This is a genomic window from Bacillus sp. JJ1122, from assembly GCF_036964885.1.
GTDB lineage: Bacteria > Bacillota > Bacilli > Bacillales > Cytobacillaceae > Mesobacillus.
The window spans coordinates 4,677-62,347 of sequence record NZ_JBALQL010000022.1; the positions used below are offsets into that span (position 1 = coordinate 4,677).

General features: G+C 43.3%; 49 protein-coding genes, 1 pseudogene and 1 riboswitch (1 of these 51 only partly in view). Of the genes and pseudogenes, 31 read left to right on the forward strand and 19 right to left on the reverse strand.

The features are described 5' to 3' along the window. Positions 1 to 172 precede the first annotated feature (172 nt). The 6 genes and pseudogenes from V7201_RS12675 to V7201_RS23220 all read right to left on the reverse strand — a co-directional run. Positions 173 to 523 (reverse strand): hypothetical protein, encoded by a 351-nt coding sequence (locus V7201_RS12675; RefSeq protein ID WP_335377106.1) that lies wholly within the window; start codon positions 521 to 523, stop codon positions 173 to 175. An 89-nt stretch (positions 524 to 612) separates the two neighbouring features. Next, on the reverse strand, positions 613 to 1,104 hold the full coding sequence (locus V7201_RS12680) for a GNAT family N-acetyltransferase (RefSeq protein ID WP_335377107.1): 492 nt from the start codon (positions 1,102 to 1,104) through the stop codon (positions 613 to 615). A 427-nt stretch (positions 1,105 to 1,531) separates the two neighbouring features. After that, positions 1,532 to 3,190, reverse strand: a complete 1,659-nt coding sequence (locus V7201_RS12685; protein WP_335377108.1) for a glutamine--tRNA ligase/YqeY domain fusion protein — start codon at positions 3,188 to 3,190, stop codon at positions 1,532 to 1,534. Positions 3,191 to 3,353: 163 nt separating this feature from the next. Beyond that, on the reverse strand, positions 3,354 to 5,006 hold the full coding sequence (locus V7201_RS12690; RefSeq protein WP_335377109.1) for a M20/M25/M40 family metallo-hydrolase: 1,653 nt from the start codon (positions 5,004 to 5,006) through the stop codon (positions 3,354 to 3,356). Positions 5,007 to 5,112: 106 nt separating this feature from the next. Continuing rightward, positions 5,113 to 6,060, reverse strand: coding sequence for a methyl-accepting chemotaxis protein (locus tag V7201_RS23215; RefSeq protein ID WP_438825050.1), 948 nt, complete (start codon positions 6,058 to 6,060; stop codon positions 5,113 to 5,115). Beyond that, positions 6,055 to 7,137: pseudogene (locus V7201_RS23220) on the reverse strand (PDC sensor domain-containing protein); the annotation flags it as partial. The pseudogene V7201_RS23220 and the gene V7201_RS23215, both read right to left, overlap by 6 nt. A gap of 297 nt (positions 7,138 to 7,434) precedes the next feature. On the opposite strand from V7201_RS23220, the gene V7201_RS12700 reads away from it, so the two are divergent. The 5 genes from V7201_RS12700 to V7201_RS12720 all read left to right on the forward strand — a co-directional run bounded on the left by V7201_RS12700 (position 7,435) and on the right by V7201_RS12720 (position 11,667). Next, on the forward strand, positions 7,435 to 8,034 hold the full coding sequence (locus V7201_RS12700) for a DUF421 domain-containing protein (protein ID WP_335377111.1): 600 nt from the start codon (positions 7,435 to 7,437) through the stop codon (positions 8,032 to 8,034). A 154-nt stretch (positions 8,035 to 8,188) separates the two neighbouring features. Continuing rightward, the gene (locus V7201_RS12705) at positions 8,189 to 9,382 is read left to right on the forward strand and encodes an MFS transporter (RefSeq protein ID WP_335377193.1); all 1,194 of its coding nucleotides are present in this window, start codon (positions 8,189 to 8,191) and stop codon (positions 9,380 to 9,382) included. A gap of 142 nt (positions 9,383 to 9,524) precedes the next feature. Then, complete coding sequence (locus V7201_RS12710; protein ID WP_335377112.1) at positions 9,525 to 10,283, forward strand: threonine/serine exporter family protein; 759 nt, start codon at positions 9,525 to 9,527, stop codon at positions 10,281 to 10,283. A gap of 15 nt (positions 10,284 to 10,298) precedes the next feature. Next, complete coding sequence (locus V7201_RS12715) at positions 10,299 to 10,742, forward strand: threonine/serine exporter family protein (RefSeq protein ID WP_335377113.1); 444 nt, start codon at positions 10,299 to 10,301, stop codon at positions 10,740 to 10,742. A gap of 292 nt (positions 10,743 to 11,034) precedes the next feature. Then, positions 11,035 to 11,667: a histidine phosphatase family protein gene (locus tag V7201_RS12720; protein WP_335377114.1), complete on the forward strand. Its 633-nt coding sequence runs from the start codon at positions 11,035 to 11,037 to the stop codon at positions 11,665 to 11,667. 97 nt (positions 11,668 to 11,764) lie between these two features. On the opposite strand, the gene V7201_RS12725 is transcribed toward V7201_RS12720, so the two are convergent. Continuing rightward, positions 11,765 to 12,241, reverse strand: coding sequence for a DinB family protein (locus tag V7201_RS12725; protein ID WP_335377115.1), 477 nt, complete (start codon positions 12,239 to 12,241; stop codon positions 11,765 to 11,767). Positions 12,242 to 12,360: 119 nt separating this feature from the next. Further along, entirely contained in the window at positions 12,361 to 13,350 is a 990-nt protein-coding gene (locus tag V7201_RS12730) for an NADPH:quinone oxidoreductase family protein (protein WP_335377116.1), read from the reverse strand. A 372-nt stretch (positions 13,351 to 13,722) separates the two neighbouring features. Here V7201_RS12730 and V7201_RS12735 point away from each other — a divergent pair, with 372 nt between their 5' ends. From V7201_RS12735 to V7201_RS12760, 6 genes are all read left to right on the forward strand, one after another. Beyond that, positions 13,723 to 14,892, forward strand: coding sequence for an MFS transporter (locus V7201_RS12735; RefSeq protein WP_335377117.1), 1,170 nt, complete (start codon positions 13,723 to 13,725; stop codon positions 14,890 to 14,892). After that, entirely contained in the window at positions 14,873 to 17,002 is a 2,130-nt protein-coding gene (gene fdhF / locus V7201_RS12740) for a formate dehydrogenase subunit alpha (RefSeq protein WP_335377118.1), read from the forward strand. Before V7201_RS12735 ends, fdhF begins: the two co-directional genes overlap by 20 nt. A gap of 13 nt (positions 17,003 to 17,015) precedes the next feature. Continuing rightward, the gene (locus V7201_RS12745; RefSeq protein WP_207501954.1) at positions 17,016 to 17,567 is read left to right on the forward strand and encodes a 4Fe-4S dicluster domain-containing protein; all 552 of its coding nucleotides are present in this window, start codon (positions 17,016 to 17,018) and stop codon (positions 17,565 to 17,567) included. Between the two features lie 278 nt (positions 17,568 to 17,845). After that, a complete protein-coding gene (locus V7201_RS12750; RefSeq protein WP_335377119.1) occupies positions 17,846 to 18,580 on the forward strand; it encodes an Mrp/NBP35 family ATP-binding protein in 735 nt (244 codons plus the stop codon). A 36-nt stretch (positions 18,581 to 18,616) separates the two neighbouring features. Further along, a complete protein-coding gene (locus V7201_RS12755) occupies positions 18,617 to 19,147 on the forward strand; it encodes a ubiquinol-cytochrome c reductase iron-sulfur subunit (RefSeq protein ID WP_335377120.1) in 531 nt (176 codons plus the stop codon). Continuing rightward, a complete protein-coding gene (locus V7201_RS12760; protein WP_335377121.1) occupies positions 19,140 to 19,337 on the forward strand; it encodes a hypothetical protein in 198 nt (65 codons plus the stop codon). The genes V7201_RS12755 and V7201_RS12760 overlap by 8 nt, the downstream gene beginning before the upstream one ends. A 71-nt stretch (positions 19,338 to 19,408) precedes the next feature. On the opposite strand, the gene V7201_RS12765 is transcribed toward V7201_RS12760, so the two are convergent. Continuing rightward, positions 19,409 to 19,930, reverse strand: coding sequence for a hypothetical protein (locus tag V7201_RS12765; protein WP_335377122.1), 522 nt, complete (start codon positions 19,928 to 19,930; stop codon positions 19,409 to 19,411). Positions 19,931 to 20,391: 461 nt separating this feature from the next. Between V7201_RS12765 and V7201_RS12770 the strand changes: the two genes are divergently transcribed. From V7201_RS12770 to V7201_RS12785, 4 genes are all read left to right on the forward strand, one after another. Next, positions 20,392 to 23,139: a dynamin family protein gene (locus tag V7201_RS12770; RefSeq protein WP_335377123.1), complete on the forward strand. Its 2,748-nt coding sequence runs from the start codon at positions 20,392 to 20,394 to the stop codon at positions 23,137 to 23,139. A 159-nt stretch (positions 23,140 to 23,298) separates the two neighbouring features. Further along, positions 23,299 to 23,405: riboswitch (SAM riboswitch) on the forward strand. A 105-nt stretch (positions 23,406 to 23,510) separates the two neighbouring features. Next, a complete protein-coding gene (locus V7201_RS12775) occupies positions 23,511 to 24,611 on the forward strand; it encodes a sugar ABC transporter substrate-binding protein (RefSeq protein WP_335377124.1) in 1,101 nt (366 codons plus the stop codon). A 207-nt stretch (positions 24,612 to 24,818) separates the two neighbouring features. Then, positions 24,819 to 26,324, forward strand: coding sequence for a sugar ABC transporter ATP-binding protein (locus V7201_RS12780; protein WP_335377125.1), 1,506 nt, complete (start codon positions 24,819 to 24,821; stop codon positions 26,322 to 26,324). Position 26,325: 1 nt separating this feature from the next. Continuing rightward, complete coding sequence (locus V7201_RS12785; RefSeq protein ID WP_335377126.1) at positions 26,326 to 27,330, forward strand: ABC transporter permease; 1,005 nt, start codon at positions 26,326 to 26,328, stop codon at positions 27,328 to 27,330. Between the two features lie 281 nt (positions 27,331 to 27,611). On the opposite strand, the gene V7201_RS12790 is transcribed toward V7201_RS12785, so the two are convergent. The 3 genes from V7201_RS12790 to V7201_RS12800 all read right to left on the reverse strand — a co-directional run bounded on the left by V7201_RS12790 (position 27,612) and on the right by V7201_RS12800 (position 30,398). After that, positions 27,612 to 28,391 carry a formate/nitrite transporter family protein gene (locus V7201_RS12790; RefSeq protein ID WP_335377127.1) on the reverse strand — a complete coding sequence of 260 codons (780 nt, stop codon included), beginning with the start codon at positions 28,389 to 28,391 and terminating at the stop codon, positions 27,612 to 27,614. 318 nt (positions 28,392 to 28,709) lie between these two features. Continuing rightward, positions 28,710 to 29,924: an MFS transporter gene (locus V7201_RS12795; RefSeq protein WP_335377128.1), complete on the reverse strand. Its 1,215-nt coding sequence runs from the start codon at positions 29,922 to 29,924 to the stop codon at positions 28,710 to 28,712. A 105-nt stretch (positions 29,925 to 30,029) separates the two neighbouring features. Then, on the reverse strand, positions 30,030 to 30,398 hold the full coding sequence (locus V7201_RS12800; protein WP_335377129.1) for a VOC family protein: 369 nt from the start codon (positions 30,396 to 30,398) through the stop codon (positions 30,030 to 30,032). Between the two features lie 189 nt (positions 30,399 to 30,587). Between V7201_RS12800 and V7201_RS12805 the strand changes: the two genes are divergently transcribed. From V7201_RS12805 to V7201_RS12815, 3 genes are all read left to right on the forward strand, one after another. Next, positions 30,588 to 31,418 (forward strand): basic amino acid ABC transporter substrate-binding protein, encoded by an 831-nt coding sequence (locus V7201_RS12805; protein ID WP_335377130.1) that lies wholly within the window; start codon positions 30,588 to 30,590, stop codon positions 31,416 to 31,418. A gap of 288 nt (positions 31,419 to 31,706) precedes the next feature. After that, a complete protein-coding gene (locus V7201_RS12810; protein WP_335377131.1) occupies positions 31,707 to 32,363 on the forward strand; it encodes an amino acid ABC transporter permease in 657 nt (218 codons plus the stop codon). Then, positions 32,360 to 33,082, forward strand: coding sequence for an amino acid ABC transporter ATP-binding protein (locus V7201_RS12815; RefSeq protein WP_335377132.1), 723 nt, complete (start codon positions 32,360 to 32,362; stop codon positions 33,080 to 33,082). Before V7201_RS12810 ends, V7201_RS12815 begins: the two co-directional genes overlap by 4 nt. A 121-nt stretch (positions 33,083 to 33,203) precedes the next feature. Here V7201_RS12815 and V7201_RS12820 read toward each other — a convergent pair whose 3' ends face one another. Together V7201_RS12820 and V7201_RS12825 are read right to left on the reverse strand one after the other, a co-directional pair. Next, positions 33,204 to 33,407, reverse strand: coding sequence for a YbdD/YjiX family protein (locus tag V7201_RS12820; RefSeq protein WP_335377133.1), 204 nt, complete (start codon positions 33,405 to 33,407; stop codon positions 33,204 to 33,206). After that, a complete protein-coding gene (locus tag V7201_RS12825; protein WP_335377134.1) occupies positions 33,400 to 35,475 on the reverse strand; it encodes a carbon starvation CstA family protein in 2,076 nt (691 codons plus the stop codon). Before V7201_RS12825 ends, V7201_RS12820 begins: the two co-directional genes overlap by 8 nt. Positions 35,476 to 35,866: 391 nt before the next feature. Here V7201_RS12825 and V7201_RS12830 point away from each other — a divergent pair, with 391 nt between their 5' ends. The 3 genes from V7201_RS12830 to V7201_RS12840 all read left to right on the forward strand — a co-directional run bounded on the left by V7201_RS12830 (position 35,867) and on the right by V7201_RS12840 (position 38,477). Next, positions 35,867 to 36,574: an MBL fold metallo-hydrolase gene (locus V7201_RS12830; protein ID WP_335377135.1), complete on the forward strand. Its 708-nt coding sequence runs from the start codon at positions 35,867 to 35,869 to the stop codon at positions 36,572 to 36,574. A 15-nt stretch (positions 36,575 to 36,589) separates the two neighbouring features. Beyond that, on the forward strand, positions 36,590 to 37,159 hold the full coding sequence (locus V7201_RS12835) for a TetR/AcrR family transcriptional regulator (protein WP_335377136.1): 570 nt from the start codon (positions 36,590 to 36,592) through the stop codon (positions 37,157 to 37,159). A gap of 127 nt (positions 37,160 to 37,286) precedes the next feature. Then, entirely contained in the window at positions 37,287 to 38,477 is a 1,191-nt protein-coding gene (locus V7201_RS12840; protein WP_335377137.1) for a M14 family metallopeptidase, read from the forward strand. Between the two features lie 51 nt (positions 38,478 to 38,528). Here the strand turns inward: V7201_RS12840 and V7201_RS12845 are convergent, their stop codons facing one another. Further along, on the reverse strand, positions 38,529 to 40,913 hold the full coding sequence (locus V7201_RS12845; RefSeq protein ID WP_335377138.1) for a M14 family zinc carboxypeptidase: 2,385 nt from the start codon (positions 40,911 to 40,913) through the stop codon (positions 38,529 to 38,531). Between the two features lie 214 nt (positions 40,914 to 41,127). Then, a complete protein-coding gene (locus V7201_RS12850; RefSeq protein WP_335377139.1) occupies positions 41,128 to 41,499 on the reverse strand; it encodes a DUF948 domain-containing protein in 372 nt (123 codons plus the stop codon). Positions 41,500 to 41,646: 147 nt separating this feature from the next. Here V7201_RS12850 and V7201_RS12855 point away from each other — a divergent pair, with 147 nt between their 5' ends. Further along, on the forward strand, positions 41,647 to 41,967 hold the full coding sequence (locus V7201_RS12855) for a YciI family protein (RefSeq protein ID WP_335377140.1): 321 nt from the start codon (positions 41,647 to 41,649) through the stop codon (positions 41,965 to 41,967). Positions 41,968 to 42,027: 60 nt separating this feature from the next. On the opposite strand, the gene V7201_RS12860 is transcribed toward V7201_RS12855, so the two are convergent. Both V7201_RS12860 and V7201_RS12865 read right to left on the reverse strand, forming a co-directional pair. Next, on the reverse strand, positions 42,028 to 43,608 hold the full coding sequence (locus tag V7201_RS12860; RefSeq protein ID WP_335377141.1) for a hypothetical protein: 1,581 nt from the start codon (positions 43,606 to 43,608) through the stop codon (positions 42,028 to 42,030). A gap of 30 nt (positions 43,609 to 43,638) precedes the next feature. Beyond that, positions 43,639 to 44,523, reverse strand: a complete 885-nt coding sequence (locus V7201_RS12865; RefSeq protein ID WP_335377142.1) for a hypothetical protein — start codon at positions 44,521 to 44,523, stop codon at positions 43,639 to 43,641. 340 nt (positions 44,524 to 44,863) lie between these two features. Here V7201_RS12865 and V7201_RS12870 point away from each other — a divergent pair, with 340 nt between their 5' ends. Further along, the gene (locus tag V7201_RS12870; RefSeq protein WP_335377143.1) at positions 44,864 to 45,781 is read left to right on the forward strand and encodes a DMT family transporter; all 918 of its coding nucleotides are present in this window, start codon (positions 44,864 to 44,866) and stop codon (positions 45,779 to 45,781) included. Positions 45,782 to 45,846: 65 nt separating this feature from the next. Here the strand turns inward: V7201_RS12870 and V7201_RS12875 are convergent, their stop codons facing one another. After that, positions 45,847 to 46,023 (reverse strand): hypothetical protein, encoded by a 177-nt coding sequence (locus tag V7201_RS12875; RefSeq protein ID WP_335377144.1) that lies wholly within the window; start codon positions 46,021 to 46,023, stop codon positions 45,847 to 45,849. A gap of 243 nt (positions 46,024 to 46,266) precedes the next feature. Here V7201_RS12875 and V7201_RS12880 point away from each other — a divergent pair, with 243 nt between their 5' ends. The 8 genes from V7201_RS12880 to V7201_RS12915 form a co-directional block, all read left to right on the forward strand. Further along, the gene (locus V7201_RS12880) at positions 46,267 to 47,034 is read left to right on the forward strand and encodes a 3-hydroxyacyl-CoA dehydrogenase (RefSeq protein ID WP_335377145.1); all 768 of its coding nucleotides are present in this window, start codon (positions 46,267 to 46,269) and stop codon (positions 47,032 to 47,034) included. Positions 47,035 to 47,215: 181 nt separating this feature from the next. Then, positions 47,216 to 49,264, forward strand: coding sequence for a sigma 54-interacting transcriptional regulator (locus V7201_RS12885; protein ID WP_335377146.1), 2,049 nt, complete (start codon positions 47,216 to 47,218; stop codon positions 49,262 to 49,264). Positions 49,265 to 49,634: 370 nt separating this feature from the next. Further along, complete coding sequence (locus V7201_RS12890) at positions 49,635 to 51,161, forward strand: acyl-CoA synthetase (RefSeq protein ID WP_335377147.1); 1,527 nt, start codon at positions 49,635 to 49,637, stop codon at positions 51,159 to 51,161. Between the two features lie 25 nt (positions 51,162 to 51,186). Next, positions 51,187 to 52,332 (forward strand): acyl-CoA dehydrogenase family protein, encoded by a 1,146-nt coding sequence (locus V7201_RS12895; RefSeq protein ID WP_335377148.1) that lies wholly within the window; start codon positions 51,187 to 51,189, stop codon positions 52,330 to 52,332. Between the two features lie 352 nt (positions 52,333 to 52,684). Next, complete coding sequence (locus V7201_RS12900) at positions 52,685 to 53,839, forward strand: thiolase family protein (protein WP_335377149.1); 1,155 nt, start codon at positions 52,685 to 52,687, stop codon at positions 53,837 to 53,839. 133 nt (positions 53,840 to 53,972) lie between these two features. Beyond that, complete coding sequence (locus tag V7201_RS12905) at positions 53,973 to 55,532, forward strand: fatty acid--CoA ligase (RefSeq protein ID WP_335377150.1); 1,560 nt, start codon at positions 53,973 to 53,975, stop codon at positions 55,530 to 55,532. A 30-nt stretch (positions 55,533 to 55,562) separates the two neighbouring features. Next, positions 55,563 to 56,675 carry a CaiB/BaiF CoA transferase family protein gene (locus V7201_RS12910; protein ID WP_335377151.1) on the forward strand — a complete coding sequence of 371 codons (1,113 nt, stop codon included), beginning with the start codon at positions 55,563 to 55,565 and terminating at the stop codon, positions 56,673 to 56,675. Positions 56,676 to 56,713: 38 nt separating this feature from the next. Next, positions 56,714 to 57,671: the 5' portion of a long-chain fatty acid--CoA ligase gene (locus tag V7201_RS12915; RefSeq protein ID WP_335377152.1), read on the forward strand. It continues 662 nt past the right edge of the window; the window shows 958 of its 1,620 coding nt (coding positions 1-958); its start codon is at positions 56,714 to 56,716; its stop codon lies off the right edge, out of view.

The following is a 57,671-nucleotide window of genomic DNA, read 5'->3' on the forward strand; positions in this document are numbered from 1 at the left end:
CCAGCTGCGCCAGCAGGAGTCTACGCGCCTTCCACTACAATTAACAGGGTATTAAAAATCAACATTCAGCTTTAACAGAGCCTCAGATTTAATACTTTCCTAACCCATAATGGCAACAACGCATATGTCCTCACCATTAGAGGTCAGCCAATCGGCGCGGGGTCCTTAAAAATTAATCAATATCCGGCTGGAATCCGATTAATTTCGCTTTTTTATCCGCTTTAGGATCTGCATCTGGGAATGTGATGATAGAAGCAATGTAATCCCAGCGGAGGAAGAGGTGAGTGGTGCACGTTTCCTCTACCTGATCCTCAGAAGGAATCGCCGTCCCATCTTCCTTTTGAACCGGAGTCCGCTTATAGCATGGGTTCTCAACCCATATTCCCATACTCTCCGCTTGCACCATTTTCACAAGATACCATTCATCCGGCTGATAAATTCCTGTCACATCGCCGATCATATTTTCGGGAAAATTCTTCAGCTTAACTTGGACCTTCTGATTTGCATATGCATCTAAAAACATCGCCATTCTCCTTTCACTTAAAACTCATCCCTTAACTACTTCCTTTCTGGATAAATTTTAAACATGAAAAAAAGGCCAATATTGGCCTTTTATAAAAAGAATACTCTCAATTCTTCATCGTAATATGTATCTCCAATGCGCAGTGCTCTTTTTTCAAGACCGTACACTTCGAAACCGCAGGAAGAGTATAGCCTTTTTGCGGATTCATTGCTGGTCACGACCTGAAGGTGGATTTGCTCAATCGTGCCCAATTCCCGCGCTTGTGCAATAGCAGTTTCCACTAATCGCTTTCCGACACCTTTTCCGCGCGCCTGTGCAGCCACATACATCGCAAAAATACTGGCACGGTGCTTCATCTTTCGCTTCCCCTCAGGGAATAAGGTCACAACGCCTACTAGTGAACCATTTTCGAATGCTCCAAACGTATACACCGATGGCAAACTTTCACTGTATTTTCTAACCGGTGCATCCTTCTCCTCTTCGTAGCTGGAGCCAAACGCTTCCGGGTGCAGTCTCAAACTCTCCAGCCGGATTACACGATATATCTCCGCATCCTCAGATCCCAATCGCCTGATTTCCATACCTTTCACCTCTGTAAAAATGAACTGATTACATACATTCCATTCATAAAGGCAGATTTCCTTTTTATTGAGCTGATTAAGTAAAAAAAGATTAAAAATGAGCGGGGAAATGAAAGCTTTTGAGCTAGAAATGAACAAAATAAGCAAACATAGATTAAGAGTAGATTTTATTGGATTGCATAAGCTGCAAATATGGAAGGGAAATTAGCTAAAGTAATTATTTCACCGGTTGGAGAACTTTTTTCACCGGTTGAAGCCGTTTTTTCACAAGTTGGTCAAAACCGCCCAGTAAAGCAACAAGCTATATTTTATCATCGCCTCAAATACAGAAAAATCATCCACAGCATATCCCCATAAAAACAAAATCCCAATAAAAAATCCCCGGTACAAAGTCCGGGGATTCCAGGTTATCCAGAGTTTTCACATATTAAAGCTTGAACGAGCTCTTCAGCGATACAATGCGGTTGAAAACTAATTTGTCTTCTGTAGTGTGCTTCGGATCAACATTGAAATAGCCGTGGCGGAAGAACTGGAATTTGTCCTGTGCTTTGGCGTCTTTCATGTTTGGCTCGATGAAGCCATTCAGAATTTCCAGTGATTTTTCATTCACGAAATCAAGGAATGATTTGTTATCTGCTTCATCAGCGGCTTCTTCTTCACTGTCTAAAATTAACGGCTCATAAAGTCTGAACTCTGCTGGTATTGAATGCGTTGCATCAACCCAGTGAAGCGTTCCTTTTACCTTACGGCCTGTGAAGCCTGATCCGCTCTTTGTTTCAGGGTCATATGTGCAGCGAAGTTCAACAACATCACCGTTTTCATCCTTAATCACTTCTTCACACTTGATAAAATAAGCGTGTTTCAGGCGTACTTCATTGCCAGGGAAGAGGCGGAAGTATTTTGCTGGCGGGTTTTCCATAAAATCATCCTGCTCAACATATATCTCGCGGGAGAATGGAATCTTGCGCATGCCCATTTCAGGGTTCTCAGGATTGATCTCTGCATCAAGCCACTCCACTTCTCCTTCTGGATAGTTCGTGATGACCACTTTCAAAGGACGGAGAACGCCCATTGTACGAGGCGCTTTCAGCTTAAGGTCCTCACGTACAAAATGCTCAAGCATTTGCTCATCAACCGTTGAAAATCCTTTTGAAACACCAGCTGCTTTTACGAATTCCTGAATGGCTTCAGGTGTATAGCCGCGTCTCCTTAAGCCGGAGATTGTCGGAAGGCGTGGGTCATCCCAGCCGTCTACGAATTTTTCCTCAACCAACTGCTTTAGCTTCCGCTTGCTCATTACGGTGTTCGTAATATTCAAACGGCCAAATTCGATTTGCTGAGGTGTTGCTTCCATTTCACATTCTCTGACAACCCAGTCGTAAAGCGGACGCTGATCCTCGAACTCAGTTGTGCACAAGCTGTGGGTAACGCCTTCGATTGCATCCTCAAGTGGATGAGCGAATGCGTACATTGGGTAAATGCACCACTTATCACCAGTATTATGGTGCGTTGCATGTGCAATTCGGTAGATAACCGGGTCACGAAGGTTGATGTTTGGTGAAGCCATATCGATCTTGGCGCGCAATACCTTTTCACCATTCGCAAATTCACCGTTACGCATACGTTCGAACAAATCAAGGTTCTCTTCTACAGGACGGCCGCGGTAAGGGCTCTCTTTTCCAGGTGCAGATAGAGTTCCGCGGTATTCACGAATTTCATCTGCAGACAGGTCATCCACATATGCTAGACCTTTTTTGATCAAGAGTACAGCACGGTTGTACATTTCCTCGAAATAATCTGAAGCAAAGAAAAGACCTTCCCACTCATATCCCAGCCAAGCAACATCTTCTTTAATAGAATCGACGAATTCCTGATCTTCCTTCAAGGGATTCGTGTCATCAAAGCGGAGATTCGTCTTTCCGCCGAATTCGTCTGCGAGGCCGAAGTTGATGATGATGGATTTTGCGTGCCCGATATGTAGGTAACCGTTCGGCTCAGGAGGGAATCGAGTCACGACTTTATCACGCTTGCCGCTCTCCAAATCTTCTTTAATGATCGTTTTTATAAAATTAGAGTTTTCTTCCAATTCGTATCAGCCTTTCCTTATATCAGTCTCATTATGTTTATTTTAATGATTACTATAATATATTTCCACTGAACTCTATAGTAATAAGAAAAAAGCGGAAATACAAGAGGGTTTGCTGACTGGATTATTTAAATAAGGTGCCTCATGACAAGGCACCTTAAAATTACTTCGCTAAAACATTCCTTATGACTTCATTCGTCAGGTTAGGGACTATTTCAAGAGAATAATCCATCTCCATTCGTTCATAACGTTTATGTGCGTCAAGACCATAAGGGCCAATATTGATAACAGGCACGTTCAGCTCACGAATGTCTGCGTATTCTACATGGAATTTTGTTCCCCAACTTGGATTATTTCTTGAAGCTGCATCCAGTGCTTCATCATCGTCACTCAATGCTAAAAAACTCATATCAGAGATATAAGGGAAGAAGCTGCGAATAACAATAGGCTCCTCATATCCAGGCTGAATCGTTTCCACAGCCATGTCCAAAGCTTCTATTAAATTACGCTCAACTTCTGTTTCACCCGTCACTTCGATGCGCGGTGAATAGAGCGAAGAGTAGAACACGATGATGGCAGGACTTTGATCCGGCATCCATTTCCATGACTCTTCGACGACCCTTGCTGCGTACATCCTTAAATCAAGACTGGAATCTAGCAGCAGAGTCTCTTTGAACGACGCCATATGTGTTTTATATGCGGAGCCATTCGCCTTAATCAGTTCAGCTTCCATCTCTTCATATGTCATTACCCTTGGCTGCCAGGTCAGTTCTTTGCATGGCTCACCGCTGATTTTGCAAAAACGCTCATATCGGTCATAATACAGCTTCAATGCATTTTCAAAGGCGATAGAAGCCTGATCCTTCAATTTTTCCAGCACATCCTTTGGTGTCCAGGAGTGAATGAAGAAATTGTAATAGACATAGGCAGCTAATGCTGTCTGCACAGTATAGTTCGGCTTAAGGTCCATTTGCTTCAATGAAACGGGAGGCATTGTGATCTCACCAAAAGCTTCATTGCACAGGTCCGGATTGTAATCAATCTGCCTTGTCAATTCAGCTGCAATCAGGTTTGGATCCAATCCTTCAAAGGTTGAGCCAACGTGAGTTTCCGCTCCAGTTATGAAAAAGGAAGGGAGCAGCTTTCCAACTGTTCCTTTATAGATATACCGGTTCTTGTCTCCTTCATGGCGAGGAGCTACAAAATCACTGTTAATTGCGGCGACATATTCGAAGCCATGTTCTTGCTTCCAGGCATTAAGGGTTTTTACGGCCGAAAGCACCCCGTTTGAGCTATCCTCTTCATCACACTCGGATAAAAATACTAGATTGCCCCGAAGCTCCTCAGGATGTTCAGAATAGTATTTCAGCAAGTATAGATGGGAGGCGACCCCGCTCTTCATGTCAAGCACCCCGCGGCCAAACATCCACTCACCGGATTCAGCGTGTTCTTTTACTAGCGGAGGGAGATTTTCCTTTTTTAGTTCGACAAGCAGTTCATCAGGATGAAAAGCCTGATCAGCAAGCTGGGTAAAATCATCAATGCCCACTGTATCATGATGGCCCATCAAAATGACTGTTTTATTGCTGTTTCCCTTTGTACCTTTTACAAAAGCCAGCACATTATAGCGCTCAAGCTCATCATTCTGTGTCTGTGATTTTATGACATGTGTTGGGTTTCCGATGAAATATGGAAAGGAAGAAATCATCGTATAAAGTGCCTGTGCGATCTCCTTTTCTCCTGTTGTATTGACAATGCTCCCGATGTTAACAAGTTGTTTTGTGTAAAATAAGACTTCATCCCGGCAATCCAGCATCCAAAGCATCCCCTTTCAAATCGTCTAGGTTTTATTCCAAGCTAACGTAAATCTGTTGAAAATACAACTAAAAAAAGAGACAGCAATTACTGTCTCTTGGGTAACTCTAAATCTTAAATTTCCTGACTGACTCCTGAAGTTCTTCTGCCATATAGGAAAGGGAGGCAGCTGATGCAGCTATTTCTTGCATTGAAGCTAATTGCTCTTCAGTAGCAGCAGAAACCTCCTGGCTTTCAGCATTCACACTGGCAGTGATCTCTTCAATCCTGTTGACGAACTCGACCACTTGTTTAGCCCCCTGGCCCATTTCCTCCATAGAAGCTGAAACCTCATGTATTTGGGCTGATACATTATCAACAAATTGCTGGATTTGGCGGAAGGAAGTACCTGCATGATCCACGATTTGAATCCCCTTTTCGACTTCTTCTGTTCCTTTATCCATTGATACTACTGCTGTATTTGTATCTGCCTGGATAGAAGCGATGAGCTGTCGGATACTTTCGGTTGACTTAGCCGACTGCTCTGCAAGCTTTCGTACCTCATCTGCTACAACCGCAAATCCTTTTCCATGTTCCCCAGCGCGGGCAGCTTCGATTGCTGCATTTAGTGCAAGTAAATTCGTTTGTCCTGCAATTTCAGAAATGACATCGACGATTTGACTGATTTCGTTTGAACGAGTTCCAAGAGTATGAATTACCTTTCCAAGATTAGCGACTGTTTCGTTGATATTTTTCATTTGATGAACAGATTTCTGGATGGATTGTTCCCCTTCCACGACGACGATATTAGCATCCTTAGCCGTATCGGCTACCTCCTGGGCATTTCTCATAATCTTGTCAATGCTATCGGACATTTCTTTTACAACTTCAGTACTGTGATGAACCATGTTTCTTTGGTTCTCTGTTCCAGATGCAACTTCCTGGATCGAATTGGCGACCTGTTCAGTTGCGTGGTTGTTCTGTTCGGAACTTGCATTTAACTGTTCAGATGAAGAGGCTAGCAAGTCAGATTTTTCTCCAACCTGCTGAATCAATTCTTTTAACGCTAGAATCATATTATTAAAGCTCGTACCTAACTTGCCAATTTCATCATATTTTTTTACCTCGAAGGACCTTGTCAAATCGCCATTTGCAACACGATCGGTAATATCCCCAAGTTCCTTTAGAGGACGGATTATGGATCTAACGATAAAATAAGACATTAGTACTCCAATTAAGATAAAAATGGCTACGATCATTAATGTAGCATATAAAATCGGCTGTGCCGCTTCGTCTACTTCCGTTAAATCCATCGAACCAATAATTTTCCACCCGGTAAGCTCGTTTGTGTAAAATTCCATTTCCTTGTCTATCCCATTGTATATGTAAGAAAGATGCCCTTTTTGATTGGCATATACCTTGCTGACCCAATCACCCTCGGCTTTATCGCCTGGCTTTTGTGTAGGGTGTACGATGTAACTTCTGTCTGTCCCCAGAATCGCAGGATATCCCCGTTCTCCGATACTGATGCCATCCGTAATTTCTTTCAGTTCATTTAAACTAATATCAATGCCAAAAACTCCAGAGCCATCACTTACGGCTTGAGCAACTGTAACGAGTAAGTCACCAGTAGCAGCATCGACGTAAGGGTTAGTTATTATCGCTTTTCCGTTACTTGCGAGCGCATCCTTATACCAAGCCCTTTCACGCGGATCAAAACCTTGAGGCAATTCTTGCTTTGGAAATAATAACATCTCCCCTGAATCTGTTCCCATATATACATTAAGGGATTCTTCATGAAGGTATTTATATTGCTTGAACTTGGCAATGGTATTCTGTAATTCTATTTCCGAATATGAATCTCTGTTTAAGGCCTCTGTAAAGTAAGCAGCATCGAAAAGCTTTGGTTCGATTTTGCTGTATAAAAATTTATCCAGCAGCATGACATTTTTTTCTGAGCTTAATTGGATTTGTTTTTTAATTTCATCCTTCGCATTCTTAAAGGACATAAATCCTACCATCAGAGTTGGAATCAGGAGGATGGCAATAAAAGAAATAATGAGTTTGCTCTTAATTGAAATTGATTTCTTCTCCTGCGTATCAGATTTTTCTTTATTTGTTCGTCCAAGTTTCATAGTAGTCGGTATCCTCATTTCATTTGAAAATAACTTCTTACTCTTTATCGGACGACATAGGAATATATCTACTGGAAAAACAATACAGAGGTTTCCAAAGAGTACATACCACACTCATTCATGGACAATCAATTTTTTGTTAGATTCAAAAAGAAAATATGAGTCGAATTTCATGATATTAGCGACATGTAAATCTTTTCGAAAGTAAAACTTATAAGCGAGATGAAAAATAACGATGATATATACCAATCATTTTTACTCATAAAAATTACTCCTTTGGAGATATTACTAGATGTATTTTTTAGGAGGGGTACCATGGACTTTACGTTTATCTGGCAAACTTTTGTAATGATAATGGCAGGGATTTTGCTATTAAGAGTTGCGGGCAGAAAATCGATTTCGCAAATGACACTTGCCCAAACCGTTGTGATGATTTCACTTGGAACGATTATTGTACAGCCAATCGTTCAGAGAAGTATGACAAAGGCGATCGGAGGGGCGGCGATCTTCGTTGCGACTATTTTGATTCTGGAATATCTTGAGTTGAAGTTCAATTTCTTTGAAAAATTCATCACCGGCAAATCCAAAGTTGTGATTGAAAACGGCCAATTGAATGTAAAAACTCTTAAGAAACTTAGGCTGACTGTGGATCAATTAGAGATGCGGCTGAGGAATCAGGGAATATCGAAAATGGAGGATATTAAGTTCGCTACTATTGAGGCTAATGGCCTGCTTGGCTATGAATTGAAGGACGACGCCAAGCCGCTGACTGTAGGTGAGTTTAAGAAAGTGCTAAATGACTATCTTCCAGCATTGATCGTTAGTACGGAAAGGAAAAAGGAATCAGTACAGCCTGATTTTTTTGAAGAGCTTGGTAAATCAAATAAACAAAACAATCCCGATTACCTGCAATGAATTCCACAATATTTCCCTTTTAAATATCCTGCTGGCTGTGCTATTATTTAGAAATGCGAAATATAAAAATGAAATCTTCTCCGTGCAGAAGATTTTTTTCTTTTATAAAATAGAAAGCAGTTTGCAGCAAAGGGGAGATACACACTTGTCACAAATGAAGAAAGAACCATTATGGACTTCATCCTTCATAAAATTAATGGTAGGGAATCTTTTCGTTTTCATGTCATTTCAGATGCTGATTCCAACGTTGCCTCCATATATAAAATCAATCGGGGCAAGCGGGACGGAGATTGGTTTAGTTACGGCCTTGTTTTCGATCGGAGCGGTTTTGAGCAGGCCATTTATCGGTTTTATGCTGGAATACAAAGCCAGGAAACCACTTGTCTTAATAGGAGCGCTTATGCTCCTATTAATTACCTTTTTATATCCGCTTTCTCAGGTCGTCGTTATTTTTCTGGCCTTCAGATTGATTCATGGCCTTGCCTGGGGCTGGTCGACAACGGTGAACGGAACAGCTGCGGTTGATGTGATCCCGAACTCACGTTTAGGAGAAGGCATGGGGTATTATGGTTTATCGATTACAATTGGGATGATTATTGCCCCGAGTCTTGGAATATTTTTGTTCCAGGTTACTTCGTTTACTAATCTTGTCTACATTTCAGGCGCATTAGGCGTTATCGCATTACTCCTAATGGCTTCAGTACGCTACCAGACACCTGATGTCGTACTTAAAACAAAGAAAGAAGATCTAAAGTTCTCTTACCTGGGTTCACTGATTGATAAATCTGGCTGGTTCCCGGCCATGCTGACTTTGTTCATTAATCTTGGCTATGGTACGATTGTCACCTTTATTGTCATTTTTGGGGAAGAACGTGGAATTGATCAAATCTTCCTGTTTTACTTATGCAACGCGGTTCTTGCCTCACTGTCACGTCCAGTAGCGGGAAAATGGTTTGATCAGAAGGGGCCAATAGGTCTTGTCATTTTAACGATTTTCATCACATTCATCGGGATGTGGGTGTTGTCGTTCGCACATTCCAATTTCATGATTGGGCTAGCAGGAGTCCTTTTTGGAATCGGCTTTGGTTCATTGATTCCAACCTTACAATCTTGGACACTATCCCAAACGCCCGCAAACCGCAGGGGTGTTGCAAATGGGATGTTCTTTTCCTCGATTGACCTTGGCATTGGACTCAGCGGATTAGTTTTCGGCGTGCTTGCACAGTATGTCGAGATTGGTACACTGTTCCAGATTTCCAGTGTGTTCATGGTAGCAGCACTGATCATGATCATTTTGAAAGGCCGGCGCACAAAGGAAGTCCGCCAGCCTAAAGAGGCTATCTCTTAATAATAATGTATAGGAAAGAAAGCCTGACCTCCATACAGGGTCAGGCTTTCTTGCGTTTTAATATATGGTTGCTTATAGACGCTCTTATGATTTAAACTGGTAAAGAAATTTATCTTGGACGGATTGGTAAGTGAGGACAGATATGGAGAATCAGGATCAGACGTTTGAAGTGATGCGGGCATGTCTGCTTGCAGGTAAAATTATGCTTCAAAGCGGGGCGGAGACTTACAGGGTAGAGGATACGATGTCCAGGATGGCGTCAGCATTCGGAATCAACGAAACTCACAGCTATGTGACGCCCACGGGGATTATTTTTTCGGTGGAAGGGGTAGGTCCTGAAAGGACTAAGCTTGTCCGCATTTCAGACAGGACAACAGATTTGAGGAAAGTGGCAATGGTCAACAGTATTTCAAGGAAAATCAGCAGTGGTGAAATTGTGCTTGAAGAGGCTTGCGGGCTTCTTGCAGAACTGGAAAAAGCCAATCTTTCCTACTCTTTTTATACTCAGCTCGCTGCAGCAGCGATTGCGAGCGGCTGCTTCACGATCATGTTCAGTGGCAGTTGGCTGGACTTTCTTCCTTCAATGGCTGCTGGAGGCATTGGCTACTTCCTTGTCGTTTATTTTCACCGGATCGTTCCGGTCAAATTTTTTGCGGAATTCCTGTCATCCTTCTTTATTGGAATGGTTTCCTTTTTCTTTATAAAATTCGGCCTTGGCCAAGAGCTTGATAAAATCATCATTGGTTCCGTTATGCCGCTTGTTCCTGGTTTGCTGATCACAAATGCAGTAAGGGATTTGATGGCTGGCCATTTAGTATCAGGATTGTCAAAAGGAGCAGAAGCACTGCTGACTGCCTTTGCAATTGGATCTGGAATTGCGGCCATTTTATCTTTTTTATAGGCAGGAGAATCAGCCATGACATATATTGAACAACTAATAACTAGCTTTATCGCATCTGCGGCATTCGGGATTATTTTCAACGCGCCTAAAGAATCATTGTTCAAATGCGGATTTTCAGGGATGATCGGCTGGATCGTATATTTTGCTCTTGATTACAATGGATTTGGGACGATTTTCGCCACGCTTATGGCCTCGTTCTTAATTGCTGTGATCAGCCAGGTCTTCGCGAAAGCATACCGAACCCCGGTCATTATATTCAGTGTCGCCGGAATCATACCATTAGTGCCCGGGGGACTTGCTTATGACGCGATGAGGAATTTCGTGGAAAATAACTATAATATCGCTATTTCTCTTGCGGCTAAAGCCTCGATGATCTCTGGAGCGATCGCTGTCGGCCTAGTATTTTCCGAAGTCATCAATCAGGTGATTCGGCGCTCTAATATAGGACCTACTAAGTAACTTTATACGTTAGGTAATAGACTCAATATTAATTTGAGTCTTTTTTTGTGGAATAAAATTAGTTGTATGATCACGAGAAATCTTTCAAAAACATGAGTTGAACTGGCTGAAAAAGATAGATGTTATGACCAAGCTCTTGGAAAATAGATGTCATGGACAACTCTTGGAAATGAGATTGTAGTTTGAAAGTTGCGGACATATGCATCAAGAACTCAATTAAAGTTTAAAAAAGGTATTGACCTAAAAATGCAGAAATAAATAATATGTATTTTTTTGTAAAAGGGATGAGGACATGGAAATTCTATTAATCAGGCATGGTGAATCTGAAGGGGATATTTTGCATGTGCACGAGGGGCGTGCGGACCTGCTGCTGACTGACCGCGGGCGCAGGCAGGCGAGAGAAATGGCAAAAGTCGTAAAAGAAAAATATATGCCAGGGGTTATTTGGGCAAGTACATTAAAAAGAGCAAGGGAAACCGCAGAAATCCTAAGCCAGGAAACGGGGGTCAAGGTAAAAGAAGATGATGATTTAAGAGAGTTCAATAACGGCGTTTTGGCAGGCTTGCCATATGCCGAGGCAAAAACCCGCTATCCAGAACCAGAAGGAGGCAGGAAGCCTCATGAAGCTATTGAAGATGGAGAGTCGGAACTTGAATTCCGTTTCCGTGCCGAAACAGTATTTTCAAAGATTCTTGCTAAGAGTGCAGGCAGGAAGAGAATTGCCATCGTTTCACACGGCGGGATGATTTCTAATTTGCTAAAAGCTTTTCTGAATCTCCCTGCGGTCTCGAATACCTATTTTTTGACTGGAGACACTGGTATGCATTTGCTGAAAGTGAACGGAAATCAAAAAGCTGTTTTATTTTTAAATGATTGTGGACATTTGGCAAAAGTAGATTCAGAGGTGCTCGTTTCGCAAAATTAAAGTGAAACAGCCCAGGTCCGATTAATAAAGGATCTGGGCTGTTTTTTTGATAGGTTTTCGTCTGGTTTTTGCTTTTACAAAGTCTTGTTCTAAACGATCAATCCCAGATCAGAGGGCGGTCAATTCCCATTGTTCTCATATAATCTAACAGCTGACCGGTGTGGATGGACTCGTGGTAAGCAATGCGCAATAACATATCCCCAAGTGTCCTTACATAACCCACATCTGAGCGATCGATTTTTATATTCTCTAAATCGCTTGCACTGTTAGATTTAATGTAATGAAGAAATTCCTCACGATAAGGCTGTGCAAATTCAAGATCCTCTTCAACCGTTGTAAATTCTTTAGTGTCAAAAGGATTGGATAAATTAGTTAACGATGTACTGCCTCCTGCGATTAGAATCTGATGATAGATATATTCGCTTTCGAGTACATGCCTAATCATTTCGGCACAAGAAAGGGCATTTTCATCAGGTTTCCATTCTAACTTTTGTGGAGGTATTGCCTTCCACACTTTTATACTCCTGCGTCTTACTTCTTCAAAATTAAGTATGATTAGATTTATTGCATTCATCTCGGCAACCGTCCCCTTCAATATTATTCACAGGTAGATTATACCAAATTAGAAAGGGGAGGGGTGTTTTTTAATCATCACAAGATCCGAGTTTTAAAAAAATGTAAGTATAGTGATCTTTATATTTTTACAATCGTCCGTCCGCGGTTTTCTCCTTTTAATATCGAAGAAAGGACTTGCGGAAGCTCGTTCAGGGTCACTTCATTTTGAATAGTCTCTAACAGACCCTCAGGTTTCAGGTCTGTTGCCATCCGCTGCCAAAGCAGCTTCCTTGTTTCCATTGGACAGTACACGGAATCGATCCCTAGCAGGTTGATTCCTCTGAGGATGAATGGGAAAACAGTCGCTGCGACCTCTGTTCCTCCAGTCAGCCCGCTGACTGCCACGGAGCCGTTATACTCAAGCTTGCTTAGGATTGCTGAGAGTGTTTTACCGCCAACAGGGTCAACAGCAGCCGCCCAAAGCTGCTTATCGAGAGGCTTGAGTTTTTCACCGGTCACCTCATCGCGGTCAATAATTTCTGCCGCTCCAATTTCCCTCAAATAATCATGCTCTGACTCTTTTCCTGTGCTCGCGACAACATGGTAGCCACGCTTTGCCAGCATGGAAACGGCAACGCTTCCTACCCCACCGGTAGCTCCCGTAACGAGTACCTTGCCTTTATCTGGTGTCAGCCCGTTTTCTTCAAGACGGTGGACAGACAGAGCTGCCGTGAATCCTGCAGTTCCATAAACCATCGATTCCCTTAAAGTAAGACCTTGTGGCAATGGAACGATCCAGTCCCCTGGAATTCTTGCATATTCACTATATCCTCCAAAATGGGACACGCCGATTTCATAGCTTGTTGCGATGACCTCGTCACCTTCGCTAAACCTCTTATCGTTGGAGCTGACAACCGTGCCAGCCAGGTCGATGCCCGGTACGAAAGGATAGGATCTGACAATTTTTCCATTTGGTATGCTTGCAAGTCCGTCCTTAAAGTTGACGCTTGAATAAGCAACTTTAATGACAACATCTCCTGCAGGCAGATCCTCCAGGTTAATCGTTTTGACCTCTGCCGAGAAATCCTTTTCCGTTTTATTGACGATAAAAGCTTTGAAATTGTCCATAATCTCCAACCCTTTCTGCTTTATTAGTATCAGTATAGGCAAAAACTAGCCCAACTTCTAATAACTCAACTTTAAAGTGCAATCCACATTACCATATCTATCAGCTGAACCACTATGATTTTTGTTGCACCTGAGTGAAATTATTACGAATTTGTGTCCTTCCTGCCCATTTCACTTTAGGTGTGACGGACTTCACATATCTTTTATATGCCCTATTTTAAGATTTAATTAAAGAAGAATCGCCATGGAGGTAAGTTGATAAATCAATTTTTCACTATTCACAAAGTGTTTACAAATTCACCCTTTTCTTACTGTTTTTCCATGTTAAGATAACTTTTGAAATCGGAAACGATTTACAGGGAGGTAGCAAAGTTGTACAAATTCGAGAGATCCTTTTACTCAAAAACAAGTATGTATTCCTTCGGCGTTGTGATCATTTTATTTTTCTCAATGTGGGTTTCGACTTCCAAGTTTGTGCATATAGACATGGCGCTTCTGGGCTATGCAATTTCATCCGCGATTTTTGCGATTGGACTGACAATCCGGATGAGCTTCTGGCTGTGGCGCAAAGCCACAAACCGGGTGGCTGCACGAAGTGTCTCTAACCTTTTTAATAAAGAAAGACTTAAAAGGAATTCAAAAGCAATAGTTAAAACATTGATCGATAATATCATTCTGCAAAAATTCATTTTCCAGCGCGGGTTATACCGCGGAATCCAGCACTTCATGATTTCTTGGGGCTGCATCATTTCCTTCGGGATTACCTTTGGTCTTACGTTCGGTTGGATGCGTTTCGATTTGATTGACCCTGAAACGTACCAAATTATCGTCTTCAACATTCCAACAATAAAGATGGCAGCACATGGTTTGTTTGCAGAAATCGTTTATAACGGATTGAATTACGGTGCCATCATGGTGTTGATAGGTGCAGCGATGGCGCTTTATAGAAGGGTGACCAACTACGATGTAAAAGTAACCCAGCGTTTTGAGTTTGATATTTTACCATTGTTGATTCTTCTGTCAGTGACAGTGACAGGCTTGATCCTGACAATACTTTATACATTCCTGGATGGCTGGATGCATCACTATGTTTCTCTTATCCACCAGGTAACAGTCATCATCATGCTCGTCTACTTCCCATTCGGGAAATTGTTCCACGTGCCGATCAGGCCGCTGGCAACTGCTGTTCCAATGAGTTATCAAGAGGTGGTAAAAGTGGATACGAAAGCATGTAAGAGTTGCGGACAGCCATACAGCAATGACGACCAGATTGCGGACGTACAGGCGATTTTAAAAGCACAAAATTTTGATCTTCAGCTTGCGGATGGAACTTATCTATCCGATTACTGCACAGGATGCCGCCGCAGAATTCGCGCGATGAAACAAATGAACCTTGAAGCACCTAAAGGCAATCCGTACGGACCGGTCAGCACAAATAACGGAATTCATATATCAGGCTTCAGTAAAAAACGTTCGGATGAATTTTACGGAATTGACCAGGATTTAAAGGAGGAAACAGAAAATGAGCCAGTTTCTCGTTAAAGAAGGCGTGAAAAACCAGATTCGCAAAGGCGAAAAATTAGTCACAACACATTGCTGCTACTGTGGAATGCAGTGCGGAATGCACATTCGCGTCGATGAAAAAACAAATAAGGTTATGGGTGTTGAACCGCGGTATGACTGGGTTCTGACTAGAGGGAAAATGTGCCCTAAAGGCGTTACTGCTTATCAGACAATTGATCACCCTGACCGGATCAAGCGCCCTTTAATCAAGAAGAATGGCAAATTCGTAGAATCCTCCTGGGAAGAAGCACTTGATTTAATTGAAAGAAAGTATAAAGAAATCCAGGGAACATACGGAAAGGATGCGCTAGCGGTATATGGCGGAGTGTCCATGACAAACGAAAAGTGCTACCTTGTAGGAAAGTACGCCCGTGTAGGACTTGGAACTCGTTATATTGATTATAATGGCCGCTATTGCATGAGTTCTGCAGCAGGCGGATTCAATAAGACGCTTGGCATTGACCGCGGATCATCACTTCCATGGACGGAGCTCGAGCACAGTGACTGTTTCTTCATGGCAGGCTCTAACACGGCAGAATGCCATCCTACAAGTATCCAATGGTTCTGGAAAGCAAAGGACAAAGGTGCGAAGCTTATTGTTGCCGATCCGCGTGAAACAGCTACAGCGAGAGTTGCAGATGTACACCTTGACCTTCTTCCTGGAACAGATTCAGCATTGGCGAACGGAATCATGCACCTTTTGATCAAACATGATTATGTCGATCATGAGTACGTGCAGGAGCGCTGCAATAATTTTGAAGAATTAAAGGAAATGACGGCGAAATTCACGCCTGAGTATACATCCAGAATTACAGGTGTTGCTGTTGAGAAAATCATTAAGGCAGCACACATTTTCGGCAAATCACCACGCTCAGTCGTTATGTTCGCGCGTGGTGCCGAGCAGCAGACTGCAGGTGTTGATAACGTAAGTCTTTACACATCCATGGCCCTTTTAAGAGGACAAATCGGCAAGTTCGCTTCTGGTGTTGCTACTTTTACAGGACAGGGAAATGGCCAGGGCGGACGTGAGCATGGGCAGAAGGCAGATTTACTACCGGGATACCGTAAGCTTACTGATCCGAAGGCCGTTGAATATATTTCTGGAGTATGGGGGATCCAGCCTGAAGAAATGCCTCAGCCAGGTGTTTCTGCATACGAAATGTTCCACTTGATGGAAGCTAAGACGATTCGCGGCTTGCATGTCATCTGTTCAAACCCGGTTGTGTCATCGCCAAATATCAATTACGTTCAAGAACAACTGGAAAACCTTGATTTCTTAGTCGTAAATGATTTCTTCCTTTCTGAAACAGCAGAACTTGCAGATGTTGTCCTTCCAGCGACAACATGGGCTGAGGACGAAGGAACGACTACAAATACAGAAGGCCGAATTATCCACATCCGTAAAGTAGTGGAGCCGATCGGTGAATCAAAACCAGACTGGGAGATTATGAGCCTGATTGCTGAACGCCTGGGTAAAGGCCAGCACTTCCAATATAATGAGCCTAGAGAAATTTTTGATGAACTTCGCCTCGCATCGAAGGGTGGCAAGGCCGATTACTATGGTGTCACATACGAGAAAATCGATGAGCAAGACGGCGTCTTCTGGCCTGCACCTGCTTTGGATCACCAGGGAACACCTTCTATGTTCAAAGAAAGGTTCGCAACGGAAGATGGCAAAGCCAATCTAGCAGTTTGCGATTTCAGAGGACCTGCAGAAGTGCAGTCAAAGGAATACCCCCTGTGGCTGACAACAGGCCGTGTTGTATTCCACTACCTTTCCGGAAACCAGACAAGACGTGTCGGCTTCCTGAAAGAGCAATGCCCTGAGCCGTTCGTGGAAATGCATCCCGAACTGGCAAGTGCCTATCAGATTGAAAATGGAGAAAGAGTCAAGCTGACTACACCACGTGGCGACATGATCGCACCGGTTAAAATAACAAAAGCGATTCGCAAGGATACAATGTTTGTTCCATACCACTGGGGCAAGAAACTCTCAGTCAATCAACTGACCAGCCCGGCATTAGACCCAATCTCAAGGATGCCTGAATTTAAGGTTTGTGCTGTTAAGCTAGAAAAACTAAGTAAATAGGAGGACGGCTATAATGAACAAAATAATGTATCTCGAATTTGAACGCTGTATCGGATGCCGTGCCTGCCAGGCAGCCTGCCGTGAGTGCGGCGACCATGATGCGAAGGAACGGAATTATGTTGAGTATGTTGATTTTACAGAATCCCGCCAGACATTCCCAATGCTGTGCATGCAATGTAAAGACCCAGCATGTGCACGTGTCTGCCCGGCGAATGCCATCCAAATCACAGATGAAGGCGTCGTGCTTTCAGCTATGGAAGAAAAGTGTATCGGCTGCCGCAACTGTACTTTTGGATGTCCGTTCGGAATCCCTAAGTTCGATTTTGAAAAGAACAAAATGTACAAATGCGATATGTGCTATGACAGAACACGCCATGATATCGCGCCAATGTGTGCATCTGTTTGCCCAAGTGACGCGATTCGCTTCATCGATTTCGATGAAATGCAGCAGCTTCGCAGAAAACGTACACAAATGAACCTTGTGGAAGGCAAAAAGCCTCAAGAGGGGAACAAGTGGGATTACGTACCTGAATTTTTCGGTGTTTATACGGATTCACAATCATAATGTTAATAAGAGCCGGCCGGAAAAGAGCGCTAAGTTCATTAGGGCCGGCTCATATTCTGTACATTGGCTAAGAACTTAGCGGAAATCAAAATAATATAGCGGAAATCAGAATTTTATAGCGAAAATCAAAATAATATAGCGAAAATAATGATTTTATAGCGAAAACCAAATTTTTATAGCGAATTGGAAATAATTATTGATTTTTTCCAGATACGACGTTTTTCCTGAGTTTTTAAAAGGTAGGGAATAATAACCCATCCAAAAAGAGGTGCTTTAAAATGTTAAAAGGAAATGTACTGGCAGTGACAAGCGGAAAAGGCGGCGTGGGCAAATCATCGTTAGCGGTGAACCTGGCACTTGCGCTGCAAAAACTGGGCAAGTCAGTTGCCATAATCGATCTTGATATATACGGATTCAGTGTACCGAAAATCCTTAATATAGATTCAAAGCCAAAAACATTCAACGGAAAAATTATCCCGGTTGAAGCCGACGGAATTAAGGTCATGTCAATGGGCTTCCTTGTTAAAGATAATGAGCCGATTGTCTGGCGCGGACCCATGCTCGGCAAGATGATTCAGCATTTTACAGAAGATGTCCTTTGGGGAGAAATGGATTATTTCATACTGGATATGCCTCCTGGCACAGGTGATGTGGCGCTTGATATGCATTTGATGATTCCGCAGAGCAAGGAAATCGTTGTGACGACTCCACATAAAGCAGCATCTTTTGTTGCCGAACGAGCTGGTGCAATGGCGATCAAGAGCAAGCATGAAGTGATTGGCGTGGTTGAAAATATGTCTTTCTTCAAGCCGGAAGACAGCGAACAGAAGTATTTCATTTTCGGAAAAGGCGGCGGTGAAGAGCTGGCAGCGCAGCTTGGTACGGAATTGCTGGCTCAGCTGCCAATCCAGGAAGCAGATGAAAACAGTGAAACGCCAGCCATCGCTGCGGAAAATAGTCCTTTATTTAGGGAATATCTTAACCTGGCAGAAAAAATCGACGCGGAATTTTAATCGTGCAATGAACTCTATGAGCAGGAGGATTTGGCCATGAATGATGATAAAAAGAAACAGTCTAATCATGAAGATGACAAGGATATGATTAAGCTGATTGAAAACCTGAACAGGAAAGATGATGTCCATTTAAATAGAAGGGCATTCCTGAAAGCCTCCTTTGGTGCCACCGTTGCCATCGGCCTGGCAACGACACCATTTGGCATCTTCACGTTTTTGCGCGATGAAAACGGGGAGGTAAAAAGAGTCGAGATTACCGACATTGAAGATTTAGCGATTGGCGAGTCAAGGAACTTCAACTACCCAACGAAAAATGAGCCAGCAATTTTAGTCAGAACCCCTGATGATAAATTCGTGGCTTACAACAATAAATGTACACACCTGCAATGCCCTGTCTTTTACGAGCATAAGGAGAATGTACTGCTGTGCCCTTGCCATAAAGGCTATTTCAATGTAGACAGCGGGCAGCCAATGGCAGGACCGCCGCAGCGAGAACTGCCAAAAATCCTTCTTGAAATTAAGGATGGCAAGGTATTTGCTGTTGGGAGGGAATTAAGGCATGAATAAAAAGAGAGCAGTTTTTTTATCGATTTTCCTATTCCTGGCTGTCAATGTCGTTGCCCTTTCAAATGCAATAGAGGGATATTACGGACATGAAGATGAACGGGTCTACATCGCTGTAGCCGTGGCGTTGGTTTCTACCATTTTAGCTGCGGGAGCATTCTTTATTTGGAAAAAAGCAGAGTATAAGAAGTAAATGAAAAGCAGCGGGAATCCCCAGCTGCTTTTCATTATGGCGTTATTTATTTTTTCGCAGATGAGCCAGATTTAACTAAACTGATTGGTCGGTACAATCCGTAAATTTTCCCCTTCAAATTTCCGTTCACCGAACAAGGTAATCAGTGTGCAGCTAGTGATGCGAAAAGGAGAGATTGAAAAGTCGTATTCAGCAAGAAGACCGGACCCAAGTTCCTCGCCAGCATCGTTCAATGCTTGGACATTCTGCCCTTCAAGAGTTTTAAGCTTCGCTTTCATTAAGAATGCTTTCCATTCCTCCCAGTTTTTTATCAAGTACGCTTTTTCACCATTTTCAAGGTAGCCAAGCTGGCAGCCCCTTTCGTCGATTGCCGCCTCATTTCCATAACTTAGCTCGAGAATGATGTCTCTTAAAAACTGAAATTCCTCTAAATCTAGATACGGATCTATTTGGAATTCGACTTCGCTTTCAGTGCCTTTAATGACAGCCAGTGATTTATTACCTCGATAAACAGAATAATTGCCGCCGCTCTTCTTTATATGTTCAGATTGTATATGTTCAATCGGAGTACCCATAACCTTCAATGTGAGCATTACATTCACCCTTTCATAACCATCATATAAACCAATTATAATAATTTTGCCCTATCAGCGGTGTGACAAACTTCATTCCAACCCCAGAAAATCCCCAACTAGTTCGAAAGATATAGATGGAAACCAACAAATCACCGCATCACCGCACCACCTCGTTGGGGGTCTGACCCCCGGCGAATTACCGCATTAACGCACTGGGGGTCTGACCCCCAGCGCTTTAAAGTGTTAAATGGCAGTTTACTGGATGATATATTAAGAAGGTTACATTTTTCGTAAAGATTGTAGCATAACTGAAAGGGAACTGAAATCTTGAATGAAAATATGTTTGATAGAATACAATGATAAGGTTTGAAGACGGGTACCTTGAGGAAAAAGGAAATGTTAAGAAGATTACTTTAATGCCTGAAGGAGTCTGAGGGCTCTTTTTATTGATTCATATTATGATAAGGTCGGAGGATAACATGACATTTGAGGAGCAGCTAATCAAAAAGTCGTATTTTGAAACATATATGGGGTCTGAAGGACGGGTCCATCCGGTCCGGGTACTAGGAGAACTATACCTTGCTGAACAAAAGAATGATATGCCCGATTTGTCCTACATTCGTTTTGCGCAAGGTGAGGTTTATTTTCATAATAAGGATTTCGAAGCAGCGATCTTTAAATGGGAAAACATCACGAATGAACTTGAGCCATGGGCGAAGAAGAACATGGGGGACGCGTTTCTTGAGCTTGGCCTGCTGCCTTCAGCAGAGGATTTGTATCTTTCCATCCAGACGGAAAGCACAGTCCTGAAAATCGAAAGCGGCTTACAGCTATTATCCCTTTACATAGAACAGGGAAGTTTAGATAAAGCTGTGGCTATCGTTAAGCAAACTGTTGCGTTGGATCCAGACTATCCAGGAGTGACAGAGATTGCACGTGCTTTTTTTGAAGAGCACCAAGATTGGGATAATGCTGTTGAACTGTCTGTCAATGAAGGGGTGCGCACTGGTTCGCCACGCTGGTTCGATGTGTTGACACAGTATGTGGACCAAGGGAATACAAGCACATTCGAACCAGCATATTTCAATACGGCGTTATCTGTGTTATTCCAGGTAGATCGCAGCCGTTTTGAACAGCTTGCTGTTTCATTATGGCAAAGCTACAGGGGCCAGACAACCTATATGACATGGCTTCGAGAATTTAATCATCTGTTCAGTGGAATGGATGGGAATAGAAGGGATGGCTGGAATCAGCTATCGGCTGTATACCAGGATGCCTACTTTGAATTGATTAGTGGCGATCGGCTAATCAAGGAAATTTCGCCTTTGATTCCAGATATGCTTACTAATTGGCTGAAGATCACCACTCCTGCTAATAGCCTTGTTTCAGCATCATCCATCATTGCCTGGAATGAGGTATTTCCATCTACGATCAGCGGCGCTGCTATCCAAGATGCCGAGACGCTCATCTTGAATTCGCGTGAATATCAAGAAGGCTATGAGGATAGCATGAAGCTGTTCACGACAATCATCAAGTGGGCTGAAGATCATGAAATCGAAGTTGGCAACCGGATCAAGTGGATGGTGCAGGAACTGAACGAGTCCAATGTCCATAACCTATTGGTTGCAGGCATATCCGGAAATGGAAAGTCTTCTTTTGTAAATACAATTATCGGCGAAGATCTGATTACTGCACCTACAGCAGCGGTGATTCGTTTCAACGATCAGCAAAACACTGAAATCCTGGAGATCACTGATACAGTTGTACGTGAAATTACGGATGTAAATGATTTTCAAGAAGTGGCAGGCGTACGCCGCCAAACACATAAGAATGAAACAGTTATTGATTTTAAAGCCCAGTTCCAGTTCCTTCGTGAGCATGAACTCGCTTTGATCGACACACCGGGGGTCAACCGCAATAATTATGACAAGCATCCGCTGTTTAATTATCTGCGTTTTGCAGATAGCTTACTGTTTGTCCTGAATGCGAATGACCCATTCACAGACAAGGAAAGAGAGATTCTTTCGAAGATTTCGGAATACTTCCCTAACCTGCCGATCCATTTCCTGTTGAATAAAATGGATGTTATCTATAGCCAGCAGGAAGCAATTGAAGTATTTGATAGTACATGGTCTGAAATCAGTCAATATTACCCTGATGCTAAAATGTTTGCCTTCTCTTCAAATTATGAAAGGCAGCAGCAGCTAAAGGATTTCTCTGATTTTATCAAAACAAATCGAAACGCCATCAACTTCGAAGAAGAGCGTACGTCGAAATTGCAATTCTTTGTCAGAAGGGCGATTACTTATTTGCTTGATAAGCGTATCGAAATCGAAAATAACCATATGGAATCTATCAGCTGGAACGAAGAAATGGTCGGTAAACTTAATGGAGCCATCAATCAGCTGGGAGATATTGAAGAGGAAAAATCACGCTCAATCCAAAAATCGTTCCGAAAAATTAAGGACGACACTCGTGCTGAAATCATCGAGAAAATTCCAGAACTGCTTCGCGGCTGTACGGATTTAGTGACGGAAGAGAGTGATTTTGGAAGGCTTCATGATGAAATTGATAAAGAAATGAATATACGAATCCAGGATTATCTGGATAACACGGTGCTCCCTAAGTTCCATGAAGCTCTAGAAGGCTGGGTACAATTTTCAAAAGACGAATTCGACCATAGCCAGTCGTATCTGAACGAAATGGCTGAAGGTTTCAATGCGATGTATGGAGATGAACGGATAAAGCTCGAATGTGATTTTAGAGTGCTTGATGACTGGCGGCGTGATGCTGACCGGATGACTAATGGTTTCCATTATGAAAAGGTCAATATCATGCACAGATCGACTCCTCAGCAGTTCTTTTTAAAGAGTGCCGGTAAGCTTCTTGGAGTGCTGCCGCAAAATAATACGATGCTGTACAACCGTTATAAAACTTATCTTGAAACCGAAGATTACTATGAAATCGCCGTTTCGATTGCAAACAAGTTTCTTCAGCAATTCGAGATTTTCGAAAAGTCGATTGAACGCGATGTGAATTTATTCTTTAAACAGCCGTTCATTGCTCTTGAGCAAGCTGTTGAAGAGGCACGTACAGAAATTGAATATGGCAAAAATGAGCTTGAAAAAATGAGAGTGAACCCTGAGTTGTACCGCGATCCATTAACGCTGTATGAAGTAAAACTGCGTCAATATGAATGGATGACGGCAGCTGGCAGAAGAGAGTAACTGGTAAAAGGAAGATTCCTGTTTGGGGATCTTTCTTTTTTTTATCCAGTCAGAGAGGTTAAACGAATAAAATTAAATTTTCGAAATAATATTGACAATATGAGTATAGGAGATTAAAGTAAGTTTATTGATTTGCTCCGTTAACTTAATAAAGAAATTCTCTTATCAAGAGTGGCAGAGGGACTGGCCCTGTGACGCCCGGCAACCGTTCCATATGGAATTGGTGCTAAATCCTGCAAAACATTTTATGTTTTGAAAGATAAGAGAGGAAGAATCCGTCTGTTCTTTTACGTTGATGAAACCTCTCTTTTCTAGGGAGGTTTTTTTATATGGTTGGAAAAATGCAAATCATTCATAAAGGGGGAAAAGACATGAAAAGAAATGGTTTGAAAAAGGTATTTTTAACAGCGGTTGCGGCAGCACTTTTGCTGACAGGCTGCGGCGGCGGGGAAACAAAGACGGCAAGCGGACCTGTTGAAGGCGTTCCTGATCGCTTTGCCAAAGGTGAAGAAGTGAAAATCAAGGTCATCCGCAAGATTGGCGGCGATGATCATACGGCTCAGTATTTAGCAGGGGCTAAAGCGGAGGGAGAAGCCCTTGGCTTCAAGGTCGACGTATTCACTGCAAATGGCGACACGGCAAAATTCCATGATGCAGTCAACCAGGCGCTACAGCAGGATTATGATGGCTTCCTCATTTCACACGGAGATGACGCAGCGACAGTGGATGATATCAAAAAGCTTGTTGAAAAGGGGAAGAGTGTTGTTACATTTGACTCGAATGCTGACATTAGCAAGGTTAAAGGAGTCACTCTTACTTCCCAGGATGATGAAGCACTTGCAAAACTTGCTCTTGATCAGCTTGTAAAAGAACAAAATGGTGAAGCCAATATTGTATACCTTTGGGTGGATGGTTTCCCGCCAATGGTGAGAAGAAATAAAGTTTATCAGGAAACATTGAAGGCTAATCCTGGAATTAAAGAGGTTGAGAGATTCGGAGTGGCAGCTGCCAATACAAGTGTCCAAACTCAAAACGCAGTAGCGGCGATGCTGAATAAACACCCTAAAGGTGAAATCGACGCGATTTTTGCAACTTGGGATGCATTCGCGATTGGTGCTGCCCGTGCGATCAAGGAAGCTGGCCGGGATGAAATCAAAATCTATGGAATCGACGTTTCCAACGCTGACCTTCAGGAAATCCAGGGAGAAGAAAGTTCATGGAAATATACTGCAGCAGTAGATCCTAAATTAATTGGCGCAGTAAATATGAGAATCCTGGCGAAAAAGCTGGCTGGGGAAGAGACACCTCCGACTTATGACCTTGAAGCAGCCCTGATCTCACAGGAAAAACTGCAGGAGTCAAAAGAGGCGGTCAACATGGTCAATCTTGCAGATATCATCACAGGCTGGGGACAATCAGATGCCTTCGAAGAAGATTGGATGAAGAAATTAAAGGAACACTACAAAAAATAAGCTGTTTTTGCAAAAGTATAGTAAGTTTTAATGAAAATTGACTGCACGTCCATCAGTTCATACTTATAAACAAGCATATTATTTTATTGGCAAACTGGAAATGAACGAAGAGAAAGTGAAAAAATTTATACAATATAACCATCTCCAGCAGACACTCTCATTTTTAGAGTGTCTGCTTTACAGATTAATAGGGGAGGATGAATCCGGATGACTGCGAAGAAACTTGAGATGAAAAGCATTACAATTGATTTTCCAGGTGTGCGGGCTCTAGATCATGTGGACTTTACCGCAGAAACAGGGGAAATCCATGCTTTAATCGGCGCAAACGGAGCCGGTAAATCCACTTTGATGAAAGTACTATCCGGAGCTTATGATCATTATTCAGGCGAGATTTTATTTGATGGAGTGAAATTAGATATCCGTGTGCCCGGCGATGCTCAACTGCATGGAATCCAAACTGTGTACCAGGAGGTTGATACGGCAATCATCCCTTCGCTGACCGTGGCTGAAAACATTATGCTGAACCAGACTGTACAGAGCATGGAAAATAAGCATTGGATCAAGTGGAAGCTTCTTTATAAACAGGCGGAAGAAATCCTATCCGGCATGAATCTTCATATTCCTGTGAAAAAACTGGCCGGCGAGCTGACTCTTGCAGAAAAGCAGATCGTGCTGATTGCCAGGGCAATTTCCAGCAACTGTACCTTTTTAATTTTGGATGAGCCGACAGCACCTTTAAGCCATTCAGAAACGGGGCAACTGTTCAGGATTGTCCGTGACCTCGCGAAAAGAGGTGTCGGAATAGTGTTTATATCCCATAGGATGCCGGAAATTTTTGAACTGTGTGATGAACTGACTGTCATGCGGAATGGAGAGTTTGTTGTTAAAAAGAAGACCTCTGACGTGAATGCGAACCAGGTTATTGAATATATGCTCGGACGGAAGCTTGAGGATCAATTTCCGCCAGGGAACAGCGTGAGCGGAGAAATTCTTCTAGAAGCAGATGGTCTGAGTGATGGAGCAAAAGTCAGGAACACCCGTTTTCATGTAAAAGCGGGAGAGATTGTCGGAGTCGCCGGCCTGGTTGGAGCAGGCAAAACGGAACTGTGCAAGGTTTTGTTTGGAGCTGTTCCCACTGTTACGGGTACAGTGAAGTTAAGAGGAAAGAATCTTAGGTTAAACAGCCCGCATGCTGCTGTAAAGGCAGGGATTGCTCTTGTTCCAGAAGAGAGGCGGAAGGAAGGAGTCCTTGTATCGGAATCAGTTACCTCTAACCTAACGGCTGTTAACCTGAAAAAATTCAGCAAATTCCTTAGCTTCATAGACAGGACAGCAGAAAGAAAAACGGCTCAGGAATATATCGAGGCATTAGGAATCAAGACACCCTCAGTGTCGGCTAAGGTTGAAAACCTTTCAGGGGGCAACCAGCAAAAAGTGGCGATTGGCAGATGGCTGATCGCTGATGCAGAGATTTACATATTTGATGAACCAACAAAAGGTGTGGACGTGGGTGCGAAGAGGGACATTTTTGAACTGATTGTTAAATTGGCTGAGCAGGGGAAAGGTGTTATTTATGCCTCTTCTGAGCTGTCAGAAATTTTAGGAATCACCAATCGGGTTTATGTACTCTATGATGGTGAGCCGGTCAAAGAGCTTGAAACGGCACAGACAACCGAAGAAGAATTATTATTTTATTCAACAGGAGGCAGATAGGATGGACGCCAGAACCCCTTTGCAGCACAACACTCAGCCGAAAAAGACATTCGAATTGTTCCAGTTCTTATATAAGTATGGGACCATCCTGACTATTTTTGTTCTCATTGCTATTTTTGCGGCAGCGAATCCTTCTTTTATCAGTGGCGATAACTGGATCAATATTTTAAGGTCGATTTCCATCGTGACGATCATAGCGATTGGCATCACTATTTCGCTTACAGTTGATGGTTTTGATTTATCTGCTGGTTCAGTTGCATCACTATCAAACGCAGTAGTAATCTCAATGTTCGTCTGGTTTTCGCAAAATACTCTCATTGCTATTTTATCAGCCATTGCCGCTGCGCTGATCGTCGGGGCAATCAATTCATTCATGATCGTCAAGCTCAAAATCCCTGATATGCTGATGACGCTGGCGATGATGTTCATCATTCAAGGAACGGCCCTTACCTATACGAAGGGTGCCACCGTTTCAGAAAATATGATTTTGCCTGATGGCAGCTTTTCAACAGGAACAATCAGCGCGATCTTTGCTAAAATTGGCCAGGTGCCCTGGATCATCCTCATCATGGCTGTAGCCGTTATCGTTGTCCATATCTTCCTGACCTATACAAAACATGGCCGCTATATGTACGTGATAGGCGGCAATAAAGAGGCTGCGAGACTGTCAGGGATACCGGTAAACCGTTACAAGACAGCAGCATATCTTTTATCCGCATTGTTTGCTGCTATTGGTGGGATTGTTCTCGCATCCCGCGTAATGACATCAGAAATCAGTGCTGGATCTCCTTATTTAATGGACTCTGTAGCCGCGGCATTTATCGGATTCTCCGTTCTGGGAGCAGGCAAGCCCAATGCTTTCGGTACGTTCATCGGCGCCGTGCTGATTGGCATTCTACAAAATGGACTTGTTATGATGTCAGTTCCTTATTATGCGATGGATATTGTAAAGGGAGCCGTGCTTGCATTCGCCCTTGGCATCACTTATTACAAGCAAAAACACTAATATAACAGATGGAGTGTATCCATGAGTGGATGGACGTCCACAATGAAAATAAAATGGTGGCAAGTGAGAAGGATTATACCATGATCATCTAAGACATGATGGCAAGGTAGAAAAAACTGTATGATCGCCTGCACGTTGAACAGCTGAAGAAAATCCAAAAGCTCTGTCTGCCTGAAACTAAAGATATCGAACTCACCTGGATATAGAGGAAATATCCAGGTGTTTTATTCAAAAAAAAAGATGAAACCATTGCGGTTTCATCTAATATCGATTCATTAAAATTAATCCTCAAAAAACGGCTTGTTTGCATAATAGTACATCCATCCCATCATTATACCCCCGCCAATCAGGTTGCCGATTGTGACCGGGATGAGATTGTGGATGACACCAGCTAAAGTAACCGACTGTGGCTGGTCAAGCACCATGCTGATTGCGAATGTGCACATATTAGCGATGCTATGTTCATAGCCAGAAATGAAAAAGCAAAAGACGAAAAGCATCATCGCGAACATTTTGGGACCGTCACCCTTCATGGACATCGGCAGGAAAAACGCCAGGCATACCAGCCAGTTACAAAGGATCCCCCTGAAAAAGAGCTCCATTGTCGGAACAAGTGTTTTCTTTTCTGCTACGCTTAACAGGAATCCATTTACCGACGAATCATCAAATAGCCCAGTTGTATAAATAAGAAAAGCAAAAGCGGCAGCTCCAATAATATTGCCAATATAACTGAATACCCACATCCTGGCCACCTGTGTCCACGCCAACTTCTTCCTTAGAGCTGCAAAGGAATAATAAAAAGTATTTCCCGTAAACAGATCCCCGCCGCCATATGCGATCAGAATGATCGCTGCACCGAAGGTAATCGCAGCCATAGGATAAGCAAACGGAGAATGTTCCGAGTAAAAAAAGTTTCCCGTCTTAAAAGCAACAATTACTCCAAACCCAATGAACATTGAAGCCAGGGCAGCCCTGGCTAAATATCTTATTTTGCTTTGCTTAAAAATCTTACTCTTCTTTAAAGCAAGTTTCTCAACCTCTTGCAGTGCTTGGACTTCCAAATGTAATCACCCGATCTAAATATTATTTTTGGCTTTTTATAATTTGAAACTCTGTTGATTTCCGCTCCAATCAACAGAGTTTCAAATTCAAAAATAACCTTTAAAAATATTAATAAAGATCTAAAATGTTAGTTTGCCGACAAAGTTTTTTTCTATGTATCTTTAAAGTATTAGTTCCCCAACAAAGAATGAATAAGCACAAAACACAAAAAACTTTACCGAATTAACGCGCTGGGGGTCAGACCCCCGGCGCGTTAATTCGGTAAAGAAAAAGACTAACTGACTCGCATGTATTCTGGGAGTCAGTCTTTATTTATGCTAAAAGGTATCCTTCACGTATTGTGGATGGCGCTGCATGGATCCGTAGAGGACGAGTCCGCTCACCAGCAGTAATCCGCTTGTTACGATAAATACAGAGGTGAATCCGTAGTAGCCTGCAAGAAAACCGCCTAGCACGGGACCGATAATGTTCCCGAAGAAACGGAGACTCGTGTTGTAGCCGAGCACTTCGCCCTGCATCGCAATCGGTGCTTCCTGTCTGATATACGCAACCCTTACCGGGATAATTCCGCCAATTGTGATTCCGAGCAGGAAGCGAATCAGGACAAGCTGCCAAATATTCTCGACGAAACCACCCGGCAAATAAACGATTGCCGATAAAAACAGAAGAATGACAAGGATTTTTATACACCCAACCTTATCCGCAATCTTTCCCCAATTTCGTGCCATCAATAAATTCCCCAAGCCTGCAGCTGAAAAAGCAATTCCAGAGTAAAATGCAAGATTTACATGCCCATGCAATTCACCGACATACAGGGATAAAATCGGCTGAATGCTGAAATGGGCAATCTGGACAAGCATCGACATCAAAAGGACATTCACCATGATTGGATTTTTAAGAATATGCTGAAGTACTTCTTTGCGGCTGTAATTCGTCTTCGTTCCTTTTTTAATATCGATTCTGTGTTCCATTACTTTGAACACTAAAAGGCCGGAAAGCAGGATAAAGACTGATGTGGATTGGAAGGTGGCAGCATATCCAAAGGAATCAGCCAGCACTCCGCCAATCATCGGCCCAAGCAGGGAGCCCGTTATGCTTCCAGTCTGCAAGGTGCCCAATACCTTGCCAGCGTGTTCTTTCGGTGTTTGAGTTGAAATGAGCGCCTGGGAGACAGGGATGAATCCTGAAAATAAGCCCATGAACATTCGCAGTAAAAATAACTGCCATACAGAATGGGCAAATCCAAGCAGGAAGATCGATAATCCCATTCCGAAAGCCATGAAGATAAGAATTTTTTTTCGTCCAAATCGGTCACCCATCCTGCCAATGACCGGAGAGAAAAGAAAGGCAGTCACAAAGGTTATGCTGAACGTGATGCCGGACCAGTTCTGGACATACTTTTCCGTAAAATCGCCAAAGGTTTCAATATACAAGGAGAGAAAAGGCATGACCATTGTCATGCTGCCGGCGATAAAGAAATTCGCGAACCACATGATGATTAAGTTTCGTCTCGCCTTTTGCTGCTGGGTCATTCCATCAACACTTCTTTCTCGGTACGAATATTTCGCTTTTCTAAATATTGTACCAAAATTTAGTGTGATTGAAAACCAATCGAGCAAGCAAGAAATCGTACTTAGTTAAAACCACTCCAGCAATTCAATCCTGTTACCAAACGGATCCTGAACATAAATACGGTTGGCGCCAGGCAGATTGTCGTCTTCGATATACTCAACACCTGCTGCCTCTAAGTGCTGTTTCAATCCTTCAATATTCTCTAATTCAAAGGCCGGATGTGCCTTTTGTGCAGGTACGAACGGTTCCTCAATGCCGATATGGATTTGGCAGCTGCCGTATTTGAACCATGCGCCACCTCTTTTTTTCAGTACCGGCGGCTTCTCAATTTCTTCAAAACCTAGTATTTCTCCGAAAAATTTCCTTGCACTCTCTTCTGAACCCTTTGGGGCTGCCAGTTGTACGTGGTCTATTGCTTTAAAATTAAATGTCAAATGAATCCCTCCTTTTCTTTCATTTTAGTTTAGTAGGTAAGATAAGGAAATTCCAAGATTTGAATAATTTTAAATAAGTTTTTCTTATTGATTTTTCTTAATCTCCTCGGGTAATACAAGCCCGCATTGCTACATATAAATTACTAAAAGTTTTTACGCGCGTTTTTTATAAAAGAGGGGGCAACAAGGATGAAGAAAAGATTTTTTGCTATTGTGCTAATGGCAATTACTGCGTTAATAGTTTCTGCCTGCGGCACAAGCAAGACCAGTGAAACGAGCGGCACAGGGTCAGAAGCAGGAAAGAAGGAACTCCGCGTCGTGACAGATGCGGCATATGCACCGTTTGAATACATGGAAGGTGATAAAATCGTTGGGTTCGATATCGACTTTCTAAAAGCCGTTGCGGAAGAAGCGGGTTATAAATTGAAGATTGAACATGTCGGCTGGGATCCTATTTTTGTGGAAATTAAAAGCAAACGTGCTGATATTGCGATTTCATCCATAACGATCAATGATGACAGAAAGCAGACCTATGATTTCTCCTTGCCATACTTCTTATCAACCAATAAGATCTTGGTTCGCGAAGACAGTGATATTAAAAGTGCGGCTGACCTGAAGGGGAAGGTAGTTGCCGTCCAGAATGGGACAACTGGCCAGGAAGCAATGGATAAACTCCTGGGAAAAAATAATGAGGATATTAAAAAATTTGAAAACAACAACCTTGCCATCATGGAAATGATGAGTGGAGGAGCCGCTGCTGTCGTGGCCGATAACGGAGTGGTTGAAGTGTATGCGAAAAACAACCCGAAGGAAAAATTGAAGGTCATTGAGGACAGTGGAAGCTTTGAGGCTGAATTTTACGGCCTACTGTTCCCGAAAGGAACCGAGCTGAAAGCGGATTTCGATAAAGCGATCGAAAAGGTATTCGAGAATGGCACATATGAGAAAATCTATCAGGAATGGTTCGGGCAAAAGCCTAACATGGAAAAGCTGAAGGAAGCACAAAAAGCATCAAAATAACATTGGGAACAAACAACCAGCCAAGATGCGTAACTCTTAAACTAGCGTTACGCATTTTTTTATAATGGAAGGCTTATTAATAGAGGATCGATTAATCTATTGGACCGTGGTAATCATGATAAAGTGTTTTTAACTTGTTTAAGTCGTTTTTTTAATTGCTGGATTCATTTTTTAATTGCTGCTTAAGCCATCTTTAACAAGCTGGATTCAATTTTACTGGTTAATAATATTTGAATCTTAAATAATTTACTTTTAATGAATTTGCATTCCAGTTTTGGGGGTCAAGCTATGGATTTCCGTTTTGATATTATCCTTGAATATTCTCCTTATCTATTAAAAGGGACACTCGTAACCATCGGGCTTTCTCTGGCAGGGATTGCGATTGGGACAATCCTGGGCCTGTTTATCGGTCTTGGCAAGATGCAGCGCCGGAAGCTGCTTGCATGTCCATTTGACTGGTACATCACCTTCTTCCGGGGAACGCCGTTATTTGTGCAAATTTTATTGATACACTTTGGTGTAGTACCTATGTTTATGGGGCAAACGAATGGGATTATTGCGACGATCATCGCGCTTTCCCTGAACGCGGCTGCATACATTGCTGAAATATTCAGGGCGGGAATCCAGTCGATTGACAAAGGCCAGATGGAGGCAGCCCGTTCTCTCGGTATGAGCCATGTTCAAGCGATGAGATACGTAATTTTGCCTCAGGCATTTAAAAGAATGATTCCGCCGCTTGGCAATGAATTTATTGTCCTGATTAAAGAATCCTCTCTTGCAGCAGTCATTGCCACTCCCGAGATCATGTACTGGGGCCGTTCTATGGCCGGGCAGTATTACCGGGTTTGGGAACCATATCTGACTGCAGCGGTTATTTATCTTATACTGACACTTTCACTTAGCTTCTTGCTAAATCGTCTGGAAAGAAGGCTTGATACAGAATGATAAAAGTTGCAAACCTAAAGAAATCCTTTGGCCAAAACAAGGTATTGAATGGGATTGATGTGGAAGTCAAGCCGCAGGAGGTGGTCGTTGTCATAGGGCCTTCCGGCTCCGGAAAATCAACCTTTCTGCGCTGCATCAATTTGCTTGAAACGATTACCGACGGGCATGTACTGATAGAAGGAATGGATATCACCGATAAAGGCAGGAATATTAATAAAGTGCGTGAGGATGTTGGGATGGTATTTCAGCATTTCAACTTATTCCCTCATAAGACGGTGATGGAAAATATCATGCTTGCTCCTCTAAAGGTTCGCGGAATTGCGGAAGAGCAGGCGAGAGCGAAAGGTGTGGAGTTTTTAAAAAAGGTAGGCTTGGAGGACAAGGCAGATGCATATCCTGCTTCGCTTTCAGGAGGCCAGAAACAGCGGGTGGCCATTGCCCGGGCACTTGCGATGGAGCCAAAAATCATGCTGTTCGATGAGCCTACGTCAGCACTTGATCCAGAAATGGTCGGCGAAGTTCTTGAAGTGATCAAACAGTTAGCCCGCGAAGGAATGACAATGGTTGTTGTCACCCATGAGATGGGCTTTGCCAGGGAAGTAGGGGACCGGGTCATTTTTATGGACGGTGGCTTGATCATTGAAGAGAACAAACCAAAAGATCTCTTCGAAAACCCGCAGCATGAACGGACAAAAGCTTTTTTGAGCAAGGTTTTATAAAGCATTCAAACGTTTGGTTAACAGAATAATAGCTATAAAACAAGCCTGCATCACAGAGATGCAGGCTTGTTTTGCTAGTTTGTCAGTAAGTCAGCCATACGAGGCAATTGCGCTTTTCTGTTCAGCAGCAGCGTGAAACCTTGCCGCCTTTGCCGCTGTATCTTGACTCCTGTGCTTCACAGAAAAACTCTTTTCTTGATTTAACAGGTTCTTCAGGATGATGGGCAGCCATGTGCTCGATATATTTTTCGTAGCTGGGCACACCTACAAGAAGGCTGATGAACTGTTTCCTGTATTGAAAAAGATTCTTAAGACGATTAAGCATAATGCTTTAAGTCACCTTCATTTCTTGGCACATAAGGATCCTCGTGAAGTTCTAGCTTCTGGTTGGTTAAAACTTTCATCCAGATTCGAACGGCTGAGATCAGGACAGTGATGACGACAATCATGAAGAAGGCGGTTAACCCGGCATCCACATAATCATTGATCAGCACCTGTTTCATTTGTGCTGGAGTAGTGGCAGGTGCAAGAACCTTTCCTCCATCCAAGGCTTCCTTAAATACTTTAGAGTGAGCAAGGAATCCAATCTTAGGATTTTCATGGAAAAGCTTCTGCCAGCCAGCTGTCATTGTTACGATTAAAATCCATGTAGTTGGGACGAGCGTAACCCAGACATACGCTTTTTTACCCATTTTGTATAATATAGTCGTTCCAAGTAATAGGGCAATTGCTGCGAGCATCTGATTCGCGATTCCAAACAGCGGCCAGAGGGTATTGATTCCGCCCAGTGGATCAATGACACCCTGGTATAAGAAATATCCCCAACCAAGAACACAAAGAGTGGTAGCAATAATATTAGGAATCAAGGCATCTGTCCTGGCGAATGGCTTGTAAGCCGTTCCGATAATATCCTGGATCATAAATCTGCCAACACGAGTACCAGCATCAATGGTCGTTAAAATAAACAGGGCCTCAAAAAGGATTGCGAAGTGATACCAGAAAGCCATCAACGCTTTTCCGCCAATCACTTTAGAGAAAATCACGGCCATGCCAATTGCAAGAGTCGGCGCTCCGCCAGTACGGGAGAGCACACTTTCTTCTCCTACATCAGATGAGAGTTTTGTTATATCATCAGGAGTGATGGTGAACCCCCAGCTTGTAACGGTTTGGGCAGCCTGGATGGCGTCTGTCCCAATCACAGCAGGAGGACTGTTAATCGCAAAATAAATCCCTGGTGTCAGGACAGAAGCTGCAATCATTGCCATGACGGCAACAAAGGATTCAGTCAGCATCGCACCATAACCAATGGGCTGTGCATGGGATTCAGTTTCGATCATTTTTGGCGTAGTACCTGATGATACTAGCGCATGGAACCCGGATACAGCTCCACAGGCAATGGTAATGAACAAGAAAGGAAACATATTTCCAGCAAATACTGGGCCTGTACCGTCAACGAACTGCGTTACACCAGGCATAGACAGATCGGGTGCTACTATGATAATTCCAAGAGCAAGACCTACAATTGTTCCAACCTTAAGGAATGTGCTCAAATAATCACGGGGTGCAAGCAGCATCCATACCGGCAAAACTGAAGCGATAAAACCATAAATGATCATCATAATTGCAATCGTTTCGCCTTTAAAAGTGAACATGGCAGCTAGTGCTGGATTTTCAGCAACAGTCTGGCCAAGGAAGATGGACAACAGAAGCAATACAACTCCAATAGCAGAGGCTTCCCCAACTCGTCCTGGACGCATGTACCTCATATAGAATCCCATGAATACTGCAATAGGAATCGTTGCAGCAATGGTAAACATACCCCAAGGACTTCCTGCGAGCGCTTTCACGACAACCAAAGCTAAGACCGCCAATAAGATGATCATGATTCCGAGAATCCCGATCATGGCAATAAAGCCTGTCACTTTTCCCATTTCATCTTTAATCATTTCACCTAACGATTTCCCATTTCGGCGCATAGACCCAAACAGGATGATGAAGTCCTGGACGGCACCAGCAAGAACAACCCCGACGACGATCCAAATTGTTCCCGGCAAATACCCCATCTGCGCCGCCAGGATTGGACCTACAAGTGGGCCAGCCCCAGCGATGGCGGCAAAGTGGTGGCCAAAAAGCACCCATTTATTTGTGGGTACATAGTCTTTCCCGTCATTATTAATTTCTGCGGGAGTTTTTCGGTTGTCATCCAGTTCAAATACTTTTCTTGCCATGAATTGGCTGTAAAACCGGTATGCAATGGCGTAGACACTGACTGCTGCTGTTAATAGCCAGATAGCATTAACGCTTTCGCCGCTACTCAGTGCCATCATCGCAAAGCCAGCAGCACCAAGTGCGGAGACCAATCCCCAAATGATAATCGACTTAATCGCTTTCAACTCTGTTCCCACCTTTTTATTTGGTATGTCCAAATTATATTTTATAATTCTAAATTTTTAAATAAGTATTTTTATTCAGATTTTTATTTAATACTCTTATGTAAAAGGGCAGAAGTTTGATGGTAAATTGCATTATAGGTCCGGGTCAATCTAGCAATCGGTGATTGAAGCGAAGAAGTTTACTCGCCTCCTGGGGGCATCCCGCGAAAAACGGGATAGTGTAGCGGAAATAAAATCGTCTAATCTAACATAGCAAGGAACCAGTATAGAAAAAGTAGATTCAAAAGCAGTGATAAGCAGTTTCAACTTTTGTCGAAAAGTTCTAGTTGTTAAAACTAATACCATTAGTTAAAATAAAACTAACGATATTAGTTAAATGGAGGGTCAGTTCATGAGAGTGATAAAAGAAGGGTTTTTATATCAACTGACGTTTATGCCAAAATTGTTTCCAGTAAATTGTTATTTTATCGAAGAAGAGGATGGTTTGACTTTGATCGACGCGGCATTGCCTAATAGTGCAGAACCTATATTGCAGGCTGCAAAGGAAATTGGGAAGCCAATCACAAGAATTGTTCTGACTCACGCACATGGTGACCATATTGGGGCACTTGATAAATTGAAAGATAAGCTGCAAGTACCTGTTTATATTTCAGATAGAGATTCTCGCCTGCTTGCTGGAGATATATCGTTGGACCCTTCAGAACCACAGCTGCCAATTCGCGGGGGAATACCTAAGAATATAAAAACGAAGCCGGATGTATTTTTACAGGATGGCGATAAAATTGGCTCGTTAACCGCCTTTTTAACACCTGGTCATACACCTGGATCCATGTCATTCCTTGATGTAAGGACGAATGCGGTAATTGCGGGTGATGCTTTCCAGACCAGAGGAGGAACGGCCGTGTCAGGCGTAACAGTTCCGTGGTTTCCGTTTCCGGCAATGGCAACTTGGAACAAAGAAGCATCGCTGGAAAGCGCCAGAATCATTCAAGGACTAAAACCGAGCTTGCTTGCAGTGGGGCATGGGGAATTGCTTCGATTTCCTGAAGAACAGCTAGAACAAGCGATCAAGAAAGCCGAAGCGATTTTATCCAAATAGAAGGAGAGAAAGAACATGTCACCTAGACCGAAAGTAGCTCTAGATAAAACCGAAATTATCATGGCGGCAGCTGAGCTGGCAAATGAATTTGGAAGCGAGAACGTTACCCTTGCTTTGCTTGCGAAAAAGCTAAGGATAAAACCTCCTTCATTATATAACCACTTTGAGGGACTTCCGGGAATCAAAAGAGAGCTGGCGATTTTTTCATTAGAGAAGCTTTACCGTGGATTAGCCACAGCGGCAGCAGGCAAGCATCCTGGAGAGGAGGCTGTGTTGGCGATCAGTGAATCCTATCTTTCTTTTGCAAGAAAAAATCCTGGTTTGTACGAGTCGGCTTTAGCTGCACCGGATCCTGCTGATACAGAAGTTTATTACGCAGGGAAAAAAATTGTTGACCTGGTCGTTTCGACCATCGAGCCATTTAAATTAAAGGAGGATTCTGCTATTCATACTGTCAGAGGGTTAAGAAGCATTATGCATGGTTTTGCTTCCCTTGAACAGAAAGGTGGCTTTGGACTATCGCTGGATTTAGACGAAAGTTATAAGGAGGCTGTCAAAGCTTTTTTGACTGGATTAAAAGGTTAGGGTATAAGCAAATATTTTGTAAAATACTTCATTAAATAACATGTTTCTTAAATATTCCTGCCAGTTTTGAAAAGTAGTCACATACATATATATAGATGCAACCTTTAGTAAGGACAGGAGGAGCGCTATGGATATATATGTGAGAAGGGGAGATTCCTTTTGGTACTACAGCAATGTTTTTAATGTCTCTCTTCAGCTGATCATAGATTCTAACCGCGATTTGGACCCTAATGCACTAATGGCTGGACAGAAGGTTAGGATTCCCGGCTATGCTGCAGTGGATTACAGAATCAGGGCAGGGGATACATTGTGGGCAATTGCACAGAACAGGAAACTGCAGGTGGATGCTTTGTTGCTGGCAAACCGGAATATCAATCCAAACGGGTTGTATATTGGACAGATGATCAAGATTCCTCTGCGGATTACGTGGAGGATTGTCCAGGGAAAGAAAAATTATGATTATGCTGCACTTACGAATGACTTGAATCGCTTGCAGAGTGTCTATCCATTTATGCAGCTGCCGTCCATCGGAAATTCCGTTTTAGGGAAAAAGATACCGGAAGCGTTAATAGGCAAAGGGAGCAAAAGAGTCCATTATAATGCTTCATTCCATGCGAATGAATGGATCACGACTCCGATTATCATGACTTTTTTAAACGATTACCTGCTTGCCGTAACGAATAAAACTTCGATCCGTGGGCTGTCCATGGCAAACTTCTATAACCAAACAACTCTGTCAATTGTACCTATGGTTAATCCTGATGGCGTGAATCTGGTTTTGAATGGTCCGCCTGAAGAGGAGCCGTGGAATGACAGCATTGTCGAGCTGAATAAGGGGAGCATGGATTTCTCAGGCTGGAAGGCGAATATACGAGGGGTCGACTTGAACGACCAGTTCCCGGCAAAATGGGAGCTTGAAAAAGCACGCAATCCAAAACAGCCAGGTCCAAGGGATTATGGCGGTGAGCGCCCATTGACCGAACCTGAAGCAATTGGAATGGCAGAACTGACTAAAAAGCGTGATTTTTCGCGAGTCATTGCTTTCCATACCCAGGGAGAAGAGATTTATTGGGGCTTTGATAACCTTGAGCCGCCTGAATCCGAAGCAATGGCCAATGAATTCGCCCGGGTAAGCGGCTACACGCCAGTCAAGACAATTGAAAGCTATGCAGGCTATAAAGACTGGTTCATCCAGGATTGGCGCCGTCCAGGCTTCACCGTGGAACTGGGTTCTGGAATCAATCCGCTGCCAATATCCCAGTTTGATGAGATTTATGAAAAAGCACTGGGTATCTTTTTGGCTGGACTTTATCTATAGAAGATTCCTGTAAAAAAAGCATCGGGATGTTTCCCGATGCTTTTTCAATGCTTATTTTTCAAAAATGCTGTTGGAAAGAAGTCGGAACAGATAGTCTGTATGATCCCGGAAGCCTGCTTCTAGACCGATCATCGTGACATCTTTATCCTTTTCTTTCACGATTACTGCTTTGCCTTGTGCTTCACCTTTTTTCGCGTCTTCTCTCCAATGACCTGCAACAAAGAAGTCAGAACTATCTTTAAAGGTTGCAGCAACTTGATCATTATCAGTGTTGGTATACCAAACTGGGCGGTAAACGAAGCCGATATCATTCTGGCTGTAACCTGCTGTTACTCCGGAACCTTGATAATCAACCGTTACAATTCCGTTGCTGTTGGATCCGCCGACGTTAATCTGATCATCCGTCAGACCAAGTGTTTTTGTTGCTCTAGAAGCCCCGGCACCAACAGCGATATATTTGCCGCCAGCCTTCAAGAAGGATTCAAGATTTGCTTTAAATTGATCGAGCTGAGCTGGGTTTTGGAAACCGAATTCCTTATTTGCTGTTGATAGGGTAGTCGAAATCAGGTTTTCTGTACCACTGTAAACAAACACCTCGAATCCAGCTAAGCTTTTTTCAGCAACTTCAGCAGGAGTCACTTCACTAACGTTAAATCCGAGACGCTTAAGAGCGAGTTTTGTTCCTGAATGTGACTGAACTTTGCCCATTCCGCCGTCTTTTAAGATGGCGACCTTTACGTCAGAAACGTCAACTGTATCTGCAGGTACCTTTGCCGTTCCAATCTGAAGCCCGGACTGTTTTACAGCAGCAGAAATCACATTTGCAGATGCTTCAGTATAAAAATTGCCTGCATTATCCCTTTTTACAGTGATGCCCTGTTGAAGCAATGTATTTACAAGATTTACAGCCTTTACAGAGCTATTTGGAATCAAGAATGGACCTTTTCCAGTTATTGTACCCGGGCTTTGTACCTGATTCACTTTTACAGCGGTCATATTGAACTCATCTTCCACAGCAATCGCTTCGAATCCCCAAAGCTCTGGCAAGCTCCATGCTGAAATGTCATACATATAAGGTGTGTCTTCGGATATATCTTCGCCATCCCAAAGCATTGTATTAGCCAGACCTGCCTTAGCCTGGTCCATTTTCACGACATATGTTCCTTTTGGATAGGACTTTCCGTCAGCAGTGAAGGATTTTGAAGCCTGAACAACCTCAATGTCGTTTTTCTGAAGGTGGGCAATCGCTTTTTGAGTGACAGTTGGATCTTCAGAATCTACAGGCAGTACATAAGCTGAAGGGAAGAAACCCTCATCATGGAACGGATGGTCAAAATTAATTCCGCGCTTGAACATTTCGATTTGGTCGGTAATCATGTCCTGCTTGTTATCAGTTGCATATTGAAGTGCACCCATGATTGCATCATACATCCACTGAACACCGTCAAGGTCATTGGTAGGTGCCTCTAGCGTATGGCCATATGCTCCATGGTACATAGCGTACATTGGCGTGAAAATTGGCGGGTAATCATCCCAGCCTGCTGCGTCATCACGCTGAGGGACATAGACTCCCTCCATTGACTGATAGAGGCTGCCAGTAAATTTGTTCTTGTTTGACATGATTTGAGCTTCCATTGCCTCTGCCTGTTTAGAGGCCCATTTATTGTAAAGATCATATTCATAGTTTGGATTATGTGGAGGTGTACAAGGCTCAATCAACCCCTGCTTATTTGGTGCATAACCTTTAACATAGCCATGGGTATCAAGGAAGACCATTGGGTTCCATTCCTTGATTAACGCGACAGTTTCCTGCGTTTCTGGCTGCGATTGCGTAATGAAGTCACGATTCAAGTCAATGCCTTCTCCATTAAAACGAGTAGCATTAATACGGCCATCCGGGTTCTGAACCACATTGAAAATTAAGATGTTGTTTTCCAAGATTTCTTTTGTCTTATCATCATTTTCAAGGGCAAAACGCTCGATCAGCTGCATCACTGCGTCACTGCCGACAAACTCTGTTCCGTGGATTGAACCATTAATCATGACCGGAACCTTGAAGTCAGGGTTATTTTGAATCCAGTCTTGAGCTTTTCCAGGATTCTTGAACATTTGTTTTCTTAAAGATTGGATTTTACCAAACTTGCCCTGAGTATCAGGTGCAGCAATCGTGACGACATACAGAGGCTGTCCAGTAGATGATTGGCCCTTTACTTCAACCTTAATGCGGTTTGATTGCTTCTCTATCTCAGCAAGCTTTAAGCCAATTTCCGAGAATTTCATAAAGTCATAGTTTTCACTGTTGAACAGACTTCCATCTTGTTCTTCATTCACATTTACATTCTTCCAATTAAAAGTCTCCGCCAGGGCGGGAGTCCATGGTGAAGCAGCGAGCAAACTTGCTGCCATTACTCCTGAAATGATTTTTTTATGTTTCATTTATGTATTCCTCCGTTTAATTAATATTGTATATTTATACATAATAATAATTAATTATTATTTCGACAATCGTACGAAATACCTAAAATTACGAAGCTCTAGAAAGTCTTATAAATAGTTGGATTCGATTATTTAAGGAATGAACCAAGAGATTTTAAATGGGAAGATCGTCACTTAGTGGGGAGAAATAAAAAAACAGGGCGGAGAGCCCTGTTTAAGATTGTGTTTGCGCCATTCTACTTTTGCGATTGCGTTTCCATTGTCTTGCTTTATACTGACGTTCAAGAGCAGCGACTGGCTTGGTCACAAGTGCATTCTTGACGACAACAGGTGTTTGTTTTACCGAAAAAACGACGGTGTTGACCGCTTTTTTCTTTTCCTCAAAATCTGACATTAGCTGTTGCTGATGAATCGTAAGTTTATCGGTTTCATGCTTGATTGCATTTGTTTTAACCTGCATCCTGGTCGCTGTTTCCTGTAGGCTTTCAATTGAAGGTTTCGCCGCTTTAAAGGTTTTAAATGCCACAAACCCCAGATATGCCAAGGAAGCCACAATGACAGCGATGCTGATATAGACAAGAATCATAAGTTAAATGCCTCCTTAAATAATATTCCTTAAAATGTATTTACCCAAATAAGCGTAGTTTTAACAAAGAAATATTTCATTCCTGATGAGATATATTGGTAAATGGTATAATGAACTGTAAATTTTATTGAGACGGGGAACTATTTTATGGAAAAGTTTGTAGTGATTCTAAAGGAGAAACGAGATGGGGAACTTGATGCCAATCTTTTGAGCAGGCACATCGACCATCTTCGGCATTTAAGCCGAGAGGGAAAATTGATGATCGCAGGTCCCTTTAAAAATAATGAACAGGCCATGCTGGTACTGAACTGTGAGGACATTGATGAGGCGATTAACCTTGTAGAGAGCGATCCTTTTATAAAAGAGAGATATTATAATACATATGAAATTAATGAGTTAATTGTCGCAAATGAGGAAAATAATTGGCTGATGGATAACCAGCAAACGACAGGGAATCTAGTTCACTAATGGCCGAAAAAAAGACTTTCACAAATTGTGAAAGTCCTTTTCTTATTAAAAAAAACTCAATTACTTTGTTTCTGCTTCAATGATTACTTCTTCAATAGCATCTTCAGCAGGAGCTTCTTCAGAAACTTCACCAGCAAGTACAGCAGAGATCAAAGCAGCAACTTGTTTGGCAACTTCACTTGCATTAACACTAGCTTTAGCCTCAGCTTTATTAGCAGCAGAAGTGTTTACTTTTGCTTCTTTTTCAGTAGTAGTTTCTTCAACAGTCACTTCTTCAGCAGCAACTTCTTCAGCAGCAACTTCTTCAGTTACTTCTTCAGAAGCAGTTTCGTCAGCAGCAACTTCATCAGCCACTTCTTCAGAAGTAGTTTCGTCAGCAGCAACTTCATCAGTCACTTCTTCAGAAGTAGTTTCGTCAGCAACAACCTCTTCAGTCACTTCTTCAGCAGCATCTTCTTCGGAAACTTCTACAGAATAATGAACAGCTGAGTGTTCATTAGCGTTCGCTTTAGCATTTTCACTTGCATGGTAAGCTTTAGACTTCATTTTGTTAGCAATAGAAGGAGATACTTTAGTTTCTTCAGTAGCGTCTTCATCAGTCACAACATCTTCAGAAGCGTCTTCGTCAGTCACAACGTCTTCAGCAGTATCTTCGTCAGTCACAACATCTTCAGCAGCGTCTTCGTCAGTCACAACGTCTTCAGCAGGAGTTTCTTCAGAAGCTTCCACAGCAAGAACAGCTGAATTAGCAGCGGCATGCAACTTAGCGTTTGCGCTTGAGTTCTCGTAACCTTGAGAATTGATTTTGTTGGCAGCAGAAGGGTTTACTTTTTCTTCTTCAGTTTCTTCTTCTGTAGTTACAGCGTCTTCATCTTCAGTTTTTACAGTTGCATCTGAATCAAGATTGATGTCCTTAGAATCAGAGTCATTTTCATCTTCATCTTCAGTTTTCACAGTCGCGTCTTTCTCAAGGTCGATGTTCTTAGAATCAGAGTCATTTTCATCTTCGTCTTCAGTTTTTACAGTTGCGTCTTTCTCAAGGTCGATGTCTTTAAAATCAGAATCATCTTCTGTTTCTTCATCTTCCTTTTTCATATCAGCAGCTGGATCAAGATCCTCATCTTCATCTTTCTTTGCTTTTGCATCATTTTCAATGTCAGCAGTTTCTTTAGACTCAGTATCAGCAGCTACTTCCTCTGTTGCAACTGGTTCAACTTCCACCACATCTTCGACAACTGGTTCTTGAACTACAACTTCTTCAGTAGTCGTTTCTTCAGCAGGTGCTTGCTTGACTGGTGCGTGAACAGCTGCATTTGGTGCAGCATGTTTTTTAGCTGTTTCGCTTGCATGTACGCTCGCCTGTGATTTCACTGCTTTTTCTTTCGTCTCAAGCTTAGGTTCTGCTTTTGGCTGAGCCTTTACAGCAGGCTTCGCAGGAACTGCAGGAGTTACTTTTACGGCAGCTTTCTTCGTGTTTACAGTTTTCACTTGCACTGGTTTAACGGAGTGAGATTGTTCTACTTTCACTTTTTCAGGTCCGGCAGCTTGGGTAAAGTGACCGCCTGTCAAGACTCCAATAGACAATACTCCAGCTAACATAAAAGATTTAACAACTTTAGTTCCATTCATATAATTATTCATTTTTATTATTCGCTCCCTTTTTTAATATCGTTATCCGTGGCAAATTGCGTCGGTATACGGTAAAAAAACAGGAGCTGCAATCGGTGGCGGTGATGGAGGGGCATTGACCCACTGGCTTCTAAAAATAGAAGCTCGGGATGAAAATGGCTGGGTAAGAATTAGATTAAAATCTTGATTCCATACGAACCACTTATCAAAAAAGCTTGTGCTGGTACTTCCATTACTTGTCCGGTCACTTGAAGGCCCCCCTGAAGTCTTCGTACGTGATGGAGGATTAGGCAGGTTATCTTGTTTTGGATACCTCTCATTTTCAGAGGAAACAGGTTCATCTCTTTTTATTGGAGGTGTTTGCACACTTGCCTTAGCAGCAGGTTTCATTTTCGAGACCGGCTTTTTGGCAATATCCTGAGAAGGTTCCACCTTTTCCTTCAATCCGGGTGATTGAAGTTTTTTTTCTCTCATAACTCCACTTTCAATATGTATGGATTTCACAGCAGCTTTTTTGTCTTCCGTATTGCTGGGCTTAGGCTTTGATATATTTTTCACTAAGCCTCGCTTTTGTCCAGAAACATTAGTCGGCAAGAGCGTCTTGGCAGCCTTCTCGCTTCTATTTAAAGAGGCATTGGCTTTTCCAGTTGGCTGATGAGCCTGAGGAGGTTTGACAACAGCCTTTGCCTGAACCGGCTTTTCTATTACAGGCTTCCGTTCAGTCTGCGGTTTTTTCACATCAGGTTTTGCTGCAGTCTTTTCAACAGCTTTAGCCTTTTCAGCCTGGACTGGTACCTTTTCCTGGATGACAGACGCATGTTGTTCTCGCTTATCTGTATCTGGAGCTTTTTCAGCAAAAGCAAGGTCGGGTAGAAATATAACCGTGCCAGCAATAAATCCAGTAATAATCAATTTTCGGAAGTGCATCCTTTCACCTCCTTTCAAGATGGATTATTCATGGATAGCATTCTGAATTTCAAACCTTTTTTTGTCGGTTTTTGTTGAATATAAAAATAAACCGTTCTTTTCGCCTAGTACGACGGGAGAGAAGAGGGAAAACGACCTGAGACAAACTACCTTATTTTTTGGCACTTTTAACAAAGAAAAGCAGGAAGTCTTAGACTACCTGCAAACAACATTTATAGTTAGTTTCATTTGAAAAGATCCGATTTGGGAGTTAGAAAGATTCAATTTTTCTTGCCCTTTTGTAAAAAAGTAGTAGAATGAAATTTATGCTTTAACCGTTTAAACGAAAGAAGGATGCACCATGAAAAATCTTAAAATCTATCTAATTCTTACAGGAATCATGTTTTTATGGGGAATGAACGTAACGGCCCTTAAGGTAATTGTCGGAAACTTTCCGCCAATCACAATCACGTCACTGCGTGTCTTCACAGCCGGAATAACTGTATTTATCATTCTCTTTTTCTTGAAAAAAGTCAGACTTCCATCCAGGAAGGAATTAATTTATATAATTGGAGGCGGCATGTTGAATGTTACAGGGCATCACTTGTTCCTGGGACTCGGCCTTAAAGAGACATCAGCTGTTAATGGCGGACTCATTCTGGGCCTTGGTCCATTGCTGACTGCCCTTATGGCCATTCTTTTCCTTGGTAAAAAGCTGACTCATGTACGGACACTTGGTTTTATTTTCGGAGGGATTGGTGTTTCCTTGACCGTGCTCGCAGGCGGCACAGGTTTATCAGGGATGTCTTTAGGTGATTTTTATGTATTCCTGTCGATTCTGTCGCAGGCCATCAGTTTCATCATTATATCGAAGGCAGCAAGAACACTGGATCCTCGCCTGTTGACAGGATATATGCTTGTGTTCGGTTCGATCTTGTTATTTTTCATCGGGCTCTGGAAAGAACCAGGAGGGTTATCGCATATTGGCAACGGCACAATTGGATTATGGAGTGTGTTCTTCGCATCAGCCATTTTTGCGACAGCGGTTGGGCACATGCTCTACAATTACGCGATTGGGATAACGGGACCAGCTGAAGCGTCTATTTTCCTTAATTTGAATACATTTCTTTCAATTATATTCGCAGCCATTTTCCTTGGCGAACACATCACATCCTCACATTTACTCGGCCTGGTCTTCATCGTTTCAGGCGTTATTTTCGGGTCCGGAGCTTTAGAGGAATTAATGCTTAAAAGCAGGGCAAAGCGAAAAGCAGCTTAATAGATTGGTTGAATGAATGCAGGGCGGATGCTCTGCATTTTTTTGTTGTTTAATGCAGGTAGTTGTTATGATATAGGTTCAACCGTAGATAAAATTATCCCAACCGGTGATAAAACCGTTTTAACCGTAGATAAAATCATTCCAACCGGTGAAAAAACTGTCTCAACCGTTGAAAAAACTTTTTCAAATGGTGATCCAACCATCCAATTGTACAAGATTAAAATCAACAAGTTCAAAAACAAGTATATAAGCCTCCCAATCAAGTAAAAAACAATTCAAAAGTCATTAATGATGAAAGCATGCTGTAAACTCAACTGGTGATTTTTACTCAACAACAGAAAAAATCTACAATTCCCCCCTTAATATGTCCGGAATCTGGACACTTTTAAAGAAAGGCCCCCTTAGTATACAGGCTTAATGCTCTTGGCATGATTCTTGCTTTATATAAAATTAGTAAATTTTTATAAAAGTGGAGGTTATGCGGAATGAAAATGAGTGAAGTAAAGGCAATCGTTTCTGGCGGCGCGTCAGGACTGGGTGAAGCAACGGTAAGAAACATCATCAAACAGGGCGGCAAGGCGGCAATCCTGGATTTATCGGAGGAGAGGGGACAAAAGCTTGTTGAAGAATTAGGCGAAAGTGCTGTTTTTGTAAAAACAGATGTATCCAGTGAACAGGATGTCTCAAACGCTGTCAGCAAGGCGATTGATTCCTTCGGTTCCATTAATACGGTGGTCAACTGCGCAGGTATCGGGATTGCGGCTAAGCTACTGTCACGCAAGGGTGTCCATTCCTTAGACATGTTTTCAAAGGTGATTTCAATCAACCTGATTGGCACGTTCAATGTCATCCGCCTTGCATCCGAACAAATGACAAATAACGAGCCAAATGAAACGGGAGAAAGAGGTGTCATCATCAATACGGCTTCTGTGGCAGCGTTTGACGGTCAAATCGGCCAGGCAGCATATAGTGCCTCAAAGGGAGGAGTTGTAGGAATGACATTGCCGATTGCCAGGGAGTTAGCTGCTTTTGGAATCCGTGTGATGACCATTGCGCCAGGTTTATTCCATACCCCAATGTTCGATTCCCTGCCTGCGGAGGCAAGAGATTCTCTCGGAAAAATGGTACCGTTCCCTCAGCGGTTAGGATTTCCAGAGGAATACGCCCATCTCGCCGAAAGCATCATTACAAACCCCATGTTAAATGGTGAAACAATCCGTCTGGATGGTGCAATCAGGATGCAGCCAAAATAAATGAGATTAAGACTCTTTTCTGAAAAGGAAAGAGTCTATTTTGTTTAAAACAACCTCAGAAATAGATAAAAATTCAGCCTGCAAAGTGTACCTTGCCATCCGTAACCCTTATAATGGATATATCAGATTGAATTTTCAGAAATTTAAATAGAGAAACCAACTTCAAAGGGGGGAGAATGAGATGATTGAATTCAGAGATATCGTAACTCCGGTCGATTGTACGATTACGGAAGAAACCACATTGGGAGAGGCAATTGAAATCATCAAACAGATGAAATGGAACCTGCTGCCGGTCACGGATCATCATCGGAATCTCCAGGGTATTTTTACGCGGAGCGGGCTGTATCAAATGATTCTTGACGGCAATCCCCTTGAGTCACAGATAAAAGACTACATAAAAAAGGACGCACGCTCAATACGGATCGATACTCCCTATCAGCAAATTGAACAAATTGTAAAAACGAGCAAGGTTGGTACAGGGGTTGTCCTTGATGAGAATAATAAGGTAATCGGATTGCTCACCAAAACGGAAATGGTACAGTCGCTTCTTAAATCCGCAAACACATTGAAGGAGCAGCTGGAAACGATTTTAAAGAATTCCAATATGGGTGTGCTGATGACAGACGAAAACATGCGGATCATATATGCCAATGAAGCTCTTTCGAAAATTTGCGGCCGCTCAGTAGAGTCGATTCAATCTCAGTGCCTTGAAGACATGTTCCCAGGCTTGCCCATTGAAAACATTGTCCACCATCATTATGAAAAATACAAATCCATTATGCATATTTCAGCATATGAGACGGTGAACCACCGGCAAGGAAAAATTGTTTTATTCCAGGATATTTCCGAAATTGAACTAATGGCTGAAGAGCTTCAAACCGTCAAAAAATTGAAGCTGACCATCGAGACTACACTAGAGCATGCCTACGATGGAATCCTTATGACAGATGAAAGGAATATCATCACGATGGTGAGCCCGCCGATGCTGGAGCTTTTCAGCCTGGAGAAAAAGGATGTCTTAAATCAGCCAGTCGATCTCGTGCTTCCTCAACTCAAGCTTGCCAATGTGTTCAAAACAGAAACAGCGGAAGTCAGTGATTTTCATGAATTGAATGGCATTAAATATATCGTTCACCGAATCCCGATCAAGAAGGATGGGAGGGTCATCGGAGCAATTGGAAAGGTGATGTTTCGGCAATTAAATGAAGTGAGCGAGCTGTTCAAAAAGCTGCAAAAGGCGGAAAGCAAGGCGAGCTTTTACCATCAGCAGCTGCAAAAATCGGAATCAGCAAGATTCACTTGGGACCATATTTTCAGTGAAGACCCTTATATGGAAAAATTAAAGAGAAGTGCCGCAAAAGCAGCGAAAGGCAGATCAACCGTTCTGATTAGGGGAGAGAGCGGGACAGGCAAGGAGTTGTTCGCGCATGCCATCCATAATAGCAGTGCAAGAAGCGATGGAAAGTTTGTCGTCGTGAACTGTGCAGCGATTCCTGAGGATTTACTTGAATCTGAATTTTTCGGATATGAGGAAGGGGCTTTTACCGGGGCGAAGCAGCGCGGCAAAATCGGCAAGTTCGACCTTGCCAACGGCGGCACATTGTTTCTTGATGAAATTGGCGATATGTCACTGGCTCTCCAGGCAAAATTATTAAGAGTTCTGCAGGAGCGCGAATTTTACCGTGTTGGTGGGAATGCCCGCATTAAAGTGGATGTGAGGATTGTCGCGGCGACGAACCGGAACCTAGAGGAAATGGTCAAGGCAGGAGAATTTCGGGAGGACTTGTATTACAGGCTGAATGTCATCTCCCTGAACATTCCGCCGCTGCGAAACCGGCTCCATGATGTGGAGCATTTGACCATCAGTTTAATGAAGGAATTAAATTCGATGCTGGGCACAAGCATAACCGGAATCTCGTCACAGGCTATGAAGGCACTGCTTCAATACGAATGGCCGGGAAATGTCCGTGAGCTTAGAAACGTTCTCGAGCGGGCAATGACTTTTGCTGAGCATGGAAAAATCCAGGGAGAGGATCTTCCTGACTACTTAATTTCTCAAGTGACCGAACCTGCTTTGCCAAGAGTAAGCCTTGCCGAAGACGCGGAACTTGGCGCCATCAGAAAGGCGCTAACCCAGGCAAACGGCAATAAAGCACAGGCAGCCAGGCTGCTTGGGATCAGCCGGTCAGGACTTTATGAAAAAATAAAGAAGTATCAGCTATCAGTATAAAGGATGATTTTAAGTGCAATGGGATAAAAATATCATACATTAATGCCCCCATTCCTGCTCGGTGGCATTGGATTAATGGCCTTCTTTCCATCAAGTTTCTATCCGTATATTCTACTGGTTGTCCCGACTATTTTTTGGACCGTATACTATATATGGAAGCAACGAGATAAAAAATAGAAGCACCCGCATATTTGAACATCAGTGTCCAAAGCAGGTGTCCATTTTCTGGACACTTGCATACATAATCTGCGTGAAGATTCCTTAATAATATTGCCATTTATGTTTTCGGAAAATTGGCATAATTATTGCATGTATAAAATTGGATACGCTTTCAATTTATACGCCAATTTTATCTAGGGGGAAATTCTGTATGGATATCGGGTCATATTTAGCGCAAAATGCAAGGAAAACTCCAGAAAAGCTTGCAATCGAATGTGAAGGCAGAAAGTATACGTACAAGCAGTTTAATGAAGAAGTAAATAAACTGGCGCACGGATTGCTCGGTCTTGGGATTCGCAAAGGCGAAAAGGTCGCTTTAATGATGAAGAACTCTGACAAGTTTGTGTTTGCCTTTTTTGCAGCTGCTAAAATTGGCGCGGTAATCGTACCAGTAAATTTCCGCCTTACATCATCAGAAGTTCATTATATTCTCGAGCAGTCTGGAACGGTGCTTGTTATCTGTGACGAAGAATTCGAGGACACGATCACTTCAGCAAGAGAAGGAACGTGCATCGTCCATGTGATCACGACCGGAACTCCAACCACAGTAGGTCATCACTCATATGAGGGAGTATTGGCTGTCAGTTCGGAAAATCCGCCAATTGAAGTCAACGATCATGACGATCTTGAAATTTTATATACATCAGGAACAACTGGAAAACCGAAGGGAGCCCTTTTTGACCATAAGCGAGTCTTCAATGTAGGGTTGACGATGATGATCAGCATGGGCATCAACCAGGAGGAACGAATCCTTCATATCGCACCGCTGTTCCATTCAGCTCAGCTTAATCTGTTTCTTATTTCAGGAGTCGTACTTGGGGCAACGCATATTATCCATCGTGATTTCCATCCGGTGAAAACGCTAGAGGCAATTCAGGAGCATAAGATTACCCATTTCTTCGGAGTCCCTGCAATGTATAACTTTATGCTGCAGGTACAGAATGCTGCCGATTATGACCTTTCTTCGATAAAAAGATGCGGATATGGCGCCGCACCGATGGCACCTGAGCTAGTACGAAAAAGCATTGAGTTGTTCCGTACAGACCAGTTCTATAATCTATGCGGCTTAACCGAGGCTGGTCCAGGCGGAATCCTGCTGAATCCCGAAGGACATAAAAATCATTTTGGAAAAGGCGGAAAGGCAGCATTCCTGACTGAAGCCAGAGTCGTCAATGAAGAAGGCAAGGAGATCAAGCCAGGTGCAGTCGGTGAATTTATCATCAAGGGCGAATCCATTATGAAGGAATATTACAAGAAGCCAGAGGAGACAGCAAAAACAATTAAAGAGGGCTGGCTTTATACGGGAGATTTGGCAACGATTGATGAAGAAGGCTTCATAACGCTTGTCGACCGGAAAAAAGACATGATTATTTCTGGCGGTGAAAATGTGTACTCTATCGAGGTTGAGGAAGTTCTGTATGAACACCCTGCTGTATTGGAAGCAGCGATCATCGGCCTCCCGGATGAAGTTTGGGGAGAAGCTGTCTGTGCAGTCATTGTGCCGAAACAAGGTACGGCTGTGGATGAACAGGAACTGAAAAGCTTCTGCCGCCAAAAACTAGCAGGCTACAAGATTCCTAGAAGGATATTCATTGAGGAAGCACTGCCAAGGAATGCTTCTGGAAAAATATTAAAGTACCAGCTGCGCCATAAATTAAATGAAGTAAAGCAGCAGTAAATGAATGAAAGGAGAGAGAAAAAGAATGAAACACCCTTATTTAACGGATGACCACGAAATTTTTCGCAGATCACTAAGGAAGTTTTTAGAGAAAGAAGCATATCCATTTTATGAACAGTGGGAGGAGGACAGGATGATCCCGCGTTCCTTCTGGACGAAAATGGGGGAACAAGGCTATCTTTGCCCTGATATTGATGAGCAGTATGGCGGGAGTGAGGTTGACTGGGGATTCGCAGTCGTCATCAATGAAGAGCTGGAACGGGTGGGCTCCGGGCTTGTAGGCGTAGGCCTTCATAATGATATCGTGGTTCCTTATATTACTGCTTTCGGCACGGAAGAACAAAAGAAAAGATGGCTGCCTAAATGCACAACAGGTGAAATCATTACAGCAATTGCGATGACTGAGCCTGGTACAGGTTCGGATTTGGCAAACATCCAGACAACGGCCATCCTTGATGGCGACCACTACATTTTAAACGGCCAAAAAACATTTATTACAAATGGAATCCAGTCAGATCTGATTGTAGTCGCCTGTAAAACAGATCCGAAAGCAAACCCGAAGCATAAGGGTGTAAGCCTGCTTGTGGTCGAACGTGATACACCTGGTTTTTCACGGGGAAGAAAGCTGAATAAAGTTGGGCTGCATTGCCAGGACACAGCTGAATTAATTTTTGAAGACTGCCGGGTGCCAAAGGAAAACCTGCTTGGTGAAGAGGGCAAAGGCTTTCTCTACTTGATGGAAAAACTGCAACAGGAGCGCCTGCTTGTGGCAATTGCCGCTCAGACCGCGTCCGAGGTGATGCTGAAGCAGACGATTGAATACGTGAAAAGCCGTGAAGCATTCGGCAAGCCGGTTAGCAAATTCCAAAACACCCAATTTAAAATCGTCGAAATGGCAACTGAAATAGAAATGAGCCGGGCCTTCCTTGACCAGTTGATCGGCGAGCATATCGAGGGAAAAGATGTCGTAACCAAAGTGTCGATGGCAAAATGGAAGCTGACCGACAGCGCGCGGAAAATCGCGGCTGAATGCATGCAGCTTCATGGCGGCTACGGCTATATGGAAGAATACGAGATTGCCAGAAGGTTCCGCGATATTCCGGTAGCGAGTATTTATGCTGGGACGAATGAAATCATGAAGACGATCATTGCGAAGAATTTGGGGTTATAGACGGGGTAGGTATAAATAGAACATTGGAACAATTCGGGAGCCAAAACCGTCTCAGGAATGCTTCAATAAGGTTCATTGGAACACTGGGAGGGACGAAAACTCTTCTATGATGTTCCAATAGGGTTCATTGGAACAGTGTGAGAGCGAAAAAACCATCAGGGATGTTCCAATAGGGTCCATTGGTACGGTGTGAGAGTCAAAAACCCTTCCGTGATGTTCCAATAGGGTCCATTGGAACACTGTGAGAGTCAAAAACACTTTAGGGATGTTCCAATAAAGTCCATATAAATCACCAAAGTCGCTAAAACTTAAAAAACAAACACATGCGATTAACAGAAAGGAAGATTCATATATGCGTGAAGTTGTAATAGTGGAAGGTGTAAGAACACCGGTTGGCAGAAGAAAAGGATTGCTGAAGGATATTCGGCCGGACGACCTGGCTGCAGAAGTACTGAAAGAGGTTGTGAAACGAGCCGGCATTGATGCTTCCCTTGTTGAAGATGTGATTCTTGGCTGCGTTACACAGGCAGGCGAGCAGGCAGGTGACATTGCAAGGGTGGCAGCCTTGAATGCTGGCTTTCCGATTGAAGTGCCGGGTACGACAATTGATCGTCAGTGTGGATCGAGCCAGCAGGCTGTCCACTTTGCAGCACAGGCAATCCTGGCAGGTGACATGGATGTCGCCATCGCCGGTGGCGTGGAGAATATGTCAAGAGTGCCGATGGGATCGAATTATCAGGATGCGGTTCCTTTCAGCCCGAAACTGAAGGAGCGCTACGAAATTATCCATCAGGGGCTGTCTGCGGAGAGAATCGCCGAGAAATATGGATTTACCCGCACAGAGCTTGACGAGTTCTCAGCTGAAAGCCACAGACGAGCCCTGAAGGCACAGGCAGAAGGTTATTTTAAAAAAGAAATCATGCCGCTCGAGGTCACACTTGAAAATGGTGAAAAAACCTTGATGACCGAAGATTCAGGCCCACGTGAAGGCACGACATCCGAGGTTCTCGGAGGCTTAAGGACGGTATTTAAAGAAGATGGGGTCATCCATGCAGGGAACTCGAGTCAAATCAGTGACGGAGCTGCAGTACTCCTTCTGATGAGTCGAGAAAAGGCAGAAGAGTTGGGAGTTAGACCGCGCTTCAAGGTACATACAAGAGTGGTTGTCGGCTCTGACCCGACCTTGATGCTGACAGGGCCTATTCCAGCAACGGAAAAAGCTTTGCAAAAAGCCGGGCTTAAGCTTGAGGATATTGATGTTTTTGAAGTGAATGAAGCGTTTGCTCCCGTTCCGATGGCATGGCTTAAGGAAACGGGTGCTGACCCTGCTAAGCTGAATCCAAATGGAGGAGCAATCGCGCTTGGACATCCGTTAGGAGCAAGTGGCGCACGCCTTATGATCTCCATGATGCACGAACTGGAAAGAACCGGTGGACGCTATGGGCTGCAGACGATGTGTGAAGGCCATGGAATGGCGAACGCCACGATTATTGAAAGGCTGGATTAAAGCATACCTAAAGATTTCATAATCGATTATCTTCAGTCACCTTGTAATAGTTTCATAGAGTATCTCCAGCAGCATACACCCAGCTAATGCACAGTAAAGCAAAAAAAACGACATTTTACCAGGAGGAATGAAAATGAGCACGACGATCGGCAAAATTTTTGACCTGACCGTAATGAAATTCCCGAACAAGGAAGCCCTCTATGATGCCCGCAAAAATGTCCGCTTTACTTACAGTCAATGGAACGATGAAGTAAACCGGCTTGCGAATGCCCTTTTAAATGAAGGGGTGAAAAAAGGTGATCGAGTATCCACCTTCCTTTTCAATACTGAGGAGCTGGGTACAGCCTTCTTTGCCTGTGCCAAAATCGGTGCAATCTTTAATCCTATCAATTTCCGGCTGATGGGCGAAGAGGTTGCTTACATCCTGAACGATGCTGCTCCAAAGGTTGTTCTTTTTGAAAAAGCAGTGGAACCGGTTATTGCTTCGATTGAAAATCGCTTCCCTCATATTGCTTTCTGGTTCATTGATGCCGAAACGCCGGATTATGCTGCGAGCTACCATGAAAAAGTGCAGTCTGCGGAACCACAGCCGGTAGATATTGAAGTAAATGAAAATGACTTGTATGCAATCATGTACACAAGCGGGACGACGGGCAGGCCAAAGGGGGTTATGCACAAGCACCGTAATATGGTGGAACAAAGCCTCCTTGTGATTGGTTCAACTAAATTGAGGGCGAAGGATGTTGGTCTCGTGACTGCGCCCATGTTCCATTGCGCCGAGTTGCACTGTGCATTCCTCCCAAGGGTTCATGTCGGCGGGAGCAATGTAATCCTCCATCAATTTGCACCGAAAAAAGTGCTGGAATTGATTGATTCTGAAAAAGTGACAAAATTCTTTGCTGCGCCAACGATGTGGAATATGCTCCTCCAGGAAAAAATAGAGGACTATAATATCGAAAGTCTGAAGCTTGGCCTTTACGGTGCCGCTCCAATGGCGCCATCGCTTGTCCATGCCTGCCATGACAAACTGGGGATTAAGCTGGTCCAGGCATACGGAATGACGGAAATGGGACCGGCAATTACCTTCCTTTCTGAAGACGATCAGCTTTCCAAAGCAGGTGCAGCAGGCCAGGCTTGTTTGAACCATGAAATCAGGATCGTCAGGCCGAATGAAGAAGGCCCTTCAGATCCAGATGATATCCTGCCTCCAGGAGAAAGCGGTGAAATCATTGTCCAGGGCCCTTGCATAATGTCAGGCTATTTTAATCGTGAAGAGGCTTCGGAAAAAGCGATGTATAAAGGCTGGTATCATTCTGGCGATATCGGTTACCTGGATGAAGATGGTTATCTATGGGTCAAGGACAGGGTAGATGACATGATTATAAGCGGCGGAGAAAACATTTATCCGCGGGAGGTTGAGGATGTCCTGCATGCGCATGAAGGCGTTCTTGACGTGGCCATAGTAGGTCAGCCGGATGACCGGTGGGGTGAAAGTGTCACTGCCTTTGTTGTAAAAAAAGATCCTCAGGTCACGGAGGAGCAGCTTGACGAATGGTGCAAGAACAGCGACAGCCTGGCGAATTACAAACGTCCGCGTAAATATCTATTCGTTGAGGCTCTGCCGCGAAATGCAAGCGGAAAAATCCAGAAGTTCATGCTCCGTAAACAAATGGAAGAGCTGTTTTCTAATTGACTGTCAGCGTACAAGAAAGGAATTTGAACAATGCTGAATGGGATTAAAATTATTGACTTCACGAATTATATACCTGGCCCTTTTGCGACGCTGAGGCTGGCTGATTTAGGAGCGGAAGTCATAAAGGTGGAAGCCCCAGAAGGAGACCCTGCCAGGAATACAGGTAACGGTTACGTATTTACTGCTCACAACCGGGGGAAAAAAAGCATTGTGATCAATCTGAAGCATGGAGAAGGAAGGCAAATAGCACTTGGTCTCCTTGCAGATGCAGACGCTGTCGTTGAGAGTTTCCGCCCTGGTGTGATGGAAAAGCTCGGACTCGGATATGAGACGGTAAGCTATATAAATCCCGGCATTGTCTATTGCTCGATTACTGGCTACGGAAACAGCGGACCGATGTCTCAGCTTGGCAGTCACGACTTAAATTACATGAGTCTAAGCGGTGCCCTTGCCCAGCTGAAGGATAGCAGCGGGAAGCTAATTCATCCATCAAATACATTTGCCGACTATATTGGCGGCATGGCAGCCAGCGAGCGCATCCTCGCTGGTCTGGTCGCCCGCGGATCAACAGGAGAGGGGAGTTATCATTGCATTTCAATTGCTGACAGCATGGCATCCTTGATGGCGAACCATGTCCTGATTGAAAAAGAAACTGGATATCCAAATGGTGTCTCTGCGTTGAATGGTAACGTAATTTCATATGGACTCTATGAAACCAAGGATGGTCGATCTATTAGCCTGGCTGCTCTTGAACCGAAGTTCTGGAGAAATTTTTGCCAGGCTGTCGGCAGGGAAGATTGGCTGCCTGCCCATTATTCAAAACCGGATGAAACCAATCCAATATACAAGGAACTTGTTAATTTTTTTAAAAGCAAATCCCTCTCAGAGTGGACTGGATTTGGGATGAAGGTCGACTGCTGCATTGCCCCTGTTTTGGAGGCCGGCGAGGTTGCAAATTATCCTTATTTTAAGGAAAAGAACTTTGTTTCCTCAGAGGGACAAATTAAAATGCATGGAGACAAATTTGAGGTTTCACCAGCACCGCCGCCTCAAAAAGGAGAACAGACTGAAGCTGTTTTAAGAGAATCACTTGGAGTGACTGAACAGCAAATCAGAGATTGGCAGACTAAGGGTGTCTTATAAAATCGCATTTTAAGAGAAGCGGAAGGGGAAATGTCAGTATGATGAATGTTCCACTAACAGTAGGATCACTATTGGAAAGAGCAGAAAAGTTTTTCCCGAAAAAACAGGTAGTTTCAAGGACCTTATCTGGAATCCATCGGTTTACTTACAAGGAAATTGGCGAACGCACCCGCAGGCTTGCCAGTGCCCTTGAAAAGCTCGGAGTCAACAAAGGAGACAGGGTCGGCACCTTTGCCTGGAATCATCATCGTCATCTGGAAGTCTACTTCGCTGCGCCGGGGATGGGTGCGGTGCTGCATACAATCAACATCCGCCTGTCACCGGAACATGTCTCTTATATTATCAATCATGCAGAAGACAAGGTTCTTTTAATAGATGAGGATTTGCTGCCGTTGATTGAACGGAGCAAGGAGCAATTTAAAACCGTAGAGGCCTATATCATCATGACGGATAAGGATGAGCTTCCAGAAACAACGCTTGAGCCAGTCTATTCCTATGAAGCCCTGCTCCGTGAAGCCAGCCCGAATTTTGAATTCGTTAAGGATCTCGATGAAAATGATCCGGCTGGAATGTGCTATACATCGGCCACGACAGGGAATCCAAAGGGTGTAGTTTACTCTCACAGAGGAATTGTGCTGCACAGCTTCGCATTTGGATTGGCAGATACTGCTGCACTATCGGAAACGGATGTCGTCCTTCCAGTTGTGCCGATGTTCCATGCCAATGCCTGGGGGCTGCCGTTCGCCGCGACCTGGTTCGGATCGACTCAGGTGCTGCCTGGGCCGCTGTTTACGCCAAAGCTGCTGGCAGAGCTGATCGAACAGGAGAAAGTTACTTTTACAGCTGGGGTTCCGACTATATGGCTCGGCCTGTTGAACGAGCTCGAAAATGGAAGCTATGATACTACTTCCTTAAGATCCATCGTCTGCGGAGGTTCAGCTGCACCGCGGGGAATGATCAAAGCTTTTGAAACGAAATATAAGATTCCGTTCCTTC

What these genes read in the sequence shown, in the direction of transcription:
- V7201_RS23215 (WP_438825050.1), bottom strand. Translation starts at nt 6,060, where the DNA reads ATGATTCTAGCGTTAAAAGAATTGATTCAGCAGGTTGGAGAAAAATCT.
- V7201_RS12770 (WP_335377123.1), top strand. Translation starts at nt 20,392, where the DNA reads ATGACATTTGAGGAGCAGCTAATCAAAAAGTCGTATTTTGAAACATAT.
- V7201_RS12905 (WP_335377150.1), top strand. Translation starts at nt 53,973, where the DNA reads ATGAGCACGACGATCGGCAAAATTTTTGACCTGACCGTAATGAAATTC.
- V7201_RS12850 (WP_335377139.1), bottom strand. Translation starts at nt 41,499, where the DNA reads ATGATTCTTGTCTATATCAGCATCGCTGTCATTGTGGCTTCCTTGGCA.
- V7201_RS12725 (WP_335377115.1), bottom strand. Translation starts at nt 12,241, where the DNA reads ATGAATGCAATAAATCTAATCATACTTAATTTTGAAGAAGTAAGACGC.
- V7201_RS12755 (WP_335377120.1), top strand. Translation starts at nt 18,617, where the DNA reads ATGAATGATGATAAAAAGAAACAGTCTAATCATGAAGATGACAAGGAT.
- V7201_RS12855 (WP_335377140.1), top strand. Translation starts at nt 41,647, where the DNA reads ATGGAAAAGTTTGTAGTGATTCTAAAGGAGAAACGAGATGGGGAACTT.
- V7201_RS12900 (WP_335377149.1), top strand. Translation starts at nt 52,685, where the DNA reads ATGCGTGAAGTTGTAATAGTGGAAGGTGTAAGAACACCGGTTGGCAGA.
- V7201_RS12760 (WP_335377121.1), top strand. Translation starts at nt 19,140, where the DNA reads ATGAATAAAAAGAGAGCAGTTTTTTTATCGATTTTCCTATTCCTGGCT.
- V7201_RS12860 (WP_335377141.1), bottom strand. Translation starts at nt 43,608, where the DNA reads ATGAATAATTATATGAATGGAACTAAAGTTGTTAAATCTTTTATGTTA.
- V7201_RS12845 (WP_335377138.1), bottom strand. Translation starts at nt 40,913, where the DNA reads ATGAAACATAAAAAAATCATTTCAGGAGTAATGGCAGCAAGTTTGCTC.
- V7201_RS12705 (WP_335377193.1), top strand. Translation starts at nt 8,189, where the DNA reads ATGAAGAAAGAACCATTATGGACTTCATCCTTCATAAAATTAATGGTA.
- V7201_RS12675 (WP_335377106.1), bottom strand. Translation starts at nt 523, where the DNA reads ATGTTTTTAGATGCATATGCAAATCAGAAGGTCCAAGTTAAGCTGAAG.
- V7201_RS12745 (WP_207501954.1), top strand. Translation starts at nt 17,016, where the DNA reads ATGAACAAAATAATGTATCTCGAATTTGAACGCTGTATCGGATGCCGT.
- V7201_RS12680 (WP_335377107.1), bottom strand. Translation starts at nt 1,104, where the DNA reads ATGGAAATCAGGCGATTGGGATCTGAGGATGCGGAGATATATCGTGTA.
- V7201_RS12690 (WP_335377109.1), bottom strand. Translation starts at nt 5,006, where the DNA reads ATGCTGGATTGCCGGGATGAAGTCTTATTTTACACAAAACAACTTGTT.
- V7201_RS12750 (WP_335377119.1), top strand. Translation starts at nt 17,846, where the DNA reads ATGTTAAAAGGAAATGTACTGGCAGTGACAAGCGGAAAAGGCGGCGTG.
- V7201_RS12720 (WP_335377114.1), top strand. Translation starts at nt 11,035, where the DNA reads ATGGAAATTCTATTAATCAGGCATGGTGAATCTGAAGGGGATATTTTG.
- V7201_RS12710 (WP_335377112.1), top strand. Translation starts at nt 9,525, where the DNA reads ATGGAGAATCAGGATCAGACGTTTGAAGTGATGCGGGCATGTCTGCTT.
- V7201_RS12765 (WP_335377122.1), bottom strand. Translation starts at nt 19,930, where the DNA reads ATGCTCACATTGAAGGTTATGGGTACTCCGATTGAACATATACAATCT.
- V7201_RS12775 (WP_335377124.1), top strand. Translation starts at nt 23,511, where the DNA reads ATGAAAAGAAATGGTTTGAAAAAGGTATTTTTAACAGCGGTTGCGGCA.
- V7201_RS12810 (WP_335377131.1), top strand. Translation starts at nt 31,707, where the DNA reads ATGGATTTCCGTTTTGATATTATCCTTGAATATTCTCCTTATCTATTA.
- V7201_RS12795 (WP_335377128.1), bottom strand. Translation starts at nt 29,924, where the DNA reads ATGACCCAGCAGCAAAAGGCGAGACGAAACTTAATCATCATGTGGTTC.
- V7201_RS12890 (WP_335377147.1), top strand. Translation starts at nt 49,635, where the DNA reads ATGGATATCGGGTCATATTTAGCGCAAAATGCAAGGAAAACTCCAGAA.
- V7201_RS12840 (WP_335377137.1), top strand. Translation starts at nt 37,287, where the DNA reads ATGGATATATATGTGAGAAGGGGAGATTCCTTTTGGTACTACAGCAAT.
- V7201_RS12785 (WP_335377126.1), top strand. Translation starts at nt 26,326, where the DNA reads ATGGACGCCAGAACCCCTTTGCAGCACAACACTCAGCCGAAAAAGACA.
- V7201_RS12885 (WP_335377146.1), top strand. Translation starts at nt 47,216, where the DNA reads ATGATTGAATTCAGAGATATCGTAACTCCGGTCGATTGTACGATTACG.
- V7201_RS12880 (WP_335377145.1), top strand. Translation starts at nt 46,267, where the DNA reads ATGAAAATGAGTGAAGTAAAGGCAATCGTTTCTGGCGGCGCGTCAGGA.
- V7201_RS12805 (WP_335377130.1), top strand. Translation starts at nt 30,588, where the DNA reads ATGAAGAAAAGATTTTTTGCTATTGTGCTAATGGCAATTACTGCGTTA.
- fdhF (WP_335377118.1), top strand. Translation starts at nt 14,873, where the DNA reads ATGAGCCAGTTTCTCGTTAAAGAAGGCGTGAAAAACCAGATTCGCAAA.
- V7201_RS12730 (WP_335377116.1), bottom strand. Translation starts at nt 13,350, where the DNA reads ATGGACAATTTCAAAGCTTTTATCGTCAATAAAACGGAAAAGGATTTC.
- V7201_RS12870 (WP_335377143.1), top strand. Translation starts at nt 44,864, where the DNA reads ATGAAAAATCTTAAAATCTATCTAATTCTTACAGGAATCATGTTTTTA.
- V7201_RS12865 (WP_335377142.1), bottom strand. Translation starts at nt 44,523, where the DNA reads ATGCACTTCCGAAAATTGATTATTACTGGATTTATTGCTGGCACGGTT.
- V7201_RS12715 (WP_335377113.1), top strand. Translation starts at nt 10,299, where the DNA reads ATGACATATATTGAACAACTAATAACTAGCTTTATCGCATCTGCGGCA.
- V7201_RS12830 (WP_335377135.1), top strand. Translation starts at nt 35,867, where the DNA reads ATGAGAGTGATAAAAGAAGGGTTTTTATATCAACTGACGTTTATGCCA.
- V7201_RS12820 (WP_335377133.1), bottom strand. Translation starts at nt 33,407, where the DNA reads ATGCTTAATCGTCTTAAGAATCTTTTTCAATACAGGAAACAGTTCATC.
- V7201_RS12835 (WP_335377136.1), top strand. Translation starts at nt 36,590, where the DNA reads ATGTCACCTAGACCGAAAGTAGCTCTAGATAAAACCGAAATTATCATG.
- V7201_RS12815 (WP_335377132.1), top strand. Translation starts at nt 32,360, where the DNA reads ATGATAAAAGTTGCAAACCTAAAGAAATCCTTTGGCCAAAACAAGGTA.
- V7201_RS12780 (WP_335377125.1), top strand. Translation starts at nt 24,819, where the DNA reads ATGACTGCGAAGAAACTTGAGATGAAAAGCATTACAATTGATTTTCCA.
- V7201_RS12700 (WP_335377111.1), top strand. Translation starts at nt 7,435, where the DNA reads ATGGACTTTACGTTTATCTGGCAAACTTTTGTAATGATAATGGCAGGG.
- V7201_RS12895 (WP_335377148.1), top strand. Translation starts at nt 51,187, where the DNA reads ATGAAACACCCTTATTTAACGGATGACCACGAAATTTTTCGCAGATCA.
- V7201_RS12910 (WP_335377151.1), top strand. Translation starts at nt 55,563, where the DNA reads ATGCTGAATGGGATTAAAATTATTGACTTCACGAATTATATACCTGGC.